Raw genomic sequence first — 54421 nt, 5'->3', positions numbered from 1 at the left:
GACGAGGCGTGGCCCTTGGTGCCATGCGCCAGCCTGCCGACGAGGCCGCTGGCAATGGAATGGCTCATGAAGAAGCCGGCCGTCAACACGATAATGCCGAGGATGATCGATGGCAGCGTGGCGGAGAGCGTCAGCGCGCTGCCGGCGGCGGTCAGGGCCAGACCGAAGAGCAGCACAGAGAAGTGCCCGATCCGGTCTCCGATGAGGCCGCCGATCGAGGCGGCGCCGATGCCGAAAAGATAGACGGTGAAGATCAGGCCGAGTTCGGTCTGGTTGAGGCTATAGGGCGGCGCCACGAGACGGAAGCCGGCATAATTGTAGATCGTCACGAAGGAGCCCATCGCCAGGAAAGCGATGGCGAAGACGAAGGGCAGCGCCGGATTGGCGAGATGGCTGAACCAGGCCCTGGCATGGAAACTCGGGTCGAAGCCCGGCCGGCGAACGAAATTCTTCGACGGCGGCAGCAGGGCGATGAAGCCCAGCGCGGCGGCAAGGCCGATGGCGCCGATCAGGAAAAGCGCCGGGCGCCAGCTGAGATATTCGGCGAAGATGCCGGTGAGAACGCGGCCGGACATGCCGCCGAAGGCGGTGCCGCCAACATAGAGTCCCATGCTGGCGCCAAGGCCGCGCGGATCGATTTCCTCGGCGAGATAGGCCATGGCGACGGCGGGCACGCCGCCGAGAACGAAGCCCTGCAGGGCGCGGATGACGAGCAGCAGCTGCCAGTTCGGCGCAAGAGCCGTGGCCACCGTCAGCAAGGCCGCCCCGACAAGCGATATCGACATCAGGCTGCGGCGGCCAAGCCCTTCCGAGACGGCGGCGGCGCAGACGATGGCGAGTGCGAGGAAACCGGTAGAGAGCGACAGCGACAGTGAGCTTTCGGCCGGGCTGACGGAAAATTCCTGGGAAAAGATCGGCAGCAGCGGCTGCACGCAATAAAGCAGCGAGAAGGTGGAAAAACCGGAGAGGAAAAGGGCCAGGCTGGCGCGGCGATAGGCGCCGCTGCCGCGGGTCAGATAGGACCTCTGTCCCGCGATCGCGGTTTCCTCAGGGCGCTTTGCTGCATCGGCTGGTTTCGGCATGGATCCATCCTTCCAGCCTCCGATCTAGTCGGCGCCCCTTCATTTGTCCAATATATGGTTCAATATGTTTTGGAGATGGTCATGGAGCTGCGGCACCTGAGATATTTCCTTGCGGTGGCGGAGGAAGGCAATTTCACCCGCGCCGCAGGCAAACTTGGCATCGGGCAGCCACCGCTCAGCCAACAAATCCGCGACCTGGAAACGGAAGTGGGTGCAGCGCTGTTTCACCGCGTGCCGCATGGCGCAGAGCTGACGGCGGCAGGTGCAGCATTTCTGGGTGAGGCAAAAGCGGCGCTCGCGGCAGCGGAGAAGGCGAAGCTTGCCGCGCAAAGCGCCAATCGCGGCGAGACCGGTCGGCTGTCGCTCGGCTTCACCGCATCCTCCGCCTTCAATCCCGTGGTCAGCACCACAATCCGCCGCTTCCGAGCGCGCTGGCCGGAGGTGCAGCTGTCGCTGACGGAGATGAACACGCTGGCGCTGATGCAGAAGCTGGAACGCGGCGAGTTGGACGCCGCCTTCATGCGCCCGAGCCTCGAAGACCCCGCCGGCATCCGGCTGCGGCGGCTTGAAGATGAGCCGATGGTGATCGCCCTGCCCGCCAGCCACCGGCTGGCACGGCATCGCAGCCTGCCGCTTGCGGCCCTGGTCGACGAACCTTTCATCCTCTTTCCCAGGCTCGTCGGATTGAGCCTTTACGACGATGTCGTGCTTGCCTGCCGCAAGGCGGGATTCGAGCTCGCCGTGGCGCAGGAGGCGCCGCAGATTTCCTCCGTCGTCAATCTGGTGGCGGCCGATCTCGGCGTGTCGATCGTGCCGGCGTCGATCTCGCAGATCAAACTTCAGGGTGTTGTCTACACGCCGATCGAGGGGCCGCCGGCCATCGCGCGCCTGGCGCTGGCGATGCTGAGGACGCATCGCTCGCCGGTTACAGAGAACCTGATGAGCCTGCTCAGTGATGAATGATTTCGCAAGGCAGAACAGGAACGTCCGTACTCGATTGCATGTTCTGCGCCAAAGGCTTAGGGTCGAGGCCGGGCAAAAAAAGGCGACGGGTAGAAAGCCATGGCTCTCAGCGGCAAACGCATCCTCCTCATCATCTCAGGCGGCATCGCCGCCTATAAGAGCCTGGATCTGATCCGCCGGCTGCGCGAGCGCGGTGCAAGCGTCCGTCCCATCATGACCAAGGGGGCGCAGGAATTCGTCACGCCGCTTGCCGTCGGCGCGCTGGCGGCGGACCACGTCTTCGTCGATCTGTTTTCGCGCCAGGACGAACTGGATGTCGGCCATATCAGGCTGGCGCGCGACTGCGATCTCGTGCTGATTGCGCCCGCCAGTGCCGACCTGATGGCGAAGATGGCGAACGGCCTTGCCGACGATCTTGCCTCGACGGTGCTCCTGGCAACGGCGAGGCCGGTGCTTGCGGCTCCGGCGATGAACCCCAGAATGTGGGCGCATCCGGCCACCCGACGCAATGCGGCAAGGCTGAGGGAAGACGGTGTCCGCTTTGTCGGGCCGATGGCCGGCGAGATGGCGGAAAGCCACGAGGCCGGACTCGGCCGGATGGCGGAGCCGCTTGACATCGTCACTGCCGCCGAAACCATGCTCGACGACGGGGAAAAACCGCTGAAGGGGCGCAAAGCGATCGTCACGTCTGGACCGACGCATGAGCCGATCGATCCGGTGCGCTACATCGCCAACCGATCTTCCGGACGGCAGGGACATGCGATCGCTGCGGCTCTTGCCAAGCTCGGGGCGGAGGTGACGCTCGTATCGGGGCCAGTGACGATCGCCGACCCCGTCGGCGTCAACACCATTCATGTCGAGCGGGCCGAAGAAATGCGTGATGCCGTGCTGGCGGCGCTGCCGGCCGATATTGCCGTCATGGTCGCGGCGGTGGCGGACTGGCGCGTCGCCTCGGCCGCCGACCAGAAGCTGAAGAAACATCCGGGCGAATCCATTCCGACGCTGGCGCTGACCGAAAACCCCGACATTCTGAAAACCGTCGGCCATCACACGATGCGGCCGAAACTGGTGATCGGCTTTGCCGCCGAGACGCAGGACGTGGAGAGCAATGCGAGGGCGAAACTCGAGAGGAAGGGCGCCGACATCATCGTCGCCAACGATGTTTCTCCAGCGAGCGGCATCATGGGCGGCAGCCGCAACAGCGTCAAACTCGTCCGTCACGACGGCGTCGAGCGATGGCCCGACCTGGCGAAGGAAGAGGTTGCCGAAAGGCTCGCGTCGCTGATCGCCGCGCGTTTTATGCAGGAATAGCCACCCGTTGCGGATTGGCGGCGCTCCGCTTTTCCGGCCGGAAGTTTGCGACATCGATGCCGTTTTCGCCGATGGTGACGGCGCTGCCATTGGGAATTTCCGCCCAGGCGTCGACATCGTCGTTCAACGGCTCGGAGACGAGGCAATAGCCGGCGCTGGCAGGCGAGGCATAAAGCGTCGGGGCCCTGCGATCGGTGGCATAGCGTATCGCATAGAGCGTCTTGCCGTCGGAAAAAGCGGCGGTGAAGCGCAACAGGATCGAGCCGATGATGTTCTCGGCCAGGTCTTCGACGAAGCCTATCATGTTGGCCATCGCCGCGATCGGCGCCTCGCGCAGGCCAAATTGCAGCGCCAGCAGGAACATCAGCTCGGAATCGGTCGTGCCGCCGCGGGCATTGAACAGCTCGTCGTCGAGCATCGCCTCCATCGGCCGGCGCAGGCGCTCGAAACCGGAAATCTGGCCATTGTGCATGAAGGACCAGTTGTCATGGGTGAAGGGGTGGCAGTTGTCGCGGCGCGTGCCGCCGCCGGTGGCGGCGCGGACATGGGCGAGGAAGAGCGGCGAACGGATCTGCCGCGCCAGGCTCTTCAGATTGCAGTCCGACCAGGCCGGCAGGATGTCGCGGTAGCGGCCGGGCTCGGGCCTGTCACCGTACCAGGCAATGCCGAAACCGTCGCCATTGGTCGCCGTCTTGGCGCGGGTGGCGCAATGGGACTGCTCGATCAGCGAATGGGCGGGCGAGGACACCAGCTCCTCGAGATATAGAGGGTCTCCGCGATAGGCTGCCCAGCGACACATGGCTTTTGCTCCGGGACCCGCCGCCGCTTCGGCGGGAATGCTGAAATTGTCGAACGTCAAGGCTAATAACAGCTTAACGCGCAGCCGGTTTGCAAGCGCAAGATGACGGTTTCGTGGCATCAGGCGCGTTCAAATTCGGCAAAGCTCTGTGTTCTTTTGTGAACGGTCGGATCCGCCGAGGCCGGGCATAGACGGGGATTTCTGCTTGCATCTCGAAAGAATCGGCCTACCTTGGGTCTATCAGCAACAGAACGAAAGGAAGGTGATCCAATGTCTAATGAGATTTCGGACCTCGTAACGGGCATGGAAGAGGTGATGAAAGCGAGGCAGCCCTCGCTCTAAAACCCGCCTTCCTGGGGCTGCTTTGACAGTCCAGGCCAGTTCGAGGCCAAACTCATGGAAAGGGTCGCTGAGGCGGCCCTTTTTTATTGCCGGATCGCTTTGACGATATGGATAAATGTTGCTACTCATAAAGTCATCCGATGACTTAATGAATAACATTATGCGTGCGATCAGCAGGACAAATCTCGCCGATGAGGCGATCGAGGCGATCCGCAGTGACATCCTCGGCAAACGCTGGGCAGTCGGCGACAAATTGCCGAATGAAGCCACACTGTCGGCCATGCTCTCCGTCAGCCGTGGCACGGTGCGCGAAGCGGTACGCGTTCTCGTCTCCCAGGGTTATCTCGAAACGCGGCAGGGTTCGGGCACCTATGTCCGCTCGACCCGCGATGCCGGCCGGCCGCTGACGATGGCCCGGCGCGCCAGCCTGCGAGACCAGTTCGAGGCGCGCCTGGCGCTCGACGTCGAGGCGGCCCGGCTGACGGCGATCCGCAAGACGCCGGAGACGGTAACGGAGCTTCGCCGGCTGCTTTCCGAGCGCGGCACCTACGACGGCGGCGATAAGGCTGGCTTCATCGAGCGCGACCTCGCCTTCCATAAGGCTGTCATTGCCGCGTCCGGCAACCGGGCGATGGTCGAGATCTATGATTTCTTCTCGGCCTCGATCGCCGAAACCATCGCGGCGACGCTGGGGACGGATATTCCCGAACCGGATATGCAGGCGCATGCCGATATCGTCGACGCCATCGATACCGGCAATCCCGACACGGCGGACGCAGCGGTCCGCCGCTTCATGGCGCCGGTTCTTGCCGCCCTCGACCGGATGATCCTGTCATGAATTCGCCTTCCAACGATCTCGCTGCCACGCTCGACCCGGCTGACGAACTGCTTGTAGACGCCGAGGCCGGCAGCCTACCGCCGCCGCAGGCAACACCGGTGCGGAGTGCCGCGGATCGTTTCCTGCTCGGGGCGAGCCTGGTGCTGATCGCCTTCAACCTGCGTCCGATCTTTTCCAGCGCCTCGGCGCTTCTGCCGGAAATCCGCTTGGAACTTGGTCTCACAACACTCGGCGCCAGTCTGCTGACGACGCTGCCGGTCGTCTGCCTCGGGGCCTTCTCGCCGCTGGCGCCGCGCCTTGCCCAGCGCTTCGGCTCGGAGCGTACGCTGCTTGGCGTTGTGCTGCTTCTGGCTCTTGGCACCGCATTGCGCGGGCTTTCCTCCGTGCCGCTGCTCTTCATCGGCACGGCGCTGGCCGGCGCCTGCATCGCCGTCGGCAACGTGCTGCTGCCGGGCTTGGTGAAACGGGATTTCGCCGGGCGCGCCGCGCTGATGACCGGCTTCTACACGATGGCGCTCTGCGCAGGTGCGGCAGGTGCCGCCGGGCTGACGCTGCCGGTCGAGCACGCTCTCGGCGGCTCACTTGCCGGCGCGCTCGCCGTCTGGGCGCTGCCGGCGCTCGCCGTCGGGCTGATCTGGCTGCCGCAGGTGCTGCGCAGCAGCGGCCAGGCACGGCGAAACGGCTTCCGCGTCGAAGGCCTCTGGCGGGACCGGCTTGCCTGGCAGGTGACGCTGTTCATGGGGCTGCAATCGGCGCTTGCCTATTGCGTCTTCGGTTGGCTGGTTCCAATCTTACGCGAACGCGGGCTTGACGGCGTCACTGCCGGGGCGATCGTTTCGCTCTCGGTAATGGTGCAGGCCGCATCCTGCCTTGTTGTGCCGCATATCGCCGTGCGCGGCAAAGACCAGCGGCTGATCAATGCGAGCCTCTGCGGCGTTGCCGTCACCGCCCTGCTCGGCCTGCTCTTCGCGCCGCTGTCGACCGTCTGGCTCTGGGCGATGCTGCAGGGCATCGGCCAGGGCGGGCTGATCGCCGCGGCGATGACGACGATCGTGTTGCGCTCGCGCGATCCCGATATCGCCGCCCATCTTTCCGGCATGGCGCAATGCGTCGGCTATCTCCTCGCAGCCATCGGGCCGCTCATTGTCGGCCTGATCCGCGGCTGGACCGGCAGCTTTTCCTGGTGCGCTGTCCTTTTCGTCGCGCTCGGCCTGGGGGCAGCAATCAACGGCTGGATGGCCGGCCGATCAGTCGAGGTGAATGTCCACGCAGTAGCGAATACCGGCTGAGCCGGGCCGCTCACTCACTCGCCCATCACCATCTCTTGATGCCGGTCGCCGGTCGCCGATGCTACGCTATTTCTCAGCCTGCATTCGGCAACGCGGAGGAGAGACCGTGCGCATAGGAAGCCTGTTTCTGCTAGCCGCGCTTGCGGCGCTTCTCGCCCCTGGCCTTTCGCCGGCGCAGGAGAGCCGTGAAGGCCGGGGCAATATCCAGAGCGAGGCGCGCGACGGCGTGCTGAAGCTGCTGCCGCCCGATTCGGTCACGGAACACGAGCTGACGATCGGCGATCGGAAGATCGCCTATACCGCGACCGCCGGCACGCTCGATCTCTTCGGCCAGGACGGGGCGCCGACCGGCGCGATCTTTTACACCGCCTATGTCGCAAGGGATGGCGGACCGGATCGGCCGCTCACCTTTGCCTTCAACGGCGGGCCGGGTGCCGCCTCAGCCTTCCTGCATCTTGGGCTGGTCGGACCCAAGGTGCTCGATTTCGGGCCTGAGGGCCGCGACGGCGCCAATGCGAAGCTGATCGACAACCCTCAAAGCTGGCTCGATTTCACCGATCTCGTACTGATCGATCCGATCGGCACCGGCTGGAGCCGGACCGTCAAGGCCGACGACGCTTCCAACTATTACAACGTCAATTCCGACGCCCAGAGCATCGCCAAGGCGATCGCGCTCTATATCGCCCACAATAACCGCTCGAACTCGCCGAAATATCTTCTCGGCGAAAGCTATGGCGGCTTCCGCGCCGCCAAGGTCGCCGCCGTGCTGCAGGAAAGCCAGGGCATCGTCGTCGCCGGCGCGGTGATGCTTTCACCACTCCTCGAAAGCCAGCTGATGTTCGATGCCGATCAGTTCGCGCTCGGCGCGGCACTCGAACTGCCGTCGCTGGCGGCGGCCGAACTCGACCGCCACAATGCCTTCGACGAACAGAAGCAGCGCGACGCCGAGACCTTCGCGCTCGGCGATTACCTGACGACGCTGGCCGGGCCGCCGCCCACAGGCGCCAAGGCGGCCGCCTTCTATGGCAGGATCGCCGAGCTGACCGGCATTCCCGAAGATATCGTCGCGCGCAACCGCGGCTTCCTCGGCAATTCCTTCGTCAAACATTCCGACGGGGGCATCAGCGCAGTGATGAGCCCCTACGACGCTTCCTTTGCGGCACCCGATCCCTACCCGGAATCGGATTACGACCGCGGCGACGACGCCATTCTCGACGGTTTCACCCGCGCCTATGGCGGGGCCTTTGCCGACTATGCCCGCAACGAGCTCGGCTTCAAAACGGAGCTGACCTACACGCTGCTCGACAGCGATATCAGCCGGCGCTGGGGATGGGGCAGCGGGCGCGGCGGCGGATCGCGCCTGCAGGCGAGCGCCACCGACGACATCAGGCAATTGCTCGCCGCCAACTCGGCCTTCCATCTGCTGATCGCGCACGGCTACAGCGACCTGGTGACGCCTTACAGCGTCAGCCGCTATGTCGTCGATCATCTGCCGCCTTCGCTCGCCAATGGCCGCGTCGGGCTGGAACTCTATCGCGGCGGCCACATGTTCTATACGAAAGCCGACCAGCGGGCCGCCTTCACGGCGGATGCGAAAGCTTTCTATGCCACCCGCCCGGCTGGTCCGCCGGCCGATTGAGGAATGCCGATGCATATATCAGGAGGATGCCATTGCCGAGCGATCCGCTATCAGGCGGAAATCGATCCGGAGCGGGTTTCGATCTGCCATTGCACCGATTGCCAACGGCTGACGGGCTCGGCCTATCGCGTCACCGCACCGGCGCGGTCGGAAAGCTTCGCGCTGATTTCGGGCGAACCTCGCGGCTACATGAAATATGGCGACAGCGGCGGCCTCAGCCGGCAATTCTTCTGTCCAAATTGCGGATCGCCGCTCTACCGCACCGATGGCGAAGGCGGCAAGATCGGCATCCGCCTCGGCAGCATCGACCAGCGGCGGGACCTGACCCCCAAGAAACAAATATGGTGCCGATCGGCCCTGCCCTGGGTGGAGAATATCGAACCGCTGCCACGGTTCGACGGCGAAGACTGAGCACGTCAATCCTGTGGCGGCATTTCAGGCCAGCTGTCGGTAACCCCGGCCTGGACCGGACGCTCCAGATAGGTGGAGAGGGCGATATAGCTGCGGGTGCCAGTGACGCCGGGAACGGCATGGATCTGCGCGAGAAAAGCCTCCAATGCCTGCGGGCTGGCAGTGCGGACCTTGAAGAGAACGCTGGCGTCGCCGGCGACAGAATGCATCTCCTCGACCTCGGGAAAACGCAGGACCTGCATCAAGCGCTCGCTCTTGCCCCATCCGGCCGCCTCCACATGCACAAAGGCAAGCAACGGCTTACCCAAAGCTGCGCCATCCAGCGCAGCATGCACACCCTTGATGGCGCCGGATTGTTTGAGGCGACGCACCCGCTCGTGCACGGCCGGCGCCGACAGGCCGACCGATTCGCCAAGCCTGGCGTAGCTCTGGCTGCTGTCGGCGGCGAGCGCGGCTAATATTCTTCGGTCGAATACGTCGATGACCGGCCGCTGAGCACGCCTCTGCCGAAGATCCTCTTTATCTTTTCCCATTCGGCACATCTCCCTTTCTCCCGAAGAATATTCACCGATACTGGTGTTCTTCAACAGACTATTCGGAGGAATAGAGATCATGGAAATGATCGAGCGCAATCCAATGACCGAGATCTATCCGGCAAGCCCTGACTACCTCCATGCGCTGGAGGTCAAGCAGCCCAGCCGACTGCTCTTCGTCAGCGGTACGATGGGTCTCGATAAAGCGGGAATGGCGGCGGCCGATCTGGACGGACAGTTGTCACTCGTCTGGGCCAATCTGCGCACGATCCTCGCCTCCGCCGATATGACGGTGGACAATATCGTGCGGCTGACCAGTTATCTCCGCGACGGCGCCTTTATGGAGGCAAACCAGAACGCCCGCCTTCAGGCGCTTGGCGGCCGCGCCGTGCCGACCACCGCGATCATTGTCGAAACGCTCAGCGACGATTGGCTCGTCGAGATCGAGATCATCGCTGCCGGCTAACGGCAATGGCCATCGCACCCAAAGTGCGATGGCCTCCGGCGATCAGGCCGGCTGTTTCACCAGGCCGAGCGCCTCGGTCAGATCGACCTCGCCGAGGAAAGCGCCGCTGCTTTTCGCGTCCTGCCTGTGCTCGATCGCATGGGCGAAGCGCACGGCCGGCTCCTGTTGCATGCGCTCATAGAGGCGATGCAGGCCGGGAAACTGGCGTCGGTCGACGACCTTATGAAAATCGTTCCAGCGGGCGATGCCGACGAAATAGGCATCGGCCAGGCTCGGGCCGTTGCCGAGAAGCCATTCGCGGCCAGCAAGCAGATGCTCAAGCGTGTGATGCGCCTTTTCTACCGCGGCGGTGCCGTAGGCCGTCAGCGCCTGCTTGTCCTGCGGCTCCAGCGGGTGTTCCAAGGCATACCAGAGCGGGCCGAAAGCTGCGAAGAAACTGGTGTTGAGGAAGGCGAGCATCTGGTTCTGACGATCGAAATCCTCCGACCCCTGCGCAAAGCCCCGACCGCTACCGATCGCACGGGCGCCGATATGGTTGAGGATCGCCATGCTTTCGCTGATCGTCGTGCCATCCTCGAGCAGCAGCGACGGCGTCTCGCCGACTGTATTGATCTGCTTGTAGTCGTCGGTGGAGACCGCCTCCGGCATCTCGACGCGGCAGAGCCGATAAGGCAGGCCGGACCATTCCAGCGCGACGATCGAGCCGAAGGAGCAGCCCTCCGGCACGCCGTAAAACAATATGGGTGACATCGGTCGTTCCTTTCAAAATTGAACCTGTATAGACAGGATCAATGTGAAGACGTGGCCGATCATACGGTAGAGGCTATAATTGCGTCGCAATGTCCACATATCTGGAAGATAGCAATGGCGCTTTTCAACCTCAACGATCTGCATCTCTTCGTCCAAGCCGTCGACAGCGGCAGTTTTACCGCCGCGAGACATCTCGGCATGCCGAAATCGACGGTCAGCAAGCGGGTCGCGGAGCTGGAGCGGCGGCTCGGCGTACGGCTGATCCAGCGCACCTCTCGCAGCTTCGCGCTGACCGATCTCGGGCGCGAATTCTTTCAGCATGCCCAGGCCTCGATCATCGAGGCTGAGATGGCCGAGGGCATCGTGCGGCGGCATCTGGCCGAACCCGCCGGCAGCGTTCGCCTGACAGCCTCGGTGCCGACGGCGCAGTTTACCTTGACGGAGCATCTGCCGGCGCTGACGGCGCGCTATCCGAAGCTTCGGCTTTCGGTGCATGTGACCGACCGTTTCGTCGACATCGTGCAGGAAGGTTTCGATATCGCGCTACGCAGTCATCGCGCGACGCTGCCGGATTCGGCGCTGGTGCAGCGCAGGCTCGCAAGCCACCCTTTCTATATCCTCGCCTCGCCGGACTATCTCAGCGCCCATGGGCAACCGCGCCGGCCCGAGGAACTGGCGGAGCATGCCACGATCATGACCAGCCTGACGGAAGACCAGTGGCGGCTCACCTCCGATGGCGGCGACGAGGCTCTCGTCACGCTGCAGTCCGTCATGGCGGCGGATGAGCCCTATTTGCTGATGGAAGCGGCAGCGGCCGGGCTCGGCATTACCTGCCTGCCGACATCGGTCTGCCGGAAGGCGCTGGCCGAAGGGCAGCTGGTGCGGGTGCTGCCGGAATGGACGGCCGGCAGCATCGAGACGACGATCCTGATGCCACATCGGCGCGGCCAGCTGCCGGCGGTTCGCGCCGTCGTCGATTTCCTGGCGGAACGGCTGACCGGATGATGATCACGCCGCCTTGGCGGCGTGATATTCCTTGATGGCGACCATCTTGATCGCCGGATAACGCTCCGCCTCGTAGCGCAGCGAGAAGGCGTCCTGGGCGAGGAAGACGGGATCGCCATCGAGATCGCGGGCGATATCGCCACGTTTGACGGTGAGGAATTTTTCCAGATCGGCCGGCTGATCGGCGGAGATCCAGCGGCAGACGGAGAAACGCGACATTTCGAAGGAGACCGGCAGGCCGTATTCGGCCATCAGCCGCTCCTTCAGGACGTCGAGCTGCAGGGCGCCGACGACGCCGACGATTGCCGGCGAGCCGTCTTCCGGCGAGAACAGCTGGACGACGCCCTCTTCCGCCATCTGCTGCAGGGCTTCCTTGAGCTTCTTTGCCTTCATCGCGTCTTCGAGGCGCACGCGGCGCAGGATCTCCGGCGAGAAGTTCGGCACGCCCTGGAAGACCAGCGATTCGCCTTCGGTCAACGTATCGCCGATGCGCAGCGTCCCGTGATTGGGAATGCCGACGACGTCGCCGGCATAGGCGGTGTCGGCGAGTTGGCGCTGCGAGGCGAAGAAGAATTGCGGTGCCGTCAGGCCGAGCTGCTTGCCGGTGCGGGCGAGCCTCGCCTTCATGCCGCGTTCGAGCTTGCCGGAGCAGATGCGTGCAAAGGCGATGCGGTCACGATGGTTGGGGTCCATATTGGCCTGGATCTTGAAGACGAAGGCCGTCATCTTGTCGTCGGTCGCATGCACCGTCCTGGTGTCGGCGACCTGGTCGCGCGGCGGCGGCGCAAATTCGCCGAGCGCGTTGATGAGGTCGCGAACGCCGAAATTGCGCAGCGCCGAGCCGAAAAAGACCGGCGTCATATGCCCTTCGAGGAAGGAGTCGCGGTCGAAGGGGCGGCAGGCCTCGATGGCGAGCTCGGTCTCGTCGATGAAGGCCTGGCGCTCATTTTCCGGCAGCTTGCCGGCGACGGCCTGCGGGCCGTTGACCGGCGTCGTCTCGACTTCGGTGTCGGAACCGCGGGCGGTGCTGTTGGCCAGATGATAGGAGCCGCAGAAGGTCTTCGAGCGACCGATCGGCCAGGTGATCGGCGCCGTATCCAGCGCCAGCTTCTCCTCCACCTCATCGAGAATCTCGAAGGGATCGCGGCTTTCGCGGTCCATCTTGTTGATGAAGGTGATGATCGGAATATCGCGCATGCGGCAGACTTCGAAGAGTTTTAGCGTGCGCGGCTCGATGCCTTTGGCGGCGTCGATGACCATGACCGCGGCGTCGACGGCGGTCAGCGTGCGATAGGTGTCGTCGGCGAAATCCTCGTGGCCTGGTGTGTCGAGGATGTTGAAGACATTGTCGTTATATTCGAAGGTCATCACCGAGGTGACGACGGAGATGCCGCGCTCGCGCTCGATCTTCATCCAGTCGGAACGCGTCTGCATGCGATCCTTCTTCGCCTTGACTTCCCCGGCCAGCTGAATGGCGCCGCCGAACAGCAGCAGCTTTTCGGTGAGCGTCGTCTTGCCCGCGTCCGGGTGGGCGATAATAGCGAATGTGCGGCGGCGGGAGACCGCCTCGGCGAGACTTTCGGCCATATTATGAATCCTGTGGAATTGCCGCGTATCTAGCGATTAAAGCCCGCCATTGCAATTGACCTCGGCGCTGCGGGCGCAAAGTAATGAGCCATGACCATTCATCACGACACGCGCCCGACGCTGAACCTCATCCGCCTGGCCAATGGCGAAGGCCTTGACCTGCCCGCCTATGAAAGCAAGGGGGCGGCCGGCATGGACCTGCGCGCCGCCGTCGACGGCGATGCGCCGCTGACGCTTGCGCCCGGCAAACGGGCGCTGGTGCCGACCGGCTTCATTTTCGAGATCCCCGAGGGTTTCGAGGGCCAGGTGCGGCCACGCTCCGGCCTTGCCTTCAAAAACGGCATCACCTGCCTCAATTCACCCGGCACCGTCGACAGCGACTATCGCGGTGAAGTGAAGGTGCTGCTCGCCAATCTCGGCGAGGAAGCCTTCGTCATCGAGCGCGGCATGCGCATCGCCCAGATGGTGATCGCGCCGGTGACCCAGGCGCGGGTGGCCGAGATATCAGCGGCAAGCGAAACCGCCCGCGGCGCCGGCGGCTTCGGCTCCACCGGCGTGTAATGAGAAAGCGCCTCGACAGCGCGGGCCTCACCATCCGACAGGAGTATTTCGGTGATCCCGCCGGCTGGGCTGCGCTTGTCCGCCTTCTGCAGGATATTTTCGGCATCGATATCGGCCCGCTGCAACAGCTTGGCGGCCCCGATCCGAGCAGCATGCCGTTCGGCTGGTTCGATACCGAGGGCGAGCTTGCGGCCAATCTCTCGGCCTTTGCACTGCCCTTCGTCCTCAATGGCAGGATCGTCCATGCTGCCGGGCTGCAATCCGGCGCGGTGCGACCGCAGTGGCGCGGCCGCGGGCTTTATCGCGATCTGACGGTGAAGGCGCTCGACTGGTGCGAGCGGCAGGGTTTCGAAGCCATTCTCCTCTATACCGACAAGCCGTCGCTTTATGAGCCGTACGGTTTTCACGCGATAGCGCAGCATCGATACTGGGGAAGAGCACCCGCCCCTTCGATATCAGCCGGCCCCGCCCGGTTGCTTGTGCCGGCCGACGCGGATGATCTTGCCCTGCTGCGATCGCTACTGGAAAGACGAAGCCCGGTTTCGACGACGCTTGCGGTGACGGCCAATGCGGCGATGTTCCTTATCAACACGCAGCTCGATCCCGATATCCGCGTCAGCTTCCTGGAAGACCAGCAGGCAGTCATCGCCTGGAAGATGGATGAGGGCCGCTTCAGCTTGCTCGACGTCGTGGCGGCGGAGATCCCGCCGCTTGCAGAAATCCTCGGTGGACTCGACATTGCCTCGGCCAGCGTCGAGGTGCACTTCCGGCCCGACAAGCTCGACTGGACGGGCACTCCGCAGCCGCTGGAAAGCGGCACGGTGCTGATGTTGCGCGGGCTCGGCGACGATGACCCGCATTTTCCGGCGATGCTGTCGCCGATGGCGGATTTCTAGCCCGTTTCGCCGCTCTTATTTGGCGCGTGACAGCGGCGGCAGGCGGCGCTTGACGGGTGAGGCTTTGATCATCGCGGTGTTGGTCTCGGCCCGTTCGGCGACCCTGTCCAGGAGGCCGTCAAGTTCCGCCATCGAGCGGATGACCAGGCGGGCGATGAAGCAATCCTCGCCAGTCACCTTGTCGCATTCGACGATTTCGGGAATTTCCTGAATAAGGCGCTCGACGAAATGTAGCTGCCCCGGCAGCGGTCGCACGCGGACGATCGCCTGCAGCGGATAGCCGACGGCGGCAGGGTCGAGATCGATGGTGAAGGCCTTGATGACGCCGCGCTCCTCCAGCCGGCGCAGGCGCTCGGCAGCGCTTGGCGAGGAAAGCCCCACCTGCTGTGCCAGCTCCTTCAGCGAGATCCGGGCATTGCCGGCCAGCGCCTCGAGAATGGCCTGATCGATTTCATCAAGCACCTGGGCATCGTTAGGCATGACCGCGCCTTTCCCTTTTATTATTAGGCTGTAGCGATGAAGCTCATTTTTATCTTTATATAATTTCGCCTGTCGCCGCAATATTATCACCTCAGCAAAACGGAGGCGATCATGAGCGGCGACATCAAAAGAGGCACGGCGGAAATGACGGCAGCGATGCTGATCTCGGGAACGATCGGCTGGTTCGTCGTCATGTCGGGCCAGCCGGTCAGCGGCGTGGTTTTCTGGCGCTGCCTATTCGGCGCGCTGACCCTGCTCGTCATCTGCGGCGCGCTCGGGCTGCTGCGGCCGGGAATCCTGACGCTGCGCGCCTTTGCCATCGCCGTCTTCGGCGGCATCGCCATCGTCGTCAACTGGCTGCTGCTCTTCGCCTCCTACTCGCATGCGACGATCTCGATCGCCACCACCGTCTACAACACCCAGCCCTTCATGCTGCTGGTGCTCGGCGCGCTGTTTGTCGGCGAGAAGATCACCGCCGCCAAGCTGTTCTGGCTGACGCTCGCCTTTGCCGGCATGATGGCGATCGTCCAGGCAAAACCTGGCGGAAGCGGCGATACGTTCGAGAGCTACGGCCTCGGCATCCTGATGGCGCTGGGCGCGGCTTTCTTCTACGCGCTCGCAGCGCTTGCCGCGAAGTGGCTGAAGGGCACGCCGCCGCATCTGATCGCGCTGATCCAGGTCGCAACCGGCATGCTGATGCTGGCGCCGATCACGGATTTTTCGCAGCCACCTCAGGATGCCGGAAGCTGGGCGATCCTCGTTTCCATCGGCGTCGTTCATACCGGGCTGATGTATGTGCTGCTCTACGGCGCCATCCAGCGGCTGCCGACGCATCTGACCGGGGCCTTGTCCTTCCTCTATCCGATCGCCGCGATCCTCGTCGACCGGCTGGCCTTCGGCCACGCGCTGCAGCCGATGCAGATCGCGGGCGCCGCCATCATTCTCTTGGCAGCCGCCGGCATGAACCTCGGCTGGACGCCGCGCTGGCTGCAGCCGCGGGCGCTTCAGGGCTGACAGATGCGGACGGGCACAGGCGGCAGGCATTTCTTCTGGTGATGGACCCATCAACGCCGGCCGATTGATGGCAAGGCTGACCGGATATAAAACACCGGGAAAAAGGAGCCACACATGAGCCTTGCCGCCTTGCTTGCCTATGCCGGAGCGCTGTTCATCGCAGCCGCCATTCCCGGACCCGGGATTACCGCCATCGTCGCCCGCGCGCTCGGCTCGAACTTCCGCGAGACCTTCTTCATGGGTCTCGGCCTGGTGCTCGGCGACATGACCTACCTCACCGCGGTCATTCTCGGCCTTGCCTTCGTGGCGCAGACCTTTACCGAGGTCTTCCTCGTCATCAAGATCGCCGGTGCCCTCTATCTCGCCTATATCGCCTGGAAACTCTGGACGGCGGGGCTGCTGCCGCAGGACATCGCGGCGAAGAAATCCAGCAATATCGGCCTGTCCTTCCTCTCCGGCCTGCTGGTGACGCTCGGCAATCCGAAGACCATGCTATTCTATGTCGCGCTGGCGCCGACGCTGATCGATATCGGCAATATCAGCCTCAGCGACTATGCGATGCTGCTTGCCGTCACCTTCGTCGTGCTGATTGCCGTGCTGGTGCCCTATATGCTGCTCGCCTCGCGGGCCCGAACGATGCTGAAACAGCCGCGCGCCCTGCAGACGCTGAACCGGGTTGCGGCCGGCATCCTCGCCGGCACGGCCGCCTTCATCGCCACGCGAGCCGCCTGAAATAAACATCCGCCACGAAACGGTTTTCAAAGCTTTTTTTCTCCGCGTCCGGCTCCGCCGGCATCAACGCGGGCTGGCCTCATTCGGCCTTTGCCCCTATTCTCCTTTCGATTCAGGGACCGAAGTCCAAAGGGAGGCACCCATGTCGCACAAGCCCGGCCGCGGCCGCGTCTATTCCTCGATCACCGAGACCATCGGCAACACGCCGCTCGTGCGCTTCGACAAGCTGGCGCGGGAAAAGGGCGTGGTGGCCAATCTGATCGGCAAGCTCGAATTCTTCAACCCGATCGCCTCGGTCAAGGACCGCATCGGCGTGGCGATGATCGAAAGCCTGGAAGCGCAGGGCAGGATCACCCCCGGCAAGTCCGTGCTGATCGAGCCGACTTCCGGCAACACCGGCATCGCACTCGCCTTTGCCGCCGCAGCCAAGGGCTACCGGCTGATCCTCACCATGCCGGAAACCATGTCGGTCGAGCGCCGCAAGATGCTGGCGCTGCTCGGCGCCGAGCTGGTGCTGACCGAGGGCGCCAAGGGCATGAAGGGCGCGATCGCCAAGGCGGAGGAGTTGGCGGAGTCGCTTCCCGACGCCATCATTCCGCAGCAGTTCGAAAACCCGGCCAATCCTGAAATTCACCGCAGGACGACCGCCGAGGAAATCTGGAACGACACCGACGGCACGGTCGATATCCTCGTCTCCGGCATCGGCACCGGCGGCACCATCACCGGCGTCGGCCAGGTGCTGAAAAGCCATAAGCCCGACATCCAGATCATCGCCGTCGAGCCCGCCGATTCCCCCATTCTCTCCGGCGGCAATCCCGGCCCGCACAAAATCCAGGGCATCGGCGCCGGCTTCGCCCCGAAAATCCTCGACACCGGCATCTACGACGAAGTCGTCACCGTCACCAACGACGAAGCCTTCGAACTGGCCCGCCTGGTCGCAAGGCTCGAAGGCGTGCCGGTGGGGATTTCCTCGGGTGCGGCACTGACCGCAGCGATCAAGGTCGGCAGCCGTCCGGAGAATGCCGGCAAGAACATCGTTGTGATCATCCCGTCGTTTGCGGAGCGGTATCTTTCGACGGCCTTGTTTGAGGGGCTGGGGAGCTAAGGGTGGCTGTGGCCGGGCCTTTCCGCCGGCAATTTATCCTGCAGAATATCGGGGCGCTTCGGCGCCCTTTCTTTTGTGCCGTCACCTGATCCCAATCGAAGTGGGACGATAGTTCTGTCGTAGTCCGTAATAATGATTGTCGACGTCCCACCTGGGCTCGTTGAATGCAAATGTTTGCCAACCTTCTTCATGACTTCCGCCAGCGTCGCAGCCAAACGATTCAGGTCAGTGGGCTCTCTCGCCTGCTTCGGAGCATATCGCGAGATGAGGTACTCACGCTTTGCAGTCATTGCCTCCAGATGCAGGGCGGTCTTTTTTCTCAGTTTGAGTTTAGCAACGAACATTGGCTCAACGAGGTTGTGCATCCGTTTTCGTATTTCCTCCGGAGCAACGCCCTCATGGCGCAGGAAGGCATTTAAGTAGAGTTCGATAGCGTGAATGGCGCACATTCGAGCCGGGGCAATGGCTAGTGCAACGTGCTTCTCACCCTCGCTGAACAGAAGTTCGGAAGCGCTAAAGTAGGCATTCGCCAAGTCCAGAACTTCCAAGGGGTTGGCGTTTGAGCCCGGATATTCGTTACTCATCTATATCCTCGGCAGCCTTTCTCATCCGCCACCTCCGATCGACTGTGTCAAACGGGCCGACATCCTTCCTGAAGTTTTTTCAGCCGAAGCTAATATTGTAAAGAGCGACGAAGTGAGGAGAGGCCCTTACCCTCACGGATAAGTAGCTCAGACGGTTTAAATCGGCGGCCCAGGCAGCTTCGGCGCCGCTTTTGGCACATCATTCCCTGCCAAGAGCGTTCGCGGCCGGCAGCGCGCCGCGATGGCAGCGATCAACCGTTCCGTCGCGTTGGGTCCGCCGACGGCGAGATAATCTCATAATCCGGCAGCCCTTCAGCGGGGACGTCGCTGAGGACAGCCAACTAGCGCGATCAGCAGGTCGCTGGACGGCCTGACGGCTAATACTTCAAAACATCTGGACGCACCCGCCCTTCTTCTCACGCCGCAGCCGTCAACCTCTCGCCCGCGATCCTGTAGGAGATCGCCTCAGCCAGATGCAGACGGCCGACCGTCGGTTTGTCGTCGAGATCGGCGAGCGTGCGGGCGACCTTGAGGACGCGATGGTAGCCGCGGGCGGAGAATTTCATCTTTTCGGCGGCGTCGCGCAGGAGCTGCAGGCCGGCGGAATCGGGTTCGGCGAGTTTTTCGATCATCGCGGTGGAGCAGCGGGCGTTGGTGCCGATATCTCCAGCGCCGGCGCGCTCGAAGCGCTCCTGCTGGATCTGGCGGGCGCGGGCGACGCGGCGGGCGACGTCGGCGCTCGCCTCGGCCGCCATCGGCCGGATAAGATCAGCGGCGGAGACGGCAGGCACGTCGATGCGGATATCGATGCGGTCCATCAGCGGTCCGGAGATGCGAGCCTGGTAGTCGCTCATGCAGCGCGGGCCGCGGGCGCAGGTGTGACCGGGCTCACCGGCCATGCCGCAGCGGCAGGGGTTCATCGCCGCGATCAGCTGGAATTTCGCCGGATAGGAGACGCGGTGATTGGCGCGGGCAATGACGCATTCGCCGCCTTCGAGCGGCTGGCGCAGCGCATCGAGAGCCTGCGGCGTGAACTCGGGAAACTCGTCGAGGAAGAGCACGCCATGATGAGCGAGCGAGGCTTCGCCTGGACGGGCGCGCAGGCCGCCGCCGACAAGGGCGGCCATGGTGGCGGAATGATGCGGGGTGCGGAAGGGCCGGCGGTCGGACAGCTTGCCGCCGGTGAGCTGGCCGGCGATCGAATGAACCATCGAGACTTCAAGCAGTTCGGCCGGCGAAAGCGGCGGCAGGATCGACGGCAGCCTTGCCGCCAGCATCGACTTGCCCGAGCCGGGAGGTCCGACCATCAGGAGATTATGGCCGCCGGCGGCCGCCACCTCGAGCGCACGCTTGGCGCTTTCCTGGCCCTTGATCTCGGCAAGATCAGGCAGGTTGGCGGCATTGGCGCGGATCGACGGCTCGGGCCGGGAGAGCACCTGCGTGCCACGGAAATGATTGGCAAGGGCAATCAGGCTGCGGGGTGCCAGAATATCGACCTCGGCGCCGGCCCAGGCGGCTTCGGCGCCGCTTTCGGCCGGGCAGATCAGCCCCTTGCCGAGCGCATTGGCGCCGATGGCGGCCGGCAGCGCGCCCGCGATGGCGGCGATCGTGCCATCGAGATTGAGTTCGCCGACGACGACAAAATCCGACAGCGCATCGGCGGGAATGGCGCCGAGGGCCGCCATCAGCGCCAGTGCGATCGGCAGATCGAAATGAGAGCCCTCTTTCGGCAGATCGGCCGGCGCCAGGTTGACGGTCACCCGCTTGCCCGGCAGCGCCAGGCCGGAGGCATGAAGAGCGGCCTGCACGCGCTCGCGGCTTTCGGCCACCGCCTTGTCGGGCAGGCCGACGATCTGCATGCCGACCTTGCCCGGCGCGATCATGACCTGGACCTCGACCGGCACGCCTTCGATACCCTGGAATGCCACCGTACTGACACGCGCGACCATATGCCCACCCTTGTCCCGCAAACTCTTAGAGACCGCCCCTGTGGCCGTTGAAAGCCAGCGGTTGCAATCTGGCACGGAAACAGGACTAAAACAAGAACAATAAAAGAACGCAGGCAGATATCAGCGGTGGGCGCGGTTGTACCCGAGCGCCGCCTCAGCCGCGCTTGCGCTCGATCGCGTCCCAGAGCAGGGCCGCGATATCGGCGCCACCGAACTTCCTGACCTCGCGGATGCCTGTCGGCGAGGTGACGTTAATCTCGGTCATGTAATCGCCGATCACATCGATGCCGACGAGCAGGAAGCCGCGTTCTCTCAGCGCCGGGCCGATGCGGGCGCAGATTTCCTTCTCGCGCGGCGTCAGTTCGGTCGCCTCGGCGCGGCCGCCGACATGCATGTTGGAGCGGCTGTCATGCTCGGCCGGGACGCGGTTGATGGCGCCGGCGAATTCGCCGTCGACCAGGATGATGCGCTTGTCGCCCTTGCGCACGTCGGGCAGATATTGCTGGGCGATGAAGGGCTCGCGGAACATCTGGCCGAACATTTCCAGCAGCGAGGAGAGATTGCGGTCATCGCGGGTCGAATGGAAGACCCCGGCGCCGCCATTGCCGTAGAGCGGCTTCAGGATGATATCGCCCATCTCGTCGCGGAAGCGGCGGATTTCGGCCGGATCCTTGGTGATCAGCGTCTTCGGCATCAGGTCGGAGAATTCGGTGACGAAGATCTTCTCCGGCGAATTGCGTACCCAGGCCGGATCGTTGACGACAAGCGTCTTCGGGTGAATGCGCTCGAGCAGGTGCGTCGAAGTGATATAGGCCATGTCGAAAGGCGGGTCCTGGCGCAGCAGCACCACATCCATGGTGGAAAGATCGATCCGCTCGGGTGTACCGAGTTCGAAGTGATCGCCCTTGACGTCGCGCAGCAGCATCGGCTCGACGCTGGCAAAAAGCTTGCCGTCGCGGAAGCTCAGCCGGTCGGGGGTGTAGTGGAACAGCCGGTAGCCGCGCGCCTGGGCTTCCAGGCTCATGGCGAAGGTGGAATCACCTGCGATATTGATGCCGGCGACATGATCCATCTGGACCGCTACATTGGTGATCTTGGCCATTTCCGTCCCTCGCTGAATGCCGGACAGATGTAGGTCGGCCCGGTATCAAACGCAACGGTCAATCAAGGCTTGCGGCCGCCGCCGGTGGTCAGGCGGCAATGCCCTGGTTGCCGCTATTGCGCAGCAGGTTGCGCAGGCGATAGGCGATCGCCAAGGGCTTCGGGAAGGGCTTGCGCAAGAAGGCGACCTTGCGGACGTAATTGTCGACCCGCCAGCTTGCCCAGGTTCCGCCGGCGAAAAAGGCGACGTCGCCGGTGCACAAGGTTCGTTCGGTGCCGTCCTCGGCGGTGATATGGACCTCGCCTTCGAGGATCATTACCGTCTCGTCCCAGCCGAAAAACCATCGGAATTCGCCCGCAGTGCAGTCCCAGATCGCCGTCAGCGAGGCCTCGTCATGGCCGCGCGAATGTTCGGCGGTGCGCGCCTCAGGATTGCCGCTGATAATCCAGTCGGGATTGATCGGCGTCGATTTCAGCGGCAGCAGGTCGCTCGCATGGGCGATGAAGGATTTTCGGGCCGGCTTCGTCACGGCATAAGGCACCGAACGCGCGGCCATGGCGACCGCACTTGCAAACATCAGCTTCCAGGCCATGAAACAACCCCCAATTCTTGCCCCTACAGAGATTGCCATAGCGGAGAGTCGTAAGAAGCCGGTTCAAATCGAAACTAAAATTTTAACGATCCGAAAGCTTGGCGAAGCGGGGAATGACTAAAGCTCTTTGATTTTATGCATGTCGTTGTCCCGGAACCGCTGCACACTTCCGGGCGACATGCATTAAAACGCGTCCGGAAAATGGCGCGGCAGCCGGCCGGGCGTGACCGCGACGATATCATAGCGCTGGGAAAGACGGGCCTGATCGGCCTGGCGGGCGAGCCAGAGATCGCTGGCCGCCCTGATCCGCTTCTGGGCGGCGGCGGAGACGGCATCGACAGCCGCAGCCTCGCCATGGCGGGCCTTAACCTCGACGAACACCGCGAGATCGCCTTTGCGGGCAACAATATCGATCTCGCCGAGCCGGGTGCGGTGGCGCAGCGCCAGGATGCGATAGCCCTTCAACATCAGGAAGATGGCGGCGACATATTCCGACATCACGCCGCGACGCAGCGCCTTCCTTCTGACGGCTGTAAGGTCGTTATCGCCCATCGGCGCCCTTCTTCTCCAAGAGGCGCTGATAGAGCGCCTTGCGCGGCAGGCCGGTGAGACGGGCGGCCTCGGTGGCGGCCTTTGCCGTCGGCATCGACTTCGCCAGATCGGCAAGCACGGCCTCGACATCGGCCTCCGGCGTTTCCACCGGCTGCGGCGGACCGACGACGAGAACGATCTCACCCTTGACGTTGTCCACCTCCCGGTAATGGGCGGCGAGCTCGGCCAGCGTGCCGCGGCGGAACTCCTCATAGGTCTTGGTCAGCTCGCGGCAGACGGAGGCCGGCCGCGTGCCGCCCAGCACATCGGCGGCAGCGAGAAGCGTGGCGCCGATGCGATGCGGCGATTCAAAGAAGATCAGCGTCGCGGGGGCTGCGGCAAGTTCGCCGAGGCGGTCGCGGCGGGCCTTGTCCTTGGCCGGCAGAAAACCGGCGAAGAGAAAAGCGTCGTTCGGCAGGCCGGAGCCGACAAGGGCTGCAAGCGGCGCCGAGGCGCCGGGGATTGGGACGACACGATAGCCGGCCGCGATCGCCTGCTGTGCCAGCCGATAGCCGGGGTCGGAAACCAGCGGCGTGCCGGCATCCGACACCAGCGCCACCGAGCGGCCGGCTTCGAGCGCCTGGAGGAGCCGCGGACCAGCCTCGTCGGCATTGTGTTCGTGATAGGCGAAAGGGCGGTTCTGGATGCCGTAGCGGTCGAGCAACACGCGGGTGACGCGTGTATCCTCGCAGGCGAGAACGTCGGCGCCGGCCAGCGTTTCCAGCGCGCGCAGCGTGATGTCGCCGAGATTGCCGATCGGCGTGGCGACGAGATAGAGCGCCGGCTCCAGCGGCCGCGCCGGCACTGCCATGTTGTGCAGGCGGAAGCTTCGCCGCGTGGCGGTCTCCGCCGTCGTTTCCTCGTTCATGCCGTTTGCTTTCGTCCCGCCGTCGTCGAACCCTTATGGGGGAACCTTTATGGGCGAGCCACGGCGCTTCGGCAAGGGTTCGGATTTCTGTGAGGATTGCTCCGGAAAACCGGAAATGCGGGCCTGCCAGCGCCCATGCCTCTTGCAAACCGGTGCTGAAGTCTGCCATTTTGCCCGTCCACTCCCCCGACCTCAATCGGGAAAGCATTCTTCGGGTGCTCGATGCGCCCGGACAGTCACGGTCGAAAGCGGTAGCATCCCATGCGTATTACTATTGAGCGGTCAAACCTGTTGAAATCGCTGAACCACGTCCACCGCGTGGTCGAACGTCGCAATACGATCCCGATCCTTTCCAACGTGCTGCTCAAGGCCGACGGCCAGAACCTCGACATGAAGGCGACCGACCTCGACCTCGAGATCACCGAGGCGACGCCTGCCAGCGTCGAACAGGCCGGCGCCACCACCGTTCCGGCCCATCTTCTCTACGATATCGTGCGCAAGCTTTCCGACGGCTCGGAAGTGCTGCTGGCGACCAGCACCGACGGCGGCTCGATGACCGTGCAGTCCGGCCGCTCGAAATTCTCGCTGCAGTGCCTGCCGGAATCCGATTTCCCGGATCTGACCGCCGGCACCTTCACCCATTCTTTCAAGCTGAAGGCGTCCGATCTGAAGATGCTGATCGACCGCACGCAGTTCGCCATCTCGACTGAGGAGACGCGGTATTACCTCAACGGCATCTTCTTCCACACGATCGAGAGCAATGGCGAGCTGAAGCTCAGGGCGGTCGCGACCGACGGCCACCGGCTGGCGCGCGCCGATGTCGATGCGCCCTCCGGCTCCGAGGGCATGCCGGGTATCATTATTCCGCGCAAGACGGTCGGCGAGTTGCAGAAGCTGGTCGACAATCCGGAAGCGATCGTCACGGTCGAGGTTTCCGACGCCAAGATCCGTATGACGATCGGCTCGATCGTCATGACCTCGAAGCTGATCGACGGCACCTTCCCTGACTATCAGCGCGTCATCCCCACAGGCAACGACAAGGAAATGCGCGTCGACTGCACGAGCTTCGCCCAGGCCGTCGACCGCGTCTCGACCATCTCTTCCGAGCGCGGCCGCGCCGTGAAGCTCGCGCTCTCCGAGGGGCAGCTGATGCTGACCGTCAACAATCCCGATTCCGGCAGCGCCACGGAAGAAGTCGCCGTCGGCTACGACACGGATTCGATGGAAATCGGCTTCAATGCCAAGTACCTGCTCGACATTACCGCGCAGCTTTCCGGCGAGGAAGCGATTTTCCTGCTGGCCGATGCCGGCTCGCCGACGCTGATCCGCGACACGGCCGGCGACGATGCGCTTTACGTGCTGATGCCGATGCGCGTCTGACGGGAACGAAGGCGGCCGCTTTCGGTTTTTCCTCCTGTCCAGCAGGAGGATCCCAGCATGAAAAAGACGGGAGTGGTGCGCATCGGCATATCCGGCTGGACTTATGCGCCTTGGCGCGGGCAATTCTATCCGGAAGACCTGCCGCAGAAGCAGGAGCTTTCCTACGCCGCACGTCACTTCCGTTCGATCGAGATCAACGGCACCTTCTACGGATTGCAGAAGCCCGATAGCTTCGGCCGCTGGCGGGACGAAACGCCTGATGATTTCGTCTTTGCGGTCAAAGGGCCGCGCTTCATCACCCATGTGCGGCGGCTGAAGGAGATCGAGGCGCCGCTTGCCAATTTCTTCGCCTCTGGGCTGCTCAGGCTCGGCCCCAAGCTCGGGCCGATCCTCTGGCAATTCCCGCCGAACATGGCCTTCGATCCCGATCGCTTCGAAACCTTCCTGTCGCTGCTGCCGCACGATCACGACGCGGCAATAGCGCTTTCGAAGCGGCATGACGAGCGCCTCAAACAGGCCTGGCTTAAAAGCGACGGGCACCAGCCGATCCGCCATGCGCTCGAAATCCGCAACGATAGCTTCCGCTCCGCCGCGTTCATCGACATGCTCCGGCGACACAAGGTCGCGCTCGTCTGCGCCGACACGGTAAAATGGCCGCTGCTGATGGATATTACCGCCGACTTCATTTATTGCCGGCTGCATGGTTCCGAACAGCTCTATGTCAGCGGCTATGAAGACGAAGCGCTCAATATATGGGCAGAGCGCATCCGCGCCTGGACAGGCGGCGGAGAGCCTGACAATGCGACGCGCGTTCTGGATCCCCTGCCGGGGCGCGCCAGGGGCCGCGACGTCTATCTCTATTTCGACAATACCGACAAGAAACTGCGCGCACCGATCGACGCCGGTCACCTGGCCGAAAGACTTGCCGATCTCATGCCGCGTTCCCATCGAAACGCCGCATGAGCTGTTGATGCAAATGTCCTTGTTGCGAAAATCCTTGTCGCGAGAGCGACAAGCAGCATAATAACACAGTCGATCAACGTGCGGATGGGTGGAGAATGCGCTTACGGGTCAAGGTGAAGGAACATTTCGGCAAGAGATTCGATGAGGAAATCCGCTTCTTCCGCGGCATGATGCAGGGGCCGAAGACGGTAGGCTCGATCGTGCCGACCTCCTCGATCACCGCCAGGCGCATGGCCAGCGTCATCGACATGCATTCGGGGCTGCCGGTCCTCGAACTCGGCCCTGGCACGGGCGCCATCACCAAAGCGATCCTCGGCCGCGGCGTGAAGCCGGACAATCTGGTGGCGATCGAATATTCGACGGACTTCCACCAGCACCTGCTGCGAACCTATCCGGGCGTGCACTTCATCAACGGCGACGCCTTCGATCTCAAGACCACGCTTGGCGCGTTCAGCGACCAGACATTCGATTGCGTCATCTCCTGCATTCCGCTGCTGAACTTCCCGATGGCGATGCGCATCGCGCTGCTGGAAAGCCTGCTCGACCGCGTGCCTACCGGCCGGCCGGTGGTGCAAATCTCCTATGGCGCGATCTCGCCGATCGCCGCCAATCCCGACCGTTACCACATCCAGCATTTCGACTTCGTCATGCGCAACATTCCGCCGGCGCAGCTCTGGATCTATAAGCGCGGCTGAGATGTTCGGGATCTATATCACCCATCCGCAAGTCAGGATCGATGCCAACGTGCCGGTGCCGAAATGGGGGCTTTCCGATGTCGGCGCGGCACGTGCCCGCAAAGCGGCCGAGAGCGGCTGGTCGAGGCTATTGCGACGCATCGTCTCCAGCGACGAGACAAAGGCGATCGAGACGGCCGAGATATTGGCGGAAGCCTCCGGTGTGACGATCGAGATCGTCCATGGCATGCACGAGAACGACCGCTCGGCCACCGGCTTTCTGCCGCCGCCGCAATTCGAAGAGGCGGCCAACTGGTTTTTTGCGCATCCGGAAGAAAGCTTCAAAGGCTGGGAGCGTGCCGTCGATGCGCAGGCCCGAATCGTCGAAGCGGTGAATACGGTTCTCGCCACGCATGATGCAACTGCGCCCATTGCCTTCGTCGGCCATGGCGGCGTCGGCACACTGCTCAAATGCCATCTGGCGGGCAGGCCGATCGGCCGCGATCGCGATCAGCCGCCTGGCGGCGGCAATCTCTACGCCTTCGGCCTTGCGGATCGCCATTTATCATGCGACTGGACACCCATCGAAGACTGGCGGGGGTGAGTTGAAATGGACGCACGCGAGCGGTTGATCGTCGGCCTGGATGTTCCAACGATCGGCGAGGCGGAAAGATTGGTTTCCACGCTCGGCGACGACATTCTCTTCTATAAGATCGGCTATCAGCTCGTTTTTGCCGGCGGTCTGGAATTCGCCCGCGATCTTGCCGCAAGCGGCAAGAAGATCTTTCTCGACATGAAGCTGCTCGACATCGACAACACCGTTGCTTCGGGTGTCGAGAACATCGCCAAAATGGGAATGTCGATGCTGACGCTGCATGCCTATCCCAAAGCGATGAAGGCGGCGGTTGAGGCGGCGGCCGGCTCCGGCCTCTGTCTGCTCGGGGTCACCGTGCTCACCTCGATGGATGCCGATGATCTTATCGACGCCGGCTACAGCCAGGATCCACACAGCCTGGTGCTGCGCCGCGCCGCTCAGGCGCGTGCGGCCGGCATGGGTGGTATCGTCTGTTCGGCAGCGGAAGCGGCCGAAGTGCGCGAGGTCCTTGGACCCGACATGGCGATCGTCACACCCGGCATTCGCCCGACCGGCAGCGACCATGGCGACCAGAAGCGGGTGATGACGCCGTTCGACGCATTGAAGGCGGGGGCAACCCACCTCGTCGTCGCCCGTCCGATCGTCAAAGCGCCCGATCCCCGGCATGCCGCCCGCGCCGTCCTCAATGAGATGGTCGGCGCGCTCTGGCCGGCAAACCGCTGACGAGAACCAAAGGGAGAAGATCATGGCCAAGGGATATTGGATTGCCCGCGTCGACGTTCGCGATGCCGAGCGCTACAAGGACTATGTGGCGGCGGCCAAGCCCGCCTTCGAAAGATACGGCGCGAATTTCCTGGCGCGCGGCGGCGCGATCACCGAGCTCGAAGGAAGGTCCCGCGCCCGCAACGTCGTGATCGAATTCCCCTCGGTGCAGCATGCGGTCGATTGCTACAATTCGCCGGAATACCAGATCGCCGCCAAGATCCGCCAGGAAGCGGCGGATGCGGAAATGGTCGTCGTCGAAGGCGTCTGAAGCACCCTCGCATCCGCAAAACTCGGCGCGCGATGGGCCTTCCCGTCGCGCTGGGATTGGGCTAAGACGAAGCCGATACAGCATCCCGCACAGCCTTTCGAGGAGCCTGCCATGACCCTTGCCAACCTGCCGCCGCTCGTCACCGTGTTCGGAGGGTCCGGCTTCGTGGGCAGGCACGTGGTCCGGGCGCTTGCCAAGCGCGGCTATCGCATCCGCGTCGCGGTACGACGCCCCGATCTCGCCGGCTTCCTGCAGCCGCTCGGCAATGTCGGCCAGATTTCCTTCGTGCAGGCGAACCTGCGTTACCGCAATTCGATCGACCGCGCCGTCGAGGGTGCAAGCCACGTCGTCAACTGCGTCGGCATTCTGCACGAGACCGGCCGCAACACTTTCGACGCCGTGCAGGAATTCGGCGCCCGCGCGGTCGCCGAGGCGGCACGCAATGCCGGCGCGAGCCTCGCCCATATTTCGGCGATCGGCGCCAACGCCAATTCCGATTCGGACTATGGCCGCACCAAGGGCCGCGCCGAAACGGCCATCCTCTCCATCAAGCCCGATGCGGTGATCTTCCGCCCCTCGATCGTCTTCGGGCCGGAAGACAGCTTCTTCAACAAATTTGCCGACATGGCGCGCATGTCGCCGGTCCTGCCGCTCATCGGCGGCGGCAAGACGAAGTTCCAGCCTGTTTATGTCGAGGACGTCGCCGAGGCGGTCGCCCGCGCCGTCGACGGCAAGGTACCCTCCGGCAAGGTCTATGAACTTGGCGGGCCCGAGGTGCTGAGCTTTCGCGAATGTCTCGAGACGATGCTGAAGGTGACGAGCCGCAAGAACCCGTTCATCTCCCTGCCCTTCGGCATCGCGTCGATGATCGGCAGCATCGCCTCGCTGATCCCGTTCGTGACGCCGCCGATCACCCCGGACCAGGTGCGCCTGCTCAAGCGCGACAATGTCGTCTCCGCCGAAGCCGAAGCGGAAGGCCGCACGCTGAAGGGCCTCGGCATTGCGCCGACCATGGTGGCCTCGGTGCTCGAATCCTACCTGGTGCAGTATCGTCCGCACGGCCAGTACACCGGCTCCGGCAAGGCTGCCTGAACAATTTTTCGCCTTCGACACAGCGCCGTTCGCGCATAGCGCGGACGGCGTTTTACGTGTTCGCCTGAAGCAAAGGCGGCGCAAGTCTCAAATGTTGTCGTGCCGGTCATATCAAGTGCAGTTGCATAAAAGACGCAGCGGAAATTTTGTGGAATTAACGCCAAATTTAGCAGGAACGTTTATTGCTATTTGCCATTCCACTGACTACCAAACCCCGCGCGTCTCCTACGGACTCGACGCCTGCGAAAGCGTGCGGCAATCACTGTGAAAGGCATTTCTCGATGGGCAAGTCAATCGCGCTCCTGTTTGCGTGTGCGGCGCTGGTTATCCTTGCAGGCTCCTTCGTGGCGTCCGGTTCGGTCGCAGCGGTAAAGGGCGGCTGCTCGCCGGCCTACGGCGTCGATCCTTGCTCGACGGCTTCGATCAGCCATTGATGAAAAGGCCGGGTCTCGACGCCGGCCTCATAGAGAAAGATAGCGGCCGGAGCGTCTGAATCAGGACGTTCCCAAATGAACGCTTCGTCTTGGCGGCTTTAAAGCAGCGGATACTTACTCTCTCAAACATTACCAGCTGGACCGTTTGCGCCTGTCGCTTGCAAGTCACTTCGCGACATCTGACGGGCAATTGCATCCGCGCCTGGGAGATGCGCGAATGCAATGCAGTGGAGACGGTTCAGGCGATCAGGCCTGTTGTGGCCATGCCGAGCAGCAAAACGCCGAGAATGATGCGGTAGACGGCAAACAGCGTGAAGCGGTTGCTCCTGATATAGGCGAGCAACCATTTGACCGCGATGAAGGCGACGATGGTGGAGACGACGAAGGCGATGGCGAGCGCCGTCCAGTCTTCGCCGGCCGCGCCGCCGTCCTTGAAGGTCTTCAGCAGTTCATAGCCGCTTGCGGCATACATTGTGGGAATGCCGACGAGAAAAGCGAATTCCGTCGCCGCGGCGCGGTTGCCGGTGCCGGCCAGCATGGCGACGAAGATCGTGGCGCCGGAGCGCGAGGTTCCCGGAAAGACGCCGGCAACGATCTGGGCGATGCCGACCAGGATGGCGACGAGCCAGGTGATCTCCTTATGAGGCGCCTTACGCGCGGCCGCCCATTCGGCAAAAATCATCCAGATGCCGCCGATGATCAGCGCCCAGGCAATCGGCGTCGCCGTCTCCGGCAGTTCAAAGCCGAGTCTCTTGACGACGAACCCAAGGATTGCGGTGATGAGAAAGGCGACAATCAGCTTGGCGGCATAGTCACGGTTCGCCGGCTCGCGCCAGCCGAGCACCAGATCCAGCAGGCGACGCCAGTAGATGATGGTCACCGCCAGGATGGCGCCGGCTTGAATGACAATGTTGAACATGTCCGACCGATGGCCGAGCCATTGCTCCGCAATGATGAGATGGCCGGTGCTCGAGATCGGCAGAAACTCGGTGATCCCCTCGATGACACCGAGAAGGACGGCATTGATATAGTCCATAAATTGTCTCCGGTTTAAATGTCAGTCGGACTTGAACAGCGCTAGAGCCGATCAGGCGCTGCATCTATCCTCAATCGCAAGACGGTTGTTTTGTCCCTTGTCAGATGGCGTGAAAGCCGATTCGCTTGTATTGGCCGGGCCAAGCTCCTATAGCTTCAACCAATGAGTCACGACTAAGGCGCTATAAACGAGCTGCCACACAGTCCTGTAACAGCAATCATAAAGCCCGAGTATCGATGCCCACGCTTTATCATCATCCCATGTCCTCCGCATCTCGCTTCGTCCGGCTGATCCTGGCCGAATACGGCTATCAGGCGGATCTGATCGAGGAGCAGACATGGGAGAAGCGCCGGGATTTCCTGGCGCTCAATCCAGCCGGCACGCTGCCGGTCTATGTCGACGACAGCATGCGCGCGCTTTGTGGCGCGACCGTCATTTCCGAATATCTCGACGAGACGCACGGGGTATTGAAGCGCGACCGGAGGCTGCTCGCCGAGGACCCTTTCCAGCGGGCGGAAATTCGCCGGCTGAGCGAATGGTTCATGCAGAAGATGGAAAACGACGTGACGAAACCGCTCGCTCGCGAGCGTGTCTACAAGTTGCAGATGACCACCGATCAGGGCGGCGGAGCGCCGGATTCCAAGGTTTTGCGCACGGCACGCGCGAATATCCGCCAGCATATGCGTTATCTTACCTGGCTTGCCGGCTCGCGTCAGTGGCTGGCTGGCGAGCGGATGAGCTATGCCGATCTTGCCGCTGCCGCCTCGATCTCGATCCTCGATTATCTCGGCGAAATCGAGTGGGCCGAGGCCCCTGTCGTCAAGGAATGGTATCAGCGGCTGAAGTCGCGCCCCTCCTTCCGGCCGATGCTGACGGAGCGCGTGCGCGGCCTGACCCCGGTTTCGCATTATGCCGATCTGGATTTCTGACGAGGGCGCTTCATGCCCGACAATGATGATAAAGAGCGCCGCCGCCGCGACAATTTGACCGAGTTCGTCCGGGCGGAATCCGCCGCCAAGGGATTCGATCTTTGCCGCATCACCCGCCCGGACGCCATCCCTGAAGCAAAAGAGCGCCTCGGCCAGTTCATCGATGCCGGGCGCCACGGGACGATGGAGTGGATGGCAGAGACGCGCGAGCGGCGCGGCGATCCGCTGACGCTCTGGAGCGAAGTGCGGTCCGTCGTCGTCTTCGGCCTCAACTACGCCCCGGAGGAGGATCCACGCGGTATCCTCGGCAAGCCGGACAAGGCGGCGATTTCAGTCTATGCCCGCAACCGCGATTATCACGACATTATCAAAGGCCGGCTGAAGGAGATCGCCACGCGTTTTGCGGCGCGGGCCGGCTCCGACGTGAAAGTGTTCGTCGATACCGCGCCGGTCATGGAAAAGCCGCTGGCGGCGGCGGCCGGCCTCGGCTGGCAGGGCAAACACACCAATCTCGTCAGCCGTACGCATGGTTCCTGGCTGTTTCTCGGCAGCATGTTCACCACCGCCGACCTTGCCGTCGATGCGCCGGAAACGGACCATTGCGGATCGTGCCGCGCCTGCCTCGACGTCTGCCCGACGGCCGCCTTTCCCGCGCCCTACCAGATCGATGCGCGCCGCTGCATCTCCTATCTGACCATCGAGCATAAGGGGCCGATCGACCCCGATCTCAGGCCGCTGATCGGCAATCGCATCTATGGCTGCGACGACTGTCTTGCCGCCTGTCCCTGGAACAAGTTCGCGGTCTCCGCCTCCGAAATGAAACTGAAGGCCCGGGAAGATCTAAAGGAGCCGTCTCTCGCTTTTCTGCTGACGCTCGACGACGCCGCCTTCCGCGCCTTCTTCAGCGGTTCGCCGGTGAAGCGGATCGGCCGCGACCGCTTCATCCGCAATGTGCTGATCGCCGCCGGCAATTCCGGCGAGACGGCACTCATTGCACAATGTCGCGAGCTCGCCGGCGATGCCAACCCGGCGGTGCGCGGCATGGCGGTGTGGGCGCTTTCGCGGCTGATGGAGGCTGGCGAATTCTCCATCTTTGCCGCACAAAGGACCGATGAGAACGACGACGATGTGCTGAACGAATGGCGGCTGGCGGGAGTGGACTGATGCATGTGATGATCTTTGGCTGCGGCTATTCCGGCACGGCGATCGCAAAGGCCTTCGCGGGACAGGATGTGCGCGTGTCCGGCACCACGCGTTCGGCCGACAAGATGGAGGGCTTGCGCGCTGGCGGCATCGACGCGTTCCTGTTCGACGGCGAGACCATGGACGACGACTTATGCCGCGCGCTGGCGAGCGTCACCCATCTCGTGCAGTCGATCGCGCCCGGAAAGGCCGACCCGCTGCTGCGACTGTTGGGCGAAGACAGCGCCCGTTTCCTGCCCCGGCTCGAATGGATCGGCTATCTCTCGACGGTCGGCGTCTATGGCGATCACAAGGGGGCGTGGGTGAGCGAGGAAACGCCCTGCGTGCCCGTTTCCGGACGATCAAAGGAGCGGCTCGAGGCCGAACAGGGCTGGCTGGCGATGGGCCGGGAGCGCGGTGTGCCGGCGGCGGTGCTGCGCCTTTCCGGCATTTACGGGCCGGGGCGCAACGCCTTCTGCAATCTGGACAAGGGCACGGCACGGCGCCTGATCAAGAAGGACCAGGTTTTCAACCGCATCCGCGTTGAAGATATTGGTGCGGCGACCCGCTTCCTGTCCGAACGCGGTCTCGGCGGCATCTATAATGTCACCGACGACCGGCCCGGCCCGCCGCAGGATGTGATTGTCGAGGCGGCTCGCCTGATGGGCGTCGAACCGCCGCCGGAGCAGGCTTTCGAAACCGCAGAACTGACGCCGATGGCACGCACCTTCTACGGCGAAAACAAGCGCGTTTCGAATGCGAAACTCAAGAAGGCGGGCTTCGAATTCTCTTTCCCGACCTATGCGATGTCGCTTGCACAATTGTGGCAGGACGGACGCTGGCGCGGCTAGCGTCGGTAACGACCACGGCTGGCGGGCTCACCCAAAAGGAGTAGGAAATTCCTACTTTGCGCGGTCAGAGGGACAAATTTCGCTCTCTATTATAGTTAACGGCCTTTAAATTTGCCCAAATGTGGCAATAAATATGGCAAAGCGAGAAAAGAATTTTCGCGGTTTTTGTGAATGGCGGCGCCGCAGCTTCCGCCCCGAAAAATTCATTCTCTTTTTAACTGATTTCATTATGTTTTTTCCACTGTGACGGGTCGCTGCCTATTTCCGTCATTATATCAATAAGCTCACAAATGTTACAGCCTGTAACACTCCGTGAACAAGAACGGCACTTTTTCGCCACTTTTGAGCAGATTTAAGCCCCGCCGCCTGCAAGGGCGTGAGTTCAATAGTTGAGGGATACTCTGTTTTGAAGAAAATAGGTCGTTCTATTATCGCTGCCGTAACTATTGCAGCCTGCTCTTTCCTGCTTCCGGCGGAGAGTTTTGCTGGAAATGGCTGCGGCGGTGCTTCATGGTACGCGCTTCGCTCCAAAACTGCTTCCGGGGAACGTATGAACCCCGCCATCTTGACTGCCGCACATCGTTCGCTCGCGTTCGGCACCAAGGTGAAGGTCACCAACCGCAACAATGGCCGCACCGTCGTCGTTCGCATCAATGATCGCGGTCCGTTCATTCGTGGACGCGTCATCGATCTGTCGCGCGCCGCCGCCCAGAATATCGGCATGGTGAGCTCGGGCACGGCGAAGGTCTGCTACCAGGTGATCAGCTAAGGCTGACAACCGTGATCAGCTAGAGCTGACAGCCGAGGGTGATCAGCTAAAGCTGGCAGCCGAGGTGATCAGCTAAGGCGTACAGCGCCGCACAACCTGCTGCGCCCTGACCGGCGCTTGCTCTTGCCGCCAATCGCGGTTACCACGCGGTTGAAACTTGTAAACAGTCCGCTCGGCCTGTGTGCGGATCGTTCACAGGTCATGGCAATAGGAGATATGTGAATGCGTCTGGGCGGCCGCCTCGAAGGGGCGATTTCTGTGCTCGCGGATATCGATACCCGCAAGCGGCCCGTCGCCGACGCGCTCAAGGACTGGGGCCTGGCGCACCGCTTCGCCGGTTCCGGCGATCGTGCGGCGATCGGCAATATCGTCTACGACGCCTTGCGCATGCGGCTTTCTCATGCCTGGCTGATGAATGACGACAGCGCCGCGGCCATCGCCCACGCCGTGATGTTCCGCCAATGGGGCTTCACGCCCGATCGCCTCGCCACCGAATTGGCGGACGACAAGTTTGCGCCGCCGCCGCTTTCCGCTGATGCCCTCGCCGCCTTTGCGAGCCGCTCGCTCGACGATGCGCCGCCGCATATACGCGGCGATATTCCCGAATGGATCCAACCCTCCTTCGAACAGGCCTTCGGCGCCGGCTGGCTCACCGAGGCACAGGCGCTCGCGGCGCGTCCGACACTCGATCTGCGCGCCAACATCCTGAAGGCCTCCCGCGACAAGGCCGTCAAGGCGCTCGAACGCGCCGGCGCACATGCTGCGAAAATAGCCCGCTACGGCATCCGCATTGCCGCCGGCGAAGGCGCCTCGCGCCTTCCCAACGTGACGGCCGAGCTTTCGTTCCAAAAAGGCTGGTTCGAAGTTCAGGACGAGGGATCGCAGATCGTCGCCGACCTGGTGCTCGCCAAGGACGGCGAACAGATTCTCGACTATTGTGCCGGCGGCGGCGGCAAGACGCTCGCCATGGCGGCCGCCATGCAGAACAAGGGACAGGTTCACGCCTATGACGCCGACCGCAAACGGCTGGCGCCGATCATCGAACGGCTGAAGCGGGCGGGCACGCGCAATGTCCAGGTGCATGACGACGCCAGGGGCCTTTCCGGGCTTGCCGGGCGCTGCGACAAGGTGCTGGTCGATGCGCCCTGCACCGGCACCGGCACATGGCGCCGCCGCCCCGATACGAAATGGCGGCTAACGGCAAAGAACCTCGACGAACGCACCGCCCAGCAGCAGGATGCGCTGGCGCAGGCGAGCGGCTTCGTCAAACCGGGCGGCGAGCTGATCTATGTCACCTGCTCGGTTCTGCCTCAGGAAAACGAGGAACAGGTGCGCCGTTTTACCGCCGGCAATGCTGATTTCCAGATCGTCAGCGCCCTGCCCGCCTGGGACGCGCTCTTCGGCAAAGAGGCCCCGCGGCCGCACTCTTCCGACGCCCAGACGGTGACGCTGACGCCTGCTTCCACCGACACGGACGGCTTCTTCTTCTGCCGCATGCAGCGGAAGGGCTGATGCCGCTTAGCAGCGATGGTAACGGCGCGGCGGAATGACGCTGCGCCAGCGCAGTTGCTGCCGGTTTTTCAAGCAGATGAGGTCCAGAAAAAGCCGACTTGCCGGCACCGATCCATCCTTAAAATCATTCCAAACTAGAGCGTTTGACACCAGTTTGCTTTTGCGCGAAGAGACGGAGCCCCGATTAGACGGAAGATCCGTCACAGGAGAGGATCATGAAGCTCAAGAAATTCCGCGCAGCCGTGCTGGCGATTGCCCCCGCCACCCTGCTCGCCCTTCCCGCGCATGCCGCCACCGATGCGGCCGCCGTGGTGAAACATTATGCCGATGTGGCGCATGCGAAATATGAGGACTCGCTGACGACGGCAAAGGCGCTCGATGCCGCGATCAACGCCTTTCTGAAGGCGCCGACCGACGCGACGCTGAAGGCCGCCCGGGATGCCTGGATCAAGGCGCGCGTGCCTTACCAGCAGACGGAAGTCTACCGCTTCGGCAATCCTGTTGTCGACGAGTGGGAAGGCAAGGTCAACGCATGGCCGCTCGATGAAGGCCTGATCGACTATGTCGATCCCTCCTACGGCAGCGAGAGCGACGAAAACTCCCTCTATGTGGCCAATGTCATCGCCAACAAGACGATCAAGATCGACGGCAAGGATGTCGACGCCTCGAAGCTGACGCCGGAATTCCTCTCCGGCACGCTGCAGGAAGCCGGCGGCATCGAAGCCAATGTGGCAACGGGCTACCACGCTATCGAATTCCTGCTCTGGGGCCAGGATCTCAACGGCACCGGTCCCGGCGCCGGCAATCGCCCCGCAACGGATTACGATCTGAAGAACTGCACGCACGGCAATTGCGATCGCCGCGCCGAGTATCTGAAGTCCGCCTCTACGCTGCTCGTTTCCGACCTGCAGGAAATGACCGACAGCTGGAAGCCGGACGGGGCTGCGACGAAGAACGTCGAAGCCGATCCGAAGGCCGGTCTCGTCGCGATCCTGACGGGCATGGGTTCGCTCTCCTACGGTGAGCTTGCCGGCGAGCGCATGAAGCTCGGCCTGCTGCTGCACGATCCGGAGGAAGAGCATGATTGCTTCTCCGACAATACCTACAACTCGCATCTCAACGACGCGATCGGCATCGCCGCCGCCTATACCGGCAACTATACCCGCGTCGACGGCACCAAGCTCAGCGGCCCGTCGCTGCACGACCTCGTGGCCGCCAAGGACAAGGCGCTCGATGCCGAGATGGAAGGCAAGCTCAACAAGACGCTCGATGCGATGAACGCCATGGCCAAGCGCGGCGAGACGGTCGAGAAGTACGACCAGATGATCGCCGAAGGCAACAAGGAAGGCAACGCCGTCGTCCAGGCCGCCATCGACGGGCTGATCGACCAGACGAAGTCGATCCAGCGCGTTATTGCCGCACTCGATCTCGGCACGGTTCAGCTTGAAGGTTCCGACAGCTTGGATAATCCTAACGCCGTCTTCAAATAAGCAAAAAGGCGGGCCGCTTCGAAAGCCGAGGCGGCCCGAACCCTGAAATGCCATCTATTGCCTCCCTCATTCCTGTGTCCTCAGGGCCTTGCCCGAGGGATGTCACAGGAATCCAGCCACGGCGCGTCCGCGCCGTGAATGACTCGGTCAGGGGGGAGTCTTCCGCGCCCAAGGACTTGGGCGCACTGGATTCCTGTGACAAGCACAAGAATGTGGGAGTCGAAAGGGAAGCGCGGACCAGCACCCTCGAACTTGCCGCTCGAAAACTTCCCTTACCCCTCCGCATCGCCGCTTTCGCTGCGCTTGCAGGCGCGCCCGTCGCCTTTGCCGCCGGTTTCGATCTGCCGACGAAACGCACCGACCTTTCCGACGCCGATCTGAAACGCGTCGCCGATGTGACGCGGCCGACAGCCGATTTTTCCATGGCCGAACAATACGAAGCAATGCAGGCGGGTGCGACGACCTCGGTCGATCCGGTCACCGAAGACAGCTTCTCGCATATTTCGGCCAATATCCCCTTCGAGGAAGAGCAGGATTTCAAGCTCGGCAATGCGCTCTTCCGCAAGCTCTGGGTTTCCTCGCCCTCCTCGACGCAGGCCTCCGATGGGCTTGGGCCGCTTTTCAACGCCCGCTCCTGCATGAGCTGTCATGTCAATGACGGCCGCGGCAAACCGCCGGAGGGGGGGCCGAGCGCCGTCTCGATGTTCCTGCGGCTTTCCCGCGCCGCCAGGACGCCGGAAGAAGAAAGGGCGATCGCAAGCGCTGACATTCTCAATTTCCCCGATCCGGTCTATGGCCGTCAGCTGCAGGACCTTGCCGTTCCCGGTCTTGCCGCCGAAGGGCGGATGGCGATCCGCTATGATGAGGAAACGGTAAGGCTTGGCGACGGCGAGACGATCTCGCTGCGCCGGCCGCATTATGCGGTGACGGATCTTGCCTATGGACCTTTCGATGCATTAACGACGATCTCGGCGCGTGTCGCCCCCGCCATGATCGGCCTCGGGCTGATCGAGGCGATCCCTGAGGCCGACATCCTTGGCCATGCCGATCCCGACGATGCCGATGGCGACGGCATCTCCGGCAAGGCGGCGATCGTCCGCGATCATCGCAGCCGTGAGATCGCGCTCGGCCGCTTCGGCTGGAAGGCGCAGAACGCCACGGTGCGCGACCAGAATGCCGACGCCTTCGCCAACGATATCGGCATCTCCACGCCCGACCATCCGGACGCGCATGGCGATTGCACCAAGGCGGAGGAGAAATGCCTCGATATGCCGACCGGCGTGCAGAAACGACTGGGCGAGGAAGAAGCGCCGGGGCCCATTCTCGATCTCGTGACCTTCTATTCGCAAAATCTTGCCGTGCCGGCCCGCCGCAGGGCGAGCTTCCCTGAGACGCTGAAGGGCAAGCGGATTTTCTACGAAACCGGCTGCATTTCCTGCCATGTGCCGAAATTCGTCACGCGCAGGGATTCGCCTGACAAGGCGCAATCCTTCCAGCTGATCTGGCCCTATTCCGATTTTCTGCTGCACGACATGGGTGACGGGCTTGCCGACGGGCAGCAGGTCGGGCTTGCAAGCGGACGTGAATGGCGCACGCCACCGCTATGGGGTATAGGACTGACCCGTACTATCAGCGGGCACAGCTTTTTCCTGCATGACGGCCGTGCGCGGGATCTCACCGAGGCGATCCTCTGGCACGGCGGCGAAGCCGAAAAGGCCCGCAACGCTTTCTCCGCCCTGTCGCGAGACGACAGGGCGGCCCTGATTACATTCCTGGAGTCACTTTGATGCGCCTTTGGCACCCCCTGCTCTGCCTCACTCTGATCGGCCTTGCCACATCGGCGGTCGCCCAGACCGCCGCTCCTCCGGCAGGGATGAACGAGGATGCCGTTCCCGCCGTTATGCAACGCGCCGTCGACGAAGTGATCCGCCCGGGCTATCGCAACATGCAGCAATCGGCCGCCCGGCTGACGACGGCGATGAAGGATCTCTGCGACGGCGGCACGCAGCAGACGCTCGACAAGGCGAAATCCGCATTCGACGATACGATCCGCTACTGGTCGATCATCGAGATCGTCCAGACCGGGCCCGTCATCCAGGACAATCTCTTCGAGCACATCCTGTTTTATCCGGATCGCAAGGGCGTCGGCCTGAAACAGGTGCAGGCGCTGATCGCCAAAGCCGATCCGAAGGATGCGACGGTCGATGCGATCGCCGGCAAGAGCGTGGCGCTGCAGGGCCTGACGGCGCTGGAATACGTGCTTTACGGCAACGGCTCGGAAAATCTCGTCGGGCAGAAGGGCGGCTTCCGCTGCCTTTACGGCGCCGCCGTCGCCGGCAATATCCAGCGTGAGGCCGGCGAAGTCGTCGCCGCCTGGGAAAAGCCGGACGGGGTGCAAGCGAGCTGGAAGCATCCCGGCCCGCAGAGCAATGATTTCATGGACAACAAGGAGGCGGTGACCGCGCTGCTCGGCATTCTCGTGCACGGCGCCGAGAATGTCCGCGATCAGCGGCTGGAACAGTTCTACAAGGGCAAGGACACCGCGCCGCGGCCGCGCATGGCGATCTACTGGCGTTCGAAAAATACGTGGAAGTCGATGGCCGCCAATCTGGAAGGACTGCGCACGCTCTGGCAGAAGGCGGGCATGGCCGAGCTTCTGCCGCCGGACAAACGGTCGATTGCCGCTTCGATCGACGAGGATTTCAAATCGCTGCTCGACAGCGTGCCGAAACTCAACCCCGACATCGATGCCGCCACCAGCGATGCCGAAAAGGCCAAGCTCGACACGCTTTTGGCCGAAAGCCGTGATCTGATCACCAGGATCAGCGACGAATATGGCGCGGCCATCGGGCTGTCGGCCGGCTTTTCCTTTTCGGACGGAGACTGAAGCGATGATGCAAAGCGCCCCGATCAACCGGCGCAGTTTCGTCAAGGCGGCAGGGATCGGCTTCCTGGCGAGCCTGGCGCCAAGGTCGCTGCTGGCGCTTGAACGGGCCGATGCGGTCTATGCCTCGGGCATTCGCACGGCGAACGGTTCCTTTGCCATCGCGACCGTGACCGAGCGTGGCGAGATCATCGATCAGGTGGCGCTTCCCGCCCGCGCCCACGGAATGGCCTTCAGCGCCGCCACTGGCAAGACGGTCGCCTTCGCGCGCCGGCCGGGCACCTATGCGATGATCTTCGACCCACGAGATAAGGGCGAGCCGATCGTCATCAACTCCCGGGAAGACCGCCATTTCTATGGGCACGGCGCCTTCTCGCCCGATGGCCGGATCCTCTACGCCAGCGAGAATGATTTCGACGGCAACCGCGGCATGATCGGTCTCTATGACGCAACCGATCGCTTCACACGCATCGGCGAATACGAGACCTATGGCATCGGTCCGCACGATATGACGGTTTCCGATGACGGGCGTCTTCTCATCGTCGCCAATGGCGGCATCGAGACACATCCGGATTTCGGCCGCACCAAGCTCAATCTCGCCGCGATGCAGCCGTCGCTGGCGCTGATCGATGCGGCAACCGGCGCGTTGATCGAAAAACACGTGCTGCCGGCCGAATGGTCGCAGCTGTCGACCCGCCATGTCGACCTCGACGGCGACGGCCGCATCTGGTTCGCCTGCCAGTACGAAGGCCACCGCAAGGATCTGCCGCCACTCGTCGGCCATTTCGCCAAGGGGGAGGATCTTTCCTTCGTCGCGCTGCCGGAGGAGACGACGAGGAGGCTCGCCAACTATGTCGGCGCGATCGCCGTCAACCGCGGCGAAGGTCTCGTCGGCATCACCTCGCCGAAGGGCGGCGCCTCGGTGACCATCGACGCAAAAACGGGCAAGGTGCTGGCCGAGATCGCCGTTCCGGAGGCCGCCGGCATCGCGCCGGCGAGAGATGGCTTTGCCGTCTCCTCCTATGACGGCGATTTCCTTTCGAGGCGCAGCGATGTCGCCTGGGATCAGCACATCGTCCGGGTCTCTCAGCGCGTGCGCGCATAGGCCTTCTGCTCGGCGCTGACGCTCGATGCCGCGGCTCTTGCCGCCTCATGCAGCCATTCAGGTCCCCGGGCCTGCAAATCCTGCAGGATCGCTGCGGCCGCAGCCGCATCATCGGAATGGCAATTGGCGATCTCGAAGCCCATCAATTCGAGCATTGTCGGCGAAAGCAGGATCTCCGGATGCTTGTCGATCTCGATCTTGCGGCTGTTCGGCGAAAGCCGGCGCACGAGGATGCGGCCGCAGACGCGATAGTGAGGATCGGCCGAGCGCGCCCGCCCGGCGGCGATTTCGCCCGCACGGATCGTCACATCAAGCGGCCTGTGGCGAAGCGACCAGGCCGACGGCACCAGCGCCTTCGCCTCGCGCAAGACCGGCCCGCCCTGCCATTCGGCATAGGCGACGAAACGCGGGCGGCCGAGGCTGCCGGTGCCGGCGCTGCGCGGCTTGGCCGTGAAGGAGCCTGCCCCGGGCGGCAATGCGCCGGCGAGCGCCTCGCTATAGGCTGCCGGCGCCTTCTTCTTGCCCGCAGGCAGCATCTCGCATTTTTCCCAGAATTCCCGGCGTTCCGAATTCGGCAGCATCAGCGCCTTGCGCAGCCATTTGTGGTCGCGCTCGAGGATGACGGGCAGCGGATTTTCAAGGCCTCTGCGATAACCGCCGAGGATCAGCTCGCCGATCATCCGAACCGAGGGACCCTTGCCGTTGCGCGCCAGGATGGCGCTTGCCGCAAGGCGAACGAGATCCAGCGCATAGGGCATGACCGCCGCATCGTCGAAATCATTGACGCCCCAGACGAGCCGGCCCTCGCTATCGCGCCAGGTGCCGAAATTCTCCAGATGCGCATCGCCAATCGCCAGCACTGCGGGCGCGCGGCCGAGCTCCGGGCAGATATCGAGGATGATCTCGCACCAGCGCCAATAGGTGGCGCGCAGGAAGACGAAATCGTCGCTGCGCATCTTCTCGCGCTTTTCCTTAAGATCGTCCTTGACGAGATCGGCCCCGAGCTTGCCGGCGAGCCAGGTCTCGAAATTCCGAACCGATTGCGATATCGTCGTCATGGCGCCGGCGCTCCCTCATTTCGAGATAGAATGCCGGAGAATACCCGCTGAGCGCGAAGCTGCAATCGTCTTCGCGGGGCATGCGGGGCAACAGCACGGCGAAAGGTTGCGCTGGCGACACGCCTTGAGGTTTCGATCGCCGTCCGGATCGATTTCAGCAATGTCCAGCTTGTCGAATCCGGCCCGCCATGCCACTTTCCCGGCTTCGAGAGGGGCAGCCATGAGCGAGACTGACAGGGGCGATTTCCGCGCGCGAATCCGCCGCAACTTTGCGCGCCAGGCGGCGATGCAGACGATCGGCGCGGAGCTGACGCGCGTCGAGCACGGCGTCGTCGAAATCGAGCTTCCCTTCGACATCAAACTGACGCAGCAGCACGGCATCCTGCACGCCGGCATCATTTCCGCCGCGCTCGATTCGGCCTGCGGCTTTGCCGCCTACAGCGTGATCGACCCGGAAGCCTCGATCCTGACGATCGAATTCAAGGTCAATCTCATGTCGCCGGGACGCGGCGAGCGCTTCCTGTTTCGCGGCGAAATCACCAAGCCGGGCTCCACCATCATCGTCGCCGACGGGCGAGGCTACGCGATCAGCGACGGGCCGGCGAAACTCATCGCCTCCATGACCGGAACGATGATGGTCATCCGCGGCAGAGAAGGAATTACGGGATGAAGTTCGAACTGAAATCGGTCGCGGGAAAATCCATGCTGTTCGTCATGGCGGCAGAGGCCGAATACGGCCCCTTCCTGCGTTCGCGCATCGAACCCTTGATGACCGGCGTCGGTCCGGTCGAGGCAGCCGTCGCGCTGACCAAGACGCTGGCGCGGCTCGATGCCGCCGACGACCTGCCGGATCTCGTCGTTTCGCTCGGCTCGGCCGGCTCGGCGAAACTGGAGCAGACCGAAATCTATCAGGTAACCTCGGTTTCCTACCGCGACATGGACGCCTCGCCGCTCGGCTTCGAAAAGGGCCGGACACCCTTCCTCGATCTGCCGGCGACGCTCGAACTGCCGCTGCGCATTCCCGGCATTGCGGAGGCAAGCCTTTCCACGGGCGGCAATGTCATCTCGGGTGCTGCCTATACCGACATCGACGCCGACATGGTCGACATGGAGACCTATGCGGTGCTGCGTGCCTGCCAGGGCTACAAGCTGCCGCTGATCGGCCTGCGCGGCATTTCCGACGGCGCCGTCGAACTGCAGCACATCTCCGGCTGGACCGAATATCTGCATATCGTCGACCGCAAGCTCTCCTACGGCGTCGACAGCCTGTTCACGGCGCTGGAGGACGGGGTTTTCTGGTTCTAGGCCCTGAAAGCCGCGCGTATTGCAGACGCGCGAGGGACAATCGGAACAATAAAAACCGGATGCCGCCGATTTCCCGGATTGCCAGGCGAAGCGCTTTTCATTAAAGCCTCGACATGACCCAGACAGCACATCCCGACTCCGTTCTCATCGTCGATTTCGGCAGCCAGGTGACCCAGCTCATCGCACGGCGCGTGCGCGAGGCCGGCGTCTATTGCGAAATCGTTCCCTTCCAATCGGCCGAAGAGGGCTTCAAGCGCCTTCAGCCGAAAGCCGTGATCTTGTCCGGCAGCCCGGCCTCGACGGTGGACGAGGGATCGCCGCGGGCGCCTCAGATCATCTTCGACAGCGGCCTGCCGGTCTTCGGCATCTGCTATGGCCAGCAGACGATGTGCATGCAGCTCGGCGGCAAGGTCGAAAGCGGCCATCACCGCGAATTCGGCCGCGCCTTCCTCGATGTCGATAAGGACTGCCAGCTGTTCGAGGGCCTCTGGTCGTCTGGCTCGCGCCATCAGGTGTGGATGAGCCATGGCGACCGCGTGACGGCGCTGCCCGACGGTTTCGAGGTGGTCGCCACCTCCTCCAACGCGCCCTATGCCTTCATCGCCGACGAGAAGCGCAAATATTACGGCGTGCAGTTCCACCCCGAGGTCGTGCATACGCCTGACGGCGCCAAGCTGATCGGCAACTTCATTCACAATATAGCCGGCATCAAGGGCGACTGGTCGATGTCGGCCTATCGCCAGAAGGCGGTCGACGAGATCCGCAAGCAGGTGGGCGACAAACGCGTAATCTGCGCGCTTTCCGGCGGCGTCGACAGTTCGGTCGCTGCACTTTTGATCCATGAGGCGGTCGGCGATCAGCTGACTTGCATCCTGGTCGACCACGGGCTGATGCGCAAGGACGAGGCGGCAAACGTCGTCGCCATGTTCCGCGAGCACTACAATCTGCATCTCTTACACGTCGACGCTTCCGACCGTTTCATCGGCGAACTCGAAGGCGTCAGCGATCCGGAAACCAAGCGCAAGATCATCGGCCGGCTGTTCATCGAAACTTTCGAGGAAGAGGCAAAGAAACTCGGCGGCGCCGATTTCCTCGGCCAGGGCACGCTCTATCCCGACGTGATCGAGAGCGTTTCCTTCACCGGCGGCCCCTCGGTGACGATCAAGTCGCACCACAATGTCGGCGGTCTGCCGGAGCGCATGAAGATGCAGCTCGTCGAGCCGTTGCGCGAACTCTTCAAGGACGAGGTGCGCGCGCTCGGCCGCGAACTCGGCCTGCCAGACAGCTTCATCGGCCGACACCCCTTCCCCGGCCCCGGCCTTGCGATCCGCTGCCCCGGCGGCATCACCCGCGAAAAGCTGGAGATCCTGCGCGAGGCCGATGCGATCTATCTCGACGAAATCCGCAAGGCCGGCCTCTACGACGCCATCTGGCAGGCTTTTGCCGTGCTGCTTCCCGTCCAGACCGTCGGCGTCATGGGCGACGGGCGCACCTATGAATTCGTCTGCGCGCTGCGCGCCGTCACCTCCGTCGACGGCATGACCGCGGATTTCTACCACTACGACATGGAATTCCTCGGCCGCGCCGCAACGCGCATCATCAACGAGGTGCGCGGCATCAACCGCGTGGTCTACGACGTCACCTCCAAGCCGCCCGGCACGATCGAGTGGGAGTGACGGACCGAAGGCGGCAATAGCGTCGTTTTCGTCAGTGTTGCCGCCGCGTTGCGATCAGTGGTCGGAGCGAGAGCGCTGCTCCTGGCGCCATCGCTCCCAGCGGCGACGCAGGTCGCCCTTCCGCAGGCCGTTGGTCGCTTCCAGCACCTCGATCTCGATCATGCGATCGGTTCGGAAGTGACGGAAGTCCTGCCTCAGCTCGCACCAGGCAACAATCAAACGCGTTGCTTCACCGTAACCGAGGATGATCGGCCACACGATCCGCTCGGTCCCCTCCCCAGTATCGGATCGATAGCGCAGGCGAAGCTTTCGATCTTCGCGGATTGCCCGCCGCAGTTCGTTCGAGTCGACCATGTCCGTCGGAGCGATCCTGCCAGGCTTTGCTCCAACGCTTGGCTCGGCGATGTATGGACGCAGCTTTTCGGGTATAGCGGCGGCGATCTTGCTCAGTACGTCCTGTGCCGCTGCGGATAACGCCTTATCGCCGCGTGTTGCGACCCATTGCGTACCCAGCACGATCGCCTCGATCTCGTCTGGCGTCAGCATCAAGGGCGGCATGTCATAGCTAGGATCGAGCACATAGCCGAAGCCGGCTTCTCCGACAATGGGAACGCCTTGGCCGATCAGGTCGGTGATATCGCGATACACCGAGCGCCTGGACACTTCGATCTCCTCGGCCATTGCCGCGGCAGTCACCGGCCGATTCGTGCGGCGCAGGATCTGAATGATCTGAAACAGGCGATCGGCTTTGCGCATTGCTGTTGACTCCTGTTGCCATAATGCTGGCAACAGGCGTGTGCGACAAGGCCCTCAGCGATGCTGCGCGCAGCTCTGCGGTCTTGTCGAAAGGAGACAGTTATGAAATTCACCTCAATCCGGCTGATCGCCGCTGATATCAAGGCTATGGTCGGCTTCTACGAAATGGTCACCTTGCACTCGGCCGAGTGGCTGGCGCCGGTCTTCGCCAAGATCGTCACCCCTTCGGCGACACTTGCCATCGGCAGCATGGAAACCGTTTCGCTCTTCAAGGAAGGCAGCGCCGAGGCCGGTGCCAACCGAACGGCGATCATCGAGTTCATGGTGGACGATGTCGACGCCGAATACGCCCGGTTGAAGGATCAAGTCGACCTTGTTCATGCGCCCAAACTGATGCCGTGGGGAAATCGTTCGATGCAGTTCCGCGATCCGGAAGGCACGCTTGTCGCGCTGTTCATGCCGTTCACCGATCCGGCAAAGAACCGCTTTGCATCACGATAGGCGCGTAGCCCCAAGGCGCATCTGGGCACGGCCGCTTCGCGCCCGTTTTGCCGTCCAGGAAGTGGTTCACCTGGGAAAATCTGATTGCAATTCACAAGCAGTTTATCTAAGCTTTGACCGACCGCGCAGCGCAATCCGACTCCATGCGGATGCACCCTTGAAGGAAAGGAAGTGAGCATGGCCAAGCTCGTGTTCGGAATGAACCAGTCCCTGGACGGCTACGTCGATCATATGGCGTTCGGGCCAAGCCCCACGCTCTTCCGTCACTTCGTCGAGTCGACGCGGAGGCAAGCGGGCAGCGTGTACGGTCGTCAAATGTACGAGATCATGCGTTACTGGGATGACGATCATCATGAGTGGAACGCAGACGAACGCGACTTCGCGACCGCCTGGCGAAATCAGCCGAAATGGGTCGTCTCGCGCTCGTTGAAATCGGTCGGTCCCAACGCCAGGCTGGTCGAGGGCGATCTTGAGACTGCTATCCGCAAGCTGAAGGCCGAAGGCGACGGGGAGATCGAAGTGGCAGGCCCGGACCTGGCGCAAAGCCTCACCGGTCTTGGCCTGATCGATGAGTATATTATCTATCTGCACCCTGTCGTGCTCGGTCACGGCAAGCCATATTTCGCCGGACCCCGACCGCCGCTCCGGCTTGTGGCCAATGACCGGATTGACGAGAATGTGATGCGGCTGGTCTACGTTCCTGCTTGATTTACCAAGCCCCAGCAGCCGGCCAAGGTTTCCTCAGCCGGCGGCGTTCGATAGGGACAATGGCCGTGACTACGGTCAGCGGCCGTAAGTGACCTCGATTGAGGCCTTGTCGAGCGTATTTGCCCTGACATAGTAGCCAACCATCGCGCCCGGCGCCGTATCTGGAAGCGGCAGCTTGTCGACCGACAGCGCGTAGACGGTGAACTGGTAATGGTGCGGCGCATCGCCGACCGGCGGGCATGCGCCGCCATATCCCGATGTACCGAAATCCGTACGGCCTTCCACGGCGCCTGCCGGAAGCTTCTTATCTCCGCTGGCACCGGTCGCAATCTTCGAGGCGTCTGCCGGAATGTTGAACACCGACCAATGCCACCAGCCCGAACCGGTCGGAGCATCCGGGTCGTAGACCATGACGGCGAAGCTCTTGGTTCCCTCTGGAGCACCCGACCAGCTGAGTTCCGGCGAGATGTTCTTGCCCGTACAGCCGAAGCTGTTGAAAACCTGCGCATCGGCCATGGTCTGGCCTGGAGTCAGGTCTTTCGAAGTGAGCTTCATTTCGGCTTGGGCGGCCGTGGCGCCAAAGACGGAGGCGGCCAGAAGTGCTGTTGTAATAAGACGCATGTCGTTTTCCTGCGGTTGATAATGCGGGAAAACTACCGCTATCACGGCAGCGCATCTGCCCCGCTATGCTCAACTTCTGCCCCGATCCGCTCAAAACGCTCAGCTCCGCCCCGCACATGGCGCGGATTGACGCCGAACCGCTCTTTGAACCGCGCCGAAAATTGCGAGGGCGAATCGTAACCGACCTCGAGCGCCACCTGTGCCATCGGCAGGGTTGTGGTTTGAATGAGGGCGAGGGCGCGGTTCATCCTTGTATCGCTCAATATCTCGCTGAAACTTGTCTTTTCGGCGGCGAGCTTACGCCGGAGCGTCGCTTCGCTCATGTTGAAGGCGCGCGCCGCGTGCCCCAGCGTCCAATCAAAAGCCGTATCACTTTCAATCATCTGTCTCAGCCGGTCCTCGAGCCGAGGACTTTCGCATCGGCCGAGCACCGCTCCACAGAGCGCGAACCAGGTGATCAGCTCCATTAATCGAGCCTTGGCAATGGCGCCGGGGAGCCCCGTCAGATTGCCGGGCTGACAGCAATAGGCAAACAATGCCGCCGCTTCCTCCGGCAGGTTCGAGGCGCTTGCCGGGAGCGGCCGCGAGGGAACGGCGATCGAACCCATGGCGATATAGGCATCCTCGAAGAGCTGTCTTGGAACAGGAAGCGCCAGGGTCTGATACTTCCGCGGCGCCTTTGGAATGTTCTCCATCGTCAACGGTCGATAGTCGGGCAGCAGCGCATAATCGCCCGCCTCAAGGCGCAAGACCTTGTCATCCGCCATGACGATTTTGGTTCCCGACTGCACCTGGATCAACAGGGGGCTCGTATTGACGAGACGAAAAAAGCAGGCCCGCCCACCCTGGCGGATCAGGGCCCTGGTTGGAATGCGAAAGACGTCGTCCAGCATGGCTTCTCCGGCAACAGGACGCCCCTCGCCCCTGATCCTTGGCGATGGGAAATAGCAAAACCGCGTGCCAGGAGCAACCTTGAGCCGGGGCGTATGCCCGGCACGAGCCGTCGCATCCCTCGCCGGGGAAAACTGACTTCAGTTCGCTTGGATCGACCGCAAGTTCGGCAGGGCTCGACCGTATCTAACCCCTGGCGGACTTCCTGATATGCTCAACCAGCGCCCGCAGCTTCAGCGGTTGCCGCTCGCGCCTGGGATAATAGAGATAAAAGCCGGGGAAGGGCGGGCAGAAATCTTCCAGCAGCGGCACGAGCTCACCGCGATCGAAATAGGGCTGGAAGGTTTCGACCATGCCGAAAGTGATCCCGGCTCCGGCACAGGCCAGGCGGATCATCATGCTCATATCGTTCGTTGTGACGGCAGGGTCGACGGCGACGTCGAAATCGCGATTGTTTTCGGTGAACTCCCAGCGGTAGGGCGCCGTATCGGGTCTAGGCCGCCAGCCGATGCAGGCATGGCTTTGCAAGTCACGGGGATGGCGCGGACGGCTGTGCCGCTTGATGTAGGCAGGAGAAACCGCCGGGCATTGGCGCTGCTCTTGGGAGACGGGTATCGCGATCATGTCCTGTTCGATCACCTCGCCGAGCCGGACACCGGCGTCAAAACCAGCCTCGACGATATCGAATTCTTCGTCGGTGATGGCGATATCGAGCTTAACATCGGGACAAGCTTCGATGAAACCGGCGAGCAACGTGCCGGACAGGAAGCTTTCGGCGATCGAGGACACCGTGATCCTCAGCAGACCGCTCGGACGCGCCTGCATGTCCCGCACCGTCTGCATCGCATCCCTGACTTGCCGCACCGACGGGCGAACCGCGTCGAAGAACACCTCACCGGCTTCAGTCAGGCTGACGCTGCGCGTCGTGCGCTGGACGAGCGCGACGCCAAGACGATCCTCCAGACGCTGCAGGGACTGACTGACGGCGGAGCGGGTGACGCCGAGACGCTCGCCCGCAAGGCGAAAGCTCCGCGCCTCCGCCACGGCGAGAAAGACTGAGATGCCTTCGAGATCGTCGACCATTGGTTAAGAAATCTAACCAAGCCATCGCGGATTGGCAACTTAATCACTTCAGTTCGTGCGCCTATCTTTTCTGTCGAGCCCGCCGAAACAGCGGTCCTGACCTCGAAAGGAAGAAGGATGCAAAACATTGCCCTGAGATCCGTTCTGCATTTCTGCGCCGCCGCCGCCTTGGCCGGCACGGCGATCAGCCCGGCGGCCGCAGACAGTGTCGGCGGCCGCCAATCCACGCGTCAACAAGCAAGCGAGAACACAATGCAGCAACATCCTTATGTCGGCATGTGGGTCACCGACGACGGCCGGGTCCGCCACCAGCTTCTGCCTAACGGTCGCTACGACGAGGCCCGAGGAAAGCGGGAGAGCGCCTATCGGGGCCGTTACGAAGTCACCGGAACCCACATCGAATACTGGGACGATACCGGCTTCACGGCCGATGGTAATTTCGTTGACGACAATACCCTCCATCACGGCGGCATGGTGCTTCGCCGCAAATGACAAGCTCGCTCAATAAGGCCCTATCCGGCCGGAAAGGATGAGGATCATGTCTTCCACCACACCCATCTGGTTCATAACTGGCGCATCGTCTGGTCTCGGCCGGGCGCTCGCCGAGGCGGTTCTCGCCCGTGGCTGGCGCGCCGCGATAACGGCGCGCAGACCCGAGACCCTCCGGGATCTCGCAACGGAACACGGCGACCGCGCCCTTGCTCTCGCTCTCGATGTCACGGATAGCCGCTCCGTCACCCGCGCCGTTCACAACGCCGAGGCGCATTTCGGCGCGATCGACGTCGCCGTCAACAATGCCGGCTACGGTTATCTCTCGGCGATCGAAGAGGGCGAGGACGCAGAGATACGCGCCCAGTTCGAGACCAATGTCTTCGGCCTGGTCGCCGTCACCAAGCATGTCCTGCCGGGCATGCGCTCACGCCGGCGCGGGCATATCTTCAACGTCTCGTCGCTCGGCGGGCTCGTCGCCTTCGCCGCGACCGGCTACTACCACGCCAGCAAATTCGCCGTCGAAGCCCTGTCGGAATCTCTGTTCCATGAGGTCAATCCGCTCGGCATCAGGGTGACGATCCTCGAACCCGGCGCCTTCCGCACCGACTGGGCCGGCCGGTCGATGATCGAATCCAAGACTGTTATCGATGACTATGCCGAAACGTCAGGCAAGCGGCGCCAAGCCACCCGTTCGGTCTCCGGTAAACAGCCCGGCGATCCCACGCGGGCCGCCGCTGCCATCATCTCGGCGTTCGAGGCCGACGAGCCGCCATTGCGCCTGCTGCTCGGCGCGCCCGCCCTGAAGATCGCCCGCGAACGGCTCGATGCGCTGCGGGCAAATTTCGACGCCTGGGCGGAGACGACCCTCAGCGCCGACTTCCCCGACTGAGCCGCGCCCGAGAAACACTTCAACAGACAAAATGGAGCTTGAAATGTCCGATATCGAAGGAAACGTCATTGCCATTACCGGCGCCAGCAGCGGCATCGGCGAGGCCGCGGCAAAGGTGCTGGCTGCGGCGGGTGCCCACATCCTAATCGGCGCCCGCCGCATCGAGCGCCTGGAGCGGCTCGCCGGCGACATCGAAGCTACGGGCGGGACGATACGTCTCAGAAAGCTTGACGTCACCGACCGGTCCGAAGTTGCCGCCTTTGCAGGCTTTGCCAGATCCGAGTTCGGCCGGCTTGATGTGATGATCAACAATGCCGGCGTCATGCCGCTCTCGCCGCTCGAGGCCCTGAAAGTCGACGAATGGGACCGGATGGTCGACGTCAACATCAAGGGTGTGCTCTACGGCATCGCGGCCGCGCTGCCGATCATGAAAGCGCAGGGATCCGGGCAGATCATCAACCTGTCTTCGATCGGCGGCCACGCCGTCTCGCCAACGGCGGCCGTCTATTGCGCGACCAAATTCGCAGTCCGTGCAATCTCGGACGGGCTGCGGCAGGAGACCGATCGCATCCGCGTCACCGTCATCTCTCCCGGCACGACGACATCGGAACTGGCCGACACGATCACCGACACGACCGCGCGCGACGCCATGAAAGCCTTCAGGGCGATCACAATCAGCCCCGAGGCCGTTGCCAATTCGATCCTCTATGCCGTCAGCCAGCCTGACGATGTCGATGTCAGCGAGATCATCATCCGGCCGACGGCGAGCCCGCATTGAACAATCGATTCTGCGACTAGAGCATGATGCCGAAAAGTGTGAGGCGGACCGGGCCTAAAATCATCCTGTTCCAGGACGCCGCCGCCTAAAACCCCAGCGACTGCTGGGCGGGCGGCGGCGGGCCGAGATGGACGCCTTCGAGCTCCAGCATGCGGGTCTTCGACGTCGAACCGCCGGGAGCGGAGAAGCCGCCGATCTTGCCGCCGGCCGCCAGCACCCGGTGGCAGGGAATGATCAGCGCGACTGGGTTCTTCGCCATCGCCTGGCCGACGTCGCGGGCCGCTTCCGGCCCGGCGCCCAGCTCTTTGGCCAGTGCGCCGTAGGTGGTCGTGCGGCCCCAGCCGACGCGCCTTGCCGCCGCATAAATCTGCCTGAAAAAAGCATCCTGGCCGGCAAGATCGAGTTCGACGCCGGAAAAATCCGTCTCCTCACCCTGGAAGTAGCGCTTCACTGCCGCCACGGTCTCAAGCACTTGAGGTGTCGGCGCACCGGGCAAGCCATCGGGCAGACGGCGCAGCAACAGCCGCTCGGTTGCCTCCGCGGTTTTCGTCGGCAGCTGGAAACGGACGATGCCGGCGTCGCTCCAGGCAATGCCGCAGAAACCACCTGCGGTTTCGAAGATGAGATAGTGGTGGATCGTCTCGGCCATGACAGAGCCTCCGGGTTTTCGATTCTCACCAAAATCCTACGGGATTGCCGCTGTTTCAACCCGATTCTTGCGTGTCGCGTTCTTTTTTTGTTCCAGATATTCGACTTCGCCCGCGCATCCGCCGTCGCGTTTTGGAAAGGACGCGGCAGACCAAGCCTTGCGCTTCCGCGATTTCCGCGCGTAAACCTCGGAAATCAATTCGGTTCAGCAAGGGCGGAGCAAGGACAGATGGACGTTTCGGAGATCATCGTTCCAGGCGATACACCGGGAACGGAGTGGCGGCTGCCGGTGCTGCGCTTCAAGGGCCACGATCCGAAGGCGCCGAAGACCTATATCCAGGCGGCACTCCATGCCGGCGAGCTGCCGGGAACGGCGCTCCTGCATTTCCTCTGCGAACGGCTGAGGCAGGCGGAAAGCCAAGGCGCGATCGCAGGCGACATCACCATCGTACCGCAGGCTAATCCGATCGGCGCGGCACAATCACATTTTGGCGAATTGCAGGGTCGGTTCGACCTCGACTCCCGCGTCAATTTCAACCGGGATTTTCCGCTGATCTCCATCGCCGACCGGTCGACGCTGATCGAGGACCTCGATGATTACCCGGCTACCAACAGACTGAAGCGACAGCTCCTGCATATGGCGCTCGGCGCCGATCTCGTCCTCGACCTGCATTGCGACGACGAATCGCTGCAATATGCCTATATTGACGAAGCCTTCTGGCCGGAGGCGGCCGATCTTGCCGCTGCGCTTGATATGGAAGCCGTGCTGCTTTCGGACGGCGAAAGCTCGGCCTTCGAGGAGGCCGTCGGCTTCGCATGGAAATATGAAATTCCCGGGGAGCGCCGACCGCGGCTGCCCGGCAAACTTTCGGTCACCGTCGAACTGCGCGGCCAGCGCGATGTCGATCCGGCGCTGGCAAGAAGGGATGCGGACGGGCTCTGGCAGTTTCTCTCGGCGCGGGGAATCGTCCGGAGCGAGATGACGACGGCCGCCGCGTTTTCCGGGCCGGCCGTGCCGCTCGACAATGTCGAGATCATCCGCGCTCCCGAAGGCGGAGCCGTGCTCTTCCATCGCAATATCGGCGAGCGCGTTGCGGCAGGAGAACTTCTCGCGACGATCATCATCCGGCCGGGTCAGCCTGATGGCAGCATCGACCTGCATGCGCCGCAGGACGGGCTGATCCTGACCCGAACCTCCGACCGGCTGGTGCGGCGGCGCGGTGACCTGATGAAGATCGCCTGCGGCGGCGCCAGCAAGGCGTCACGCAGGGCCGGCGCGCTGGAGAATTGAGCCGGGCGGTTATCGACGCACTGGGGGATAAAGCGCCGGCCGACGTTTGCGCAGGCCGTCACGCATGTTATCCCGCTGTCATCACAGGGAGATCGAGCGGGCATGACCGTCACCATCTATGGGATCAAGAATTGCGACACGATGAAGAAGGCCCGCAGCTGGCTGGAAGCGCATGATGTCGCCTGTGCGTTTCACGACTACAAGGCGTCAGGCATCGACCGCGCCCATCTGGATGCCTGGATCGACGAAGCCGGCCTCGATACCGTGCTCAACCGCGCCGGCACCACGTTCCGTAAATTGCCCGAA

General features: G+C 62.9%; 59 protein-coding genes (2 of these 59 only partly in view). 40 read left to right on the top strand and 19 right to left on the bottom strand.

Translation table 11 applies throughout. The features are described from left to right. On the bottom strand, nt 1-1082 hold the 5' portion of the coding sequence (locus C4N04_RS12085) for an MFS transporter (RefSeq protein ID WP_106796110.1). Its footprint begins 169 nt before the window's first position; 1082 of the gene's 1251 nt are visible here — the first part of the coding sequence; its start codon is at nt 1080-1082; its stop codon lies beyond the left edge, outside the window. Between the two features lie 81 nt (nt 1083-1163). On the opposite strand from C4N04_RS12085, the gene C4N04_RS12080 reads away from it, so the two are divergent. Both C4N04_RS12080 and coaBC read left to right on the top strand, forming a co-directional pair. After that, entirely contained in the window at nt 1164-2045 is an 882-nt protein-coding gene (locus tag C4N04_RS12080; RefSeq protein ID WP_106796109.1) for a LysR family transcriptional regulator, read from the top strand. 99 nt (nt 2046-2144) lie between these two features. After that, nucleotides 2145-3356 (top strand): bifunctional phosphopantothenoylcysteine decarboxylase/phosphopantothenate--cysteine ligase CoaBC, encoded by a 1212-nt coding sequence (gene coaBC, locus C4N04_RS12075; RefSeq protein ID WP_106796108.1) that lies wholly within the window; start codon nt 2145-2147, stop codon nt 3354-3356. Here coaBC and C4N04_RS12070 read toward each other — a convergent pair. Further along, nucleotides 3343-4155, bottom strand: coding sequence for a class II glutamine amidotransferase (locus C4N04_RS12070; RefSeq protein WP_096763042.1), 813 nt, complete (start codon nt 4153-4155; stop codon nt 3343-3345). The two genes, coaBC and C4N04_RS12070, sit on opposite strands and share 14 nt — an antisense overlap. A 502-nt stretch (nt 4156-4657) precedes the next feature. Between C4N04_RS12070 and C4N04_RS12065 the strand changes: the two genes are divergently transcribed. The 4 genes from C4N04_RS12065 to C4N04_RS12050 all read left to right on the top strand — a co-directional run bounded on the left by C4N04_RS12065 (nt 4658) and on the right by C4N04_RS12050 (nt 8674). Next, nucleotides 4658-5335 (top strand): FadR/GntR family transcriptional regulator, encoded by a 678-nt coding sequence (locus tag C4N04_RS12065; RefSeq protein ID WP_106796121.1) that lies wholly within the window; start codon nt 4658-4660, stop codon nt 5333-5335. After that, nucleotides 5332-6624, top strand: a complete 1293-nt coding sequence (locus tag C4N04_RS12060; RefSeq protein ID WP_106796107.1) for an MFS transporter — start codon at nt 5332-5334, stop codon at nt 6622-6624. Before C4N04_RS12065 ends, C4N04_RS12060 begins: the two co-directional genes overlap by 4 nt. Before the next feature lie 106 nt (nt 6625-6730). Next, complete coding sequence (locus tag C4N04_RS12055; RefSeq protein ID WP_096763045.1) at nt 6731-8263, top strand: carboxypeptidase; 1533 nt, start codon at nt 6731-6733, stop codon at nt 8261-8263. A gap of 9 nt (nt 8264-8272) precedes the next feature. Beyond that, nucleotides 8273-8674 (top strand): GFA family protein, encoded by a 402-nt coding sequence (locus tag C4N04_RS12050; RefSeq protein ID WP_106796106.1) that lies wholly within the window; start codon nt 8273-8275, stop codon nt 8672-8674. 5 nt (nt 8675-8679) lie between these two features. Here the strand turns inward: C4N04_RS12050 and C4N04_RS12045 are convergent, their stop codons facing one another. Next, nucleotides 8680-9261, bottom strand: a complete 582-nt coding sequence (locus C4N04_RS12045) for an Lrp/AsnC family transcriptional regulator (RefSeq protein ID WP_106796105.1) — start codon at nt 9259-9261, stop codon at nt 8680-8682. Between the two features lie 25 nt (nt 9262-9286). Between C4N04_RS12045 and C4N04_RS12040 the strand changes: the two genes are divergently transcribed. Then, nucleotides 9287-9673, top strand: a complete 387-nt coding sequence (locus tag C4N04_RS12040) for a RidA family protein (protein ID WP_106796104.1) — start codon at nt 9287-9289, stop codon at nt 9671-9673. A 42-nt stretch (nt 9674-9715) separates the two neighbouring features. Here the strand turns inward: C4N04_RS12040 and C4N04_RS12035 are convergent, their stop codons facing one another. After that, nucleotides 9716-10423, bottom strand: coding sequence for a glutathione S-transferase family protein (locus C4N04_RS12035; RefSeq protein ID WP_106796103.1), 708 nt, complete (start codon nt 10421-10423; stop codon nt 9716-9718). 114 nt (nt 10424-10537) lie between these two features. Here C4N04_RS12035 and C4N04_RS12030 point away from each other — a divergent pair, with 114 nt between their 5' ends. Beyond that, on the top strand, nt 10538-11428 hold the full coding sequence (locus C4N04_RS12030) for a LysR substrate-binding domain-containing protein (protein ID WP_106796102.1): 891 nt from the start codon (nt 10538-10540) through the stop codon (nt 11426-11428). A gap of 3 nt (nt 11429-11431) precedes the next feature. On the opposite strand, the gene C4N04_RS12025 is transcribed toward C4N04_RS12030, so the two are convergent. Next, on the bottom strand, nt 11432-13015 hold the full coding sequence (locus tag C4N04_RS12025) for a peptide chain release factor 3 (RefSeq protein WP_039617451.1): 1584 nt from the start codon (nt 13013-13015) through the stop codon (nt 11432-11434). Nucleotides 13016-13105: 90 nt separating this feature from the next. On the opposite strand from C4N04_RS12025, the gene dut reads away from it, so the two are divergent. Together dut and C4N04_RS12015 are read left to right on the top strand one after the other, a co-directional pair. Further along, complete coding sequence (dut, locus tag C4N04_RS12020; protein ID WP_106796101.1) at nt 13106-13576, top strand: dUTP diphosphatase; 471 nt, start codon at nt 13106-13108, stop codon at nt 13574-13576. After that, the gene (locus tag C4N04_RS12015; RefSeq protein WP_106796100.1) at nt 13576-14472 is read left to right on the top strand and encodes a GNAT family N-acetyltransferase; all 897 of its coding nucleotides are present in this window, start codon (nt 13576-13578) and stop codon (nt 14470-14472) included. The genes dut and C4N04_RS12015 overlap by 1 nt, the downstream gene beginning before the upstream one ends. Before the next feature lie 15 nt (nt 14473-14487). Here the strand turns inward: C4N04_RS12015 and C4N04_RS12010 are convergent, their stop codons facing one another. After that, entirely contained in the window at nt 14488-14952 is a 465-nt protein-coding gene (locus C4N04_RS12010) for an Lrp/AsnC family transcriptional regulator (protein WP_106796099.1), read from the bottom strand. Nucleotides 14953-15063: 111 nt separating this feature from the next. Here C4N04_RS12010 and C4N04_RS12005 point away from each other — a divergent pair, with 111 nt between their 5' ends. From C4N04_RS12005 to cysK, 3 genes are all read left to right on the top strand, one after another. Further along, complete coding sequence (locus C4N04_RS12005; RefSeq protein WP_106796098.1) at nt 15064-15966, top strand: DMT family transporter; 903 nt, start codon at nt 15064-15066, stop codon at nt 15964-15966. Nucleotides 15967-16080: 114 nt separating this feature from the next. Then, nucleotides 16081-16698 (top strand): LysE family translocator, encoded by a 618-nt coding sequence (locus C4N04_RS12000; protein WP_097606805.1) that lies wholly within the window; start codon nt 16081-16083, stop codon nt 16696-16698. A 142-nt stretch (nt 16699-16840) separates the two neighbouring features. Next, a complete protein-coding gene (cysK, locus tag C4N04_RS11995) occupies nt 16841-17803 on the top strand; it encodes a cysteine synthase A (protein ID WP_106796097.1) in 963 nt (320 codons plus the stop codon). Here cysK and C4N04_RS11990 read toward each other — a convergent pair. The 6 genes from C4N04_RS11990 to rsmI all read right to left on the bottom strand — a co-directional run bounded on the left by C4N04_RS11990 (nt 17800) and on the right by rsmI (nt 23489). Beyond that, nucleotides 17800-18387: a hypothetical protein gene (locus C4N04_RS11990; RefSeq protein ID WP_106796096.1), complete on the bottom strand. Its 588-nt coding sequence runs from the start codon at nt 18385-18387 to the stop codon at nt 17800-17802. The genes cysK and C4N04_RS11990 overlap by 4 nt on opposite strands. A gap of 416 nt (nt 18388-18803) precedes the next feature. Then, nucleotides 18804-20336: a YifB family Mg chelatase-like AAA ATPase gene (locus C4N04_RS11985; RefSeq protein WP_106796095.1), complete on the bottom strand. Its 1533-nt coding sequence runs from the start codon at nt 20334-20336 to the stop codon at nt 18804-18806. A gap of 154 nt (nt 20337-20490) precedes the next feature. After that, on the bottom strand, nt 20491-21438 hold the full coding sequence (gene gshB, locus C4N04_RS11980) for a glutathione synthase (protein WP_106796094.1): 948 nt from the start codon (nt 21436-21438) through the stop codon (nt 20491-20493). Nucleotides 21439-21526: 88 nt separating this feature from the next. Further along, complete coding sequence (locus tag C4N04_RS11975; protein WP_106796093.1) at nt 21527-22030, bottom strand: cupin domain-containing protein; 504 nt, start codon at nt 22028-22030, stop codon at nt 21527-21529. A 183-nt stretch (nt 22031-22213) separates the two neighbouring features. Continuing rightward, nucleotides 22214-22582: a YraN family protein gene (locus tag C4N04_RS11970; protein WP_106796092.1), complete on the bottom strand. Its 369-nt coding sequence runs from the start codon at nt 22580-22582 to the stop codon at nt 22214-22216. Then, nucleotides 22572-23489: a 16S rRNA (cytidine(1402)-2'-O)-methyltransferase gene (gene rsmI / locus C4N04_RS11965; protein ID WP_039617434.1), complete on the bottom strand. Its 918-nt coding sequence runs from the start codon at nt 23487-23489 to the stop codon at nt 22572-22574. The genes C4N04_RS11970 and rsmI overlap by 11 nt, the downstream gene beginning before the upstream one ends. 261 nt (nt 23490-23750) lie before the next feature. On the opposite strand from rsmI, the gene dnaN reads away from it, so the two are divergent. From dnaN to C4N04_RS31820, 8 genes are all read left to right on the top strand, one after another. Continuing rightward, a complete protein-coding gene (dnaN, locus tag C4N04_RS11955; protein WP_106796091.1) occupies nt 23751-24869 on the top strand; it encodes a DNA polymerase III subunit beta in 1119 nt (372 codons plus the stop codon). Between the two features lie 57 nt (nt 24870-24926). Continuing rightward, nucleotides 24927-25832, top strand: a complete 906-nt coding sequence (locus C4N04_RS11950; protein ID WP_106796090.1) for a DUF72 domain-containing protein — start codon at nt 24927-24929, stop codon at nt 25830-25832. Nucleotides 25833-25927: 95 nt separating this feature from the next. Continuing rightward, on the top strand, nt 25928-26527 hold the full coding sequence (pmtA, locus tag C4N04_RS11945) for a phospholipid N-methyltransferase PmtA (protein WP_038686360.1): 600 nt from the start codon (nt 25928-25930) through the stop codon (nt 26525-26527). Nucleotide 26528: 1 nt separating this feature from the next. Further along, nucleotides 26529-27110 (top strand): histidine phosphatase family protein, encoded by a 582-nt coding sequence (locus C4N04_RS11940; RefSeq protein WP_038686358.1) that lies wholly within the window; start codon nt 26529-26531, stop codon nt 27108-27110. A 6-nt stretch (nt 27111-27116) separates the two neighbouring features. Further along, entirely contained in the window at nt 27117-27824 is a 708-nt protein-coding gene (gene pyrF, locus C4N04_RS11935; protein WP_038686356.1) for an orotidine-5'-phosphate decarboxylase, read from the top strand. 22 nt (nt 27825-27846) lie between these two features. Next, complete coding sequence (locus C4N04_RS11930; RefSeq protein WP_038686354.1) at nt 27847-28134, top strand: DUF1330 domain-containing protein; 288 nt, start codon at nt 27847-27849, stop codon at nt 28132-28134. A 111-nt stretch (nt 28135-28245) separates the two neighbouring features. Further along, nucleotides 28246-29226, top strand: a complete 981-nt coding sequence (locus C4N04_RS11925) for a complex I NDUFA9 subunit family protein (protein ID WP_038686352.1) — start codon at nt 28246-28248, stop codon at nt 29224-29226. 281 nt (nt 29227-29507) lie between these two features. Next, nucleotides 29508-29660 carry a hypothetical protein gene (locus C4N04_RS31820; RefSeq protein ID WP_003570911.1) on the top strand — a complete coding sequence of 51 codons (153 nt, stop codon included), beginning with the start codon at nt 29508-29510 and terminating at the stop codon, nt 29658-29660. Between the two features lie 238 nt (nt 29661-29898). On the opposite strand, the gene C4N04_RS11920 is transcribed toward C4N04_RS31820, so the two are convergent. Next, nucleotides 29899-30696 carry an undecaprenyl-diphosphate phosphatase gene (locus tag C4N04_RS11920; RefSeq protein ID WP_038686350.1) on the bottom strand — a complete coding sequence of 266 codons (798 nt, stop codon included), beginning with the start codon at nt 30694-30696 and terminating at the stop codon, nt 29899-29901. Between the two features lie 236 nt (nt 30697-30932). Here C4N04_RS11920 and C4N04_RS11915 point away from each other — a divergent pair, with 236 nt between their 5' ends. The 9 genes from C4N04_RS11915 (at nt 30933) to C4N04_RS11875 (ending at nt 41418) form a co-directional block, all read left to right on the top strand. Further along, nucleotides 30933-31625: a glutathione S-transferase family protein gene (locus C4N04_RS11915; RefSeq protein WP_009990869.1), complete on the top strand. Its 693-nt coding sequence runs from the start codon at nt 30933-30935 to the stop codon at nt 31623-31625. 12 nt (nt 31626-31637) lie between these two features. Then, the gene (gene queG / locus C4N04_RS11910) at nt 31638-32789 is read left to right on the top strand and encodes a tRNA epoxyqueuosine(34) reductase QueG (RefSeq protein WP_106796089.1); all 1152 of its coding nucleotides are present in this window, start codon (nt 31638-31640) and stop codon (nt 32787-32789) included. Then, a complete protein-coding gene (locus C4N04_RS11905) occupies nt 32789-33658 on the top strand; it encodes an SDR family oxidoreductase (protein ID WP_106796088.1) in 870 nt (289 codons plus the stop codon). The genes queG and C4N04_RS11905 overlap by 1 nt, the downstream gene beginning before the upstream one ends. Before the next feature lie 406 nt (nt 33659-34064). Next, nucleotides 34065-34427 (top strand): septal ring lytic transglycosylase RlpA family protein, encoded by a 363-nt coding sequence (locus C4N04_RS11900; RefSeq protein ID WP_038686341.1) that lies wholly within the window; start codon nt 34065-34067, stop codon nt 34425-34427. Nucleotides 34428-34649: 222 nt separating this feature from the next. Further along, entirely contained in the window at nt 34650-35939 is a 1290-nt protein-coding gene (locus C4N04_RS11895) for an RsmB/NOP family class I SAM-dependent RNA methyltransferase (protein WP_106796087.1), read from the top strand. Nucleotides 35940-36154: 215 nt separating this feature from the next. Further along, on the top strand, nt 36155-37429 hold the full coding sequence (locus C4N04_RS11890) for an imelysin family protein (protein ID WP_077991266.1): 1275 nt from the start codon (nt 36155-36157) through the stop codon (nt 37427-37429). Between the two features lie 47 nt (nt 37430-37476). After that, on the top strand, nt 37477-39216 hold the full coding sequence (locus C4N04_RS11885) for a di-heme oxidoredictase family protein (protein WP_199852459.1): 1740 nt from the start codon (nt 37477-37479) through the stop codon (nt 39214-39216). Then, nucleotides 39216-40316, top strand: a complete 1101-nt coding sequence (locus C4N04_RS11880) for an imelysin family protein (RefSeq protein ID WP_106796086.1) — start codon at nt 39216-39218, stop codon at nt 40314-40316. The genes C4N04_RS11885 and C4N04_RS11880 overlap by 1 nt, the downstream gene beginning before the upstream one ends. 4 nt (nt 40317-40320) lie before the next feature. After that, nucleotides 40321-41418, top strand: a complete 1098-nt coding sequence (locus C4N04_RS11875) for a DUF1513 domain-containing protein (RefSeq protein ID WP_106796085.1) — start codon at nt 40321-40323, stop codon at nt 41416-41418. Here the strand turns inward: C4N04_RS11875 and C4N04_RS11870 are convergent. Next, on the bottom strand, nt 41400-42476 hold the full coding sequence (locus tag C4N04_RS11870) for a DUF2252 family protein (RefSeq protein ID WP_106796084.1): 1077 nt from the start codon (nt 42474-42476) through the stop codon (nt 41400-41402). The genes C4N04_RS11875 and C4N04_RS11870 overlap by 19 nt on opposite strands. A gap of 220 nt (nt 42477-42696) precedes the next feature. Here C4N04_RS11870 and C4N04_RS11865 point away from each other — a divergent pair, with 220 nt between their 5' ends. From C4N04_RS11865 to guaA, 3 genes are all read left to right on the top strand, one after another. Further along, nucleotides 42697-43146, top strand: a complete 450-nt coding sequence (locus tag C4N04_RS11865) for a PaaI family thioesterase (RefSeq protein WP_010028223.1) — start codon at nt 42697-42699, stop codon at nt 43144-43146. Continuing rightward, a complete protein-coding gene (locus C4N04_RS11860) occupies nt 43143-43781 on the top strand; it encodes a 5'-methylthioadenosine/S-adenosylhomocysteine nucleosidase (RefSeq protein ID WP_010061097.1) in 639 nt (212 codons plus the stop codon). The genes C4N04_RS11865 and C4N04_RS11860 overlap by 4 nt, the downstream gene beginning before the upstream one ends. A gap of 113 nt (nt 43782-43894) precedes the next feature. After that, the gene (gene guaA, locus C4N04_RS11855; protein ID WP_039617411.1) at nt 43895-45457 is read left to right on the top strand and encodes a glutamine-hydrolyzing GMP synthase; all 1563 of its coding nucleotides are present in this window, start codon (nt 43895-43897) and stop codon (nt 45455-45457) included. A 54-nt stretch (nt 45458-45511) separates the two neighbouring features. Here the strand turns inward: guaA and C4N04_RS11850 are convergent, their stop codons facing one another. Further along, a complete protein-coding gene (locus C4N04_RS11850) occupies nt 45512-46213 on the bottom strand; it encodes a YafY family protein (RefSeq protein WP_106796083.1) in 702 nt (233 codons plus the stop codon). Between the two features lie 102 nt (nt 46214-46315). Here C4N04_RS11850 and C4N04_RS11845 point away from each other — a divergent pair, with 102 nt between their 5' ends. Next, nucleotides 46316-46714, top strand: a complete 399-nt coding sequence (locus C4N04_RS11845) for a VOC family protein (RefSeq protein ID WP_106796082.1) — start codon at nt 46316-46318, stop codon at nt 46712-46714. A 177-nt stretch (nt 46715-46891) separates the two neighbouring features. Beyond that, nucleotides 46892-47422 (top strand): dihydrofolate reductase family protein, encoded by a 531-nt coding sequence (locus C4N04_RS11840; protein WP_106796081.1) that lies wholly within the window; start codon nt 46892-46894, stop codon nt 47420-47422. A 75-nt stretch (nt 47423-47497) separates the two neighbouring features. Here C4N04_RS11840 and C4N04_RS11835 read toward each other — a convergent pair whose 3' ends face one another. The 3 genes from C4N04_RS11835 to C4N04_RS11825 all read right to left on the bottom strand — a co-directional run bounded on the left by C4N04_RS11835 (nt 47498) and on the right by C4N04_RS11825 (nt 50017). Continuing rightward, nucleotides 47498-48043 carry a YbhB/YbcL family Raf kinase inhibitor-like protein gene (locus C4N04_RS11835; protein ID WP_009990314.1) on the bottom strand — a complete coding sequence of 182 codons (546 nt, stop codon included), beginning with the start codon at nt 48041-48043 and terminating at the stop codon, nt 47498-47500. 41 nt (nt 48044-48084) lie between these two features. After that, on the bottom strand, nt 48085-48936 hold the full coding sequence (locus C4N04_RS11830; protein WP_077991278.1) for a helix-turn-helix domain-containing protein: 852 nt from the start codon (nt 48934-48936) through the stop codon (nt 48085-48087). A 184-nt stretch (nt 48937-49120) separates the two neighbouring features. Beyond that, entirely contained in the window at nt 49121-50017 is an 897-nt protein-coding gene (locus C4N04_RS11825; RefSeq protein WP_106796080.1) for a LysR family transcriptional regulator, read from the bottom strand. Between the two features lie 117 nt (nt 50018-50134). Here C4N04_RS11825 and C4N04_RS11820 point away from each other — a divergent pair, with 117 nt between their 5' ends. From C4N04_RS11820 to C4N04_RS11810, 3 genes are read left to right on the top strand one after another with little or no spacing between them, the layout of a single operon-like run. Then, complete coding sequence (locus C4N04_RS11820) at nt 50135-50509, top strand: Atu4866 domain-containing protein (RefSeq protein WP_009991644.1); 375 nt, start codon at nt 50135-50137, stop codon at nt 50507-50509. 37 nt (nt 50510-50546) lie between these two features. Then, nucleotides 50547-51398, top strand: coding sequence for an oxidoreductase (locus C4N04_RS11815; RefSeq protein WP_199852458.1), 852 nt, complete (start codon nt 50547-50549; stop codon nt 51396-51398). Between the two features lie 43 nt (nt 51399-51441). Continuing rightward, nucleotides 51442-52176, top strand: coding sequence for an SDR family oxidoreductase (locus C4N04_RS11810; RefSeq protein WP_077991317.1), 735 nt, complete (start codon nt 51442-51444; stop codon nt 52174-52176). 85 nt (nt 52177-52261) lie between these two features. Here C4N04_RS11810 and C4N04_RS11805 read toward each other — a convergent pair whose 3' ends face one another. Then, a complete protein-coding gene (locus tag C4N04_RS11805) occupies nt 52262-52825 on the bottom strand; it encodes a methylated-DNA--[protein]-cysteine S-methyltransferase (RefSeq protein ID WP_077991279.1) in 564 nt (187 codons plus the stop codon). Nucleotides 52826-53053: 228 nt separating this feature from the next. Here C4N04_RS11805 and C4N04_RS11800 point away from each other — a divergent pair, with 228 nt between their 5' ends. Next, nucleotides 53054-54115 (top strand): succinylglutamate desuccinylase/aspartoacylase family protein, encoded by a 1062-nt coding sequence (locus C4N04_RS11800; RefSeq protein WP_106796079.1) that lies wholly within the window; start codon nt 53054-53056, stop codon nt 54113-54115. 102 nt (nt 54116-54217) lie between these two features. After that, nucleotides 54218-54421, top strand: partial view of an ArsC family reductase gene (locus tag C4N04_RS11795; RefSeq protein ID WP_106796078.1) — the 5' portion only. It continues 147 nt past the right edge of the window; only the first 204 of its 351 coding nucleotides appear in the window; it begins with the start codon at nt 54218-54220; its stop codon lies beyond the right edge, outside the window.

This window comes from Rhizobium sp. H4 (genome assembly GCF_003013335.1).
Taxonomy (GTDB): domain Bacteria; phylum Pseudomonadota; class Alphaproteobacteria; order Rhizobiales; family Rhizobiaceae; genus Rhizobium; species Rhizobium sophoriradicis.
Note: the sequence above shows the minus strand (reverse complement) of the source record. Positions and strands in the feature narration are given on the sequence as shown.

Excerpts from the sequence above, each read along its gene's own strand:
- C4N04_RS12080 (WP_106796109.1), top strand. The coding sequence starts at position 1,164 with ATGGAGCTGCGGCACCTGAGATATTTCCTTGCGGTGGCGGAGGAAGGC.
- coaBC (WP_106796108.1), top strand. The coding sequence starts at position 2,145 with ATGGCTCTCAGCGGCAAACGCATCCTCCTCATCATCTCAGGCGGCATC.
- C4N04_RS12070 (WP_096763042.1), bottom strand. The coding sequence starts at position 4,155 with ATGTGTCGCTGGGCAGCCTATCGCGGAGACCCTCTATATCTCGAGGAG.
- C4N04_RS12065 (WP_106796121.1), top strand. The coding sequence starts at position 4,658 with ATGCGTGCGATCAGCAGGACAAATCTCGCCGATGAGGCGATCGAGGCG.
- C4N04_RS12060 (WP_106796107.1), top strand. The coding sequence starts at position 5,332 with ATGAATTCGCCTTCCAACGATCTCGCTGCCACGCTCGACCCGGCTGAC.
- C4N04_RS12050 (WP_106796106.1), top strand. The coding sequence starts at position 8,273 with ATGCATATATCAGGAGGATGCCATTGCCGAGCGATCCGCTATCAGGCG.
- C4N04_RS12040 (WP_106796104.1), top strand. The coding sequence starts at position 9,287 with ATGGAAATGATCGAGCGCAATCCAATGACCGAGATCTATCCGGCAAGC.
- C4N04_RS12035 (WP_106796103.1), bottom strand. The coding sequence starts at position 10,423 with ATGTCACCCATATTGTTTTACGGCGTGCCGGAGGGCTGCTCCTTCGGC.
- C4N04_RS12030 (WP_106796102.1), top strand. The coding sequence starts at position 10,538 with ATGGCGCTTTTCAACCTCAACGATCTGCATCTCTTCGTCCAAGCCGTC.
- C4N04_RS12025 (WP_039617451.1), bottom strand. The coding sequence starts at position 13,015 with ATGGCCGAAAGTCTCGCCGAGGCGGTCTCCCGCCGCCGCACATTCGCT.
- dut (WP_106796101.1), top strand. The coding sequence starts at position 13,106 with ATGACCATTCATCACGACACGCGCCCGACGCTGAACCTCATCCGCCTG.
- C4N04_RS12015 (WP_106796100.1), top strand. The coding sequence starts at position 13,576 with ATGAGAAAGCGCCTCGACAGCGCGGGCCTCACCATCCGACAGGAGTAT.
- C4N04_RS12010 (WP_106796099.1), bottom strand. The coding sequence starts at position 14,952 with ATGCCTAACGATGCCCAGGTGCTTGATGAAATCGATCAGGCCATTCTC.
- C4N04_RS12005 (WP_106796098.1), top strand. The coding sequence starts at position 15,064 with ATGAGCGGCGACATCAAAAGAGGCACGGCGGAAATGACGGCAGCGATG.
- C4N04_RS12000 (WP_097606805.1), top strand. The coding sequence starts at position 16,081 with ATGAGCCTTGCCGCCTTGCTTGCCTATGCCGGAGCGCTGTTCATCGCA.
- cysK (WP_106796097.1), top strand. The coding sequence starts at position 16,841 with ATGTCGCACAAGCCCGGCCGCGGCCGCGTCTATTCCTCGATCACCGAG.
- C4N04_RS11990 (WP_106796096.1), bottom strand. The coding sequence starts at position 18,387 with ATGAGTAACGAATATCCGGGCTCAAACGCCAACCCCTTGGAAGTTCTG.
- C4N04_RS11985 (WP_106796095.1), bottom strand. The coding sequence starts at position 20,336 with ATGGTCGCGCGTGTCAGTACGGTGGCATTCCAGGGTATCGAAGGCGTG.
- gshB (WP_106796094.1), bottom strand. The coding sequence starts at position 21,438 with ATGGCCAAGATCACCAATGTAGCGGTCCAGATGGATCATGTCGCCGGC.
- C4N04_RS11975 (WP_106796093.1), bottom strand. The coding sequence starts at position 22,030 with ATGGCCTGGAAGCTGATGTTTGCAAGTGCGGTCGCCATGGCCGCGCGT.
- C4N04_RS11970 (WP_106796092.1), bottom strand. The coding sequence starts at position 22,582 with ATGGGCGATAACGACCTTACAGCCGTCAGAAGGAAGGCGCTGCGTCGC.
- rsmI (WP_039617434.1), bottom strand. The coding sequence starts at position 23,489 with ATGAACGAGGAAACGACGGCGGAGACCGCCACGCGGCGAAGCTTCCGC.
- dnaN (WP_106796091.1), top strand. The coding sequence starts at position 23,751 with ATGCGTATTACTATTGAGCGGTCAAACCTGTTGAAATCGCTGAACCAC.
- C4N04_RS11950 (WP_106796090.1), top strand. The coding sequence starts at position 24,927 with ATGAAAAAGACGGGAGTGGTGCGCATCGGCATATCCGGCTGGACTTAT.
- pmtA (WP_038686360.1), top strand. The coding sequence starts at position 25,928 with ATGCGCTTACGGGTCAAGGTGAAGGAACATTTCGGCAAGAGATTCGAT.
- C4N04_RS11940 (WP_038686358.1), top strand. The coding sequence starts at position 26,529 with ATGTTCGGGATCTATATCACCCATCCGCAAGTCAGGATCGATGCCAAC.
- pyrF (WP_038686356.1), top strand. The coding sequence starts at position 27,117 with ATGGACGCACGCGAGCGGTTGATCGTCGGCCTGGATGTTCCAACGATC.
- C4N04_RS11930 (WP_038686354.1), top strand. The coding sequence starts at position 27,847 with ATGGCCAAGGGATATTGGATTGCCCGCGTCGACGTTCGCGATGCCGAG.
- C4N04_RS11925 (WP_038686352.1), top strand. The coding sequence starts at position 28,246 with ATGACCCTTGCCAACCTGCCGCCGCTCGTCACCGTGTTCGGAGGGTCC.
- C4N04_RS31820 (WP_003570911.1), top strand. The coding sequence starts at position 29,508 with ATGGGCAAGTCAATCGCGCTCCTGTTTGCGTGTGCGGCGCTGGTTATC.
- C4N04_RS11920 (WP_038686350.1), bottom strand. The coding sequence starts at position 30,696 with ATGGACTATATCAATGCCGTCCTTCTCGGTGTCATCGAGGGGATCACC.
- C4N04_RS11915 (WP_009990869.1), top strand. The coding sequence starts at position 30,933 with ATGCCCACGCTTTATCATCATCCCATGTCCTCCGCATCTCGCTTCGTC.
- queG (WP_106796089.1), top strand. The coding sequence starts at position 31,638 with ATGCCCGACAATGATGATAAAGAGCGCCGCCGCCGCGACAATTTGACC.
- C4N04_RS11905 (WP_106796088.1), top strand. The coding sequence starts at position 32,789 with ATGCATGTGATGATCTTTGGCTGCGGCTATTCCGGCACGGCGATCGCA.
- C4N04_RS11895 (WP_106796087.1), top strand. The coding sequence starts at position 34,650 with ATGCGTCTGGGCGGCCGCCTCGAAGGGGCGATTTCTGTGCTCGCGGAT.
- C4N04_RS11890 (WP_077991266.1), top strand. The coding sequence starts at position 36,155 with ATGAAGCTCAAGAAATTCCGCGCAGCCGTGCTGGCGATTGCCCCCGCC.
- C4N04_RS11885 (WP_199852459.1), top strand. The coding sequence starts at position 37,477 with ATGCCATCTATTGCCTCCCTCATTCCTGTGTCCTCAGGGCCTTGCCCG.
- C4N04_RS11880 (WP_106796086.1), top strand. The coding sequence starts at position 39,216 with ATGCGCCTTTGGCACCCCCTGCTCTGCCTCACTCTGATCGGCCTTGCC.
- C4N04_RS11875 (WP_106796085.1), top strand. The coding sequence starts at position 40,321 with ATGATGCAAAGCGCCCCGATCAACCGGCGCAGTTTCGTCAAGGCGGCA.
- C4N04_RS11870 (WP_106796084.1), bottom strand. The coding sequence starts at position 42,476 with ATGACGACGATATCGCAATCGGTTCGGAATTTCGAGACCTGGCTCGCC.
- C4N04_RS11865 (WP_010028223.1), top strand. The coding sequence starts at position 42,697 with ATGAGCGAGACTGACAGGGGCGATTTCCGCGCGCGAATCCGCCGCAAC.
- C4N04_RS11860 (WP_010061097.1), top strand. The coding sequence starts at position 43,143 with ATGAAGTTCGAACTGAAATCGGTCGCGGGAAAATCCATGCTGTTCGTC.
- guaA (WP_039617411.1), top strand. The coding sequence starts at position 43,895 with ATGACCCAGACAGCACATCCCGACTCCGTTCTCATCGTCGATTTCGGC.
- C4N04_RS11850 (WP_106796083.1), bottom strand. The coding sequence starts at position 46,213 with ATGCGCAAAGCCGATCGCCTGTTTCAGATCATTCAGATCCTGCGCCGC.
- C4N04_RS11845 (WP_106796082.1), top strand. The coding sequence starts at position 46,316 with ATGAAATTCACCTCAATCCGGCTGATCGCCGCTGATATCAAGGCTATG.
- C4N04_RS11840 (WP_106796081.1), top strand. The coding sequence starts at position 46,892 with ATGGCCAAGCTCGTGTTCGGAATGAACCAGTCCCTGGACGGCTACGTC.
- C4N04_RS11835 (WP_009990314.1), bottom strand. The coding sequence starts at position 48,043 with ATGCGTCTTATTACAACAGCACTTCTGGCCGCCTCCGTCTTTGGCGCC.
- C4N04_RS11830 (WP_077991278.1), bottom strand. The coding sequence starts at position 48,936 with ATGCTGGACGACGTCTTTCGCATTCCAACCAGGGCCCTGATCCGCCAG.
- C4N04_RS11825 (WP_106796080.1), bottom strand. The coding sequence starts at position 50,017 with ATGGTCGACGATCTCGAAGGCATCTCAGTCTTTCTCGCCGTGGCGGAG.
- C4N04_RS11820 (WP_009991644.1), top strand. The coding sequence starts at position 50,135 with ATGCAAAACATTGCCCTGAGATCCGTTCTGCATTTCTGCGCCGCCGCC.
- C4N04_RS11815 (WP_199852458.1), top strand. The coding sequence starts at position 50,547 with ATGAGGATCATGTCTTCCACCACACCCATCTGGTTCATAACTGGCGCA.
- C4N04_RS11810 (WP_077991317.1), top strand. The coding sequence starts at position 51,442 with ATGTCCGATATCGAAGGAAACGTCATTGCCATTACCGGCGCCAGCAGC.
- C4N04_RS11805 (WP_077991279.1), bottom strand. The coding sequence starts at position 52,825 with ATGGCCGAGACGATCCACCACTATCTCATCTTCGAAACCGCAGGTGGT.
- C4N04_RS11800 (WP_106796079.1), top strand. The coding sequence starts at position 53,054 with ATGGACGTTTCGGAGATCATCGTTCCAGGCGATACACCGGGAACGGAG.